At 67.4% G+C, this 40,394-nt stretch carries 37 protein-coding genes, 1 tRNA gene and 1 pseudogene; 16 read left to right on the plus strand and 23 right to left on the minus strand.

Annotated features, from left to right (window positions below):
* From L1088_RS10475 to L1088_RS10500, 6 genes and pseudogenes are all read right to left on the minus strand, one after another.
* Nucleotides 1–500: pseudogene (locus L1088_RS10475) on the minus strand (DUF4277 domain-containing protein); the annotation flags it as partial.
* A gap of 44 nt (nt 501–544) precedes the next feature.
* Entirely contained in the window at nt 545–1,816 is a 1,272-nt protein-coding gene (locus L1088_RS10480) for a lipopolysaccharide biosynthesis protein (RefSeq protein ID WP_234554982.1), read from the minus strand.
* Nucleotides 1,813–2,910, minus strand: coding sequence for a DegT/DnrJ/EryC1/StrS family aminotransferase (locus L1088_RS10485; protein WP_438948067.1), 1,098 nt, complete (start codon nt 2,908–2,910; stop codon nt 1,813–1,815). Before L1088_RS10485 ends, L1088_RS10480 begins: the two co-directional genes overlap by 4 nt.
* Complete coding sequence (locus tag L1088_RS10490; RefSeq protein WP_234554983.1) at nt 2,907–3,494, minus strand: acyltransferase; 588 nt, start codon at nt 3,492–3,494, stop codon at nt 2,907–2,909. Before L1088_RS10490 ends, L1088_RS10485 begins: the two co-directional genes overlap by 4 nt.
* Nucleotides 3,495–3,496: 2 nt before the next feature.
* Complete coding sequence (locus tag L1088_RS10495) at nt 3,497–4,414, minus strand: Gfo/Idh/MocA family protein (RefSeq protein WP_234554985.1); 918 nt, start codon at nt 4,412–4,414, stop codon at nt 3,497–3,499.
* On the minus strand, nt 4,411–5,739 hold the full coding sequence (locus L1088_RS10500) for a nucleotide sugar dehydrogenase (RefSeq protein WP_234554987.1): 1,329 nt from the start codon (nt 5,737–5,739) through the stop codon (nt 4,411–4,413). The genes L1088_RS10495 and L1088_RS10500 overlap by 4 nt, the downstream gene beginning before the upstream one ends.
* 49 nt (nt 5,740–5,788) lie before the next feature.
* Between L1088_RS10500 and L1088_RS10505 the strand changes: the two genes are divergently transcribed.
* Together L1088_RS10505 and L1088_RS10510 are read left to right on the plus strand one after the other, a co-directional pair.
* A complete protein-coding gene (locus tag L1088_RS10505) occupies nt 5,789–7,414 on the plus strand; it encodes a hypothetical protein (protein ID WP_234554990.1) in 1,626 nt (541 codons plus the stop codon).
* A gap of 14 nt (nt 7,415–7,428) precedes the next feature.
* Entirely contained in the window at nt 7,429–8,010 is a 582-nt protein-coding gene (locus tag L1088_RS10510; RefSeq protein WP_234554992.1) for a hypothetical protein, read from the plus strand.
* On the opposite strand, the gene L1088_RS10515 is transcribed toward L1088_RS10510, so the two are convergent.
* The gene (locus tag L1088_RS10515) at nt 8,007–8,420 is read right to left on the minus strand and encodes a hypothetical protein (RefSeq protein WP_234554994.1); all 414 of its coding nucleotides are present in this window, start codon (nt 8,418–8,420) and stop codon (nt 8,007–8,009) included. The genes L1088_RS10510 and L1088_RS10515 overlap by 4 nt on opposite strands.
* Nucleotides 8,417–9,862, minus strand: a complete 1,446-nt coding sequence (locus L1088_RS10520; protein WP_234554996.1) for an O-antigen ligase family protein — start codon at nt 9,860–9,862, stop codon at nt 8,417–8,419. Before L1088_RS10520 ends, L1088_RS10515 begins: the two co-directional genes overlap by 4 nt.
* A 65-nt stretch (nt 9,863–9,927) precedes the next feature.
* On the opposite strand from L1088_RS10520, the gene L1088_RS10525 reads away from it, so the two are divergent.
* Together L1088_RS10525 and L1088_RS10530 are read left to right on the plus strand one after the other, a co-directional pair.
* A complete protein-coding gene (locus tag L1088_RS10525; protein ID WP_234554998.1) occupies nt 9,928–10,563 on the plus strand; it encodes a hypothetical protein in 636 nt (211 codons plus the stop codon).
* Nucleotides 10,560–11,666 (plus strand): LptF/LptG family permease, encoded by a 1,107-nt coding sequence (locus tag L1088_RS10530; protein ID WP_234554999.1) that lies wholly within the window; start codon nt 10,560–10,562, stop codon nt 11,664–11,666. The genes L1088_RS10525 and L1088_RS10530 overlap by 4 nt, the downstream gene beginning before the upstream one ends.
* Before the next feature lie 36 nt (nt 11,667–11,702).
* On the opposite strand, the gene L1088_RS10535 is transcribed toward L1088_RS10530, so the two are convergent.
* Both L1088_RS10535 and secG read right to left on the minus strand, forming a co-directional pair.
* A tRNA-Ala gene (locus tag L1088_RS10535) sits at nt 11,703–11,778 on the minus strand.
* Between the two features lie 36 nt (nt 11,779–11,814).
* Nucleotides 11,815–12,042: a preprotein translocase subunit SecG gene (gene secG / locus L1088_RS10540; protein ID WP_135257483.1), complete on the minus strand. Its 228-nt coding sequence runs from the start codon at nt 12,040–12,042 to the stop codon at nt 11,815–11,817.
* Between the two features lie 65 nt (nt 12,043–12,107).
* On the opposite strand from secG, the gene L1088_RS10545 reads away from it, so the two are divergent.
* Together L1088_RS10545 and L1088_RS10550 are read left to right on the plus strand one after the other, a co-directional pair.
* Nucleotides 12,108–13,040 (plus strand): threonine/serine dehydratase family protein, encoded by a 933-nt coding sequence (locus L1088_RS10545; RefSeq protein ID WP_234555000.1) that lies wholly within the window; start codon nt 12,108–12,110, stop codon nt 13,038–13,040.
* A 22-nt stretch (nt 13,041–13,062) separates the two neighbouring features.
* Nucleotides 13,063–14,694, plus strand: coding sequence for a formate--tetrahydrofolate ligase (locus L1088_RS10550; RefSeq protein WP_234555001.1), 1,632 nt, complete (start codon nt 13,063–13,065; stop codon nt 14,692–14,694).
* 90 nt (nt 14,695–14,784) lie between these two features.
* Here L1088_RS10550 and carA read toward each other — a convergent pair whose 3' ends face one another.
* The 6 genes from carA to L1088_RS10580 are packed head-to-tail and all read right to left on the minus strand — an operon-like array spanning nt 14,785 to nt 19,536.
* Nucleotides 14,785–15,960 (minus strand): glutamine-hydrolyzing carbamoyl-phosphate synthase small subunit, encoded by a 1,176-nt coding sequence (gene carA, locus L1088_RS10555; RefSeq protein WP_234555002.1) that lies wholly within the window; start codon nt 15,958–15,960, stop codon nt 14,785–14,787.
* Entirely contained in the window at nt 15,948–16,166 is a 219-nt protein-coding gene (locus L1088_RS10560) for a type II toxin-antitoxin system HicA family toxin (protein ID WP_135257479.1), read from the minus strand. Before L1088_RS10560 ends, carA begins: the two co-directional genes overlap by 13 nt.
* Nucleotides 16,150–16,413, minus strand: coding sequence for a type II toxin-antitoxin system HicB family antitoxin (locus L1088_RS10565; RefSeq protein WP_326490769.1), 264 nt, complete (start codon nt 16,411–16,413; stop codon nt 16,150–16,152). The genes L1088_RS10560 and L1088_RS10565 overlap by 17 nt, the downstream gene beginning before the upstream one ends.
* Before the next feature lies 1 nt (nt 16,414).
* Nucleotides 16,415–16,948 (minus strand): N-acetyltransferase, encoded by a 534-nt coding sequence (locus L1088_RS10570; protein ID WP_234555025.1) that lies wholly within the window; start codon nt 16,946–16,948, stop codon nt 16,415–16,417.
* Between the two features lies 1 nt (nt 16,949).
* Nucleotides 16,950–18,338, minus strand: a complete 1,389-nt coding sequence (gene argH, locus L1088_RS10575; protein WP_234555004.1) for an argininosuccinate lyase — start codon at nt 18,336–18,338, stop codon at nt 16,950–16,952.
* Nucleotides 18,328–19,536, minus strand: coding sequence for an argininosuccinate synthase (locus tag L1088_RS10580; protein WP_234555005.1), 1,209 nt, complete (start codon nt 19,534–19,536; stop codon nt 18,328–18,330). Before L1088_RS10580 ends, argH begins: the two co-directional genes overlap by 11 nt.
* A 190-nt stretch (nt 19,537–19,726) precedes the next feature.
* Here L1088_RS10580 and L1088_RS10585 point away from each other — a divergent pair, with 190 nt between their 5' ends.
* Together L1088_RS10585 and L1088_RS10590 are read left to right on the plus strand one after the other, a co-directional pair.
* Complete coding sequence (locus tag L1088_RS10585; RefSeq protein WP_234555006.1) at nt 19,727–21,736, plus strand: Ig-like domain-containing protein; 2,010 nt, start codon at nt 19,727–19,729, stop codon at nt 21,734–21,736.
* Nucleotides 21,737–21,745: 9 nt separating this feature from the next.
* Nucleotides 21,746–23,818: a S8 family serine peptidase gene (locus L1088_RS10590; RefSeq protein WP_234555007.1), complete on the plus strand. Its 2,073-nt coding sequence runs from the start codon at nt 21,746–21,748 to the stop codon at nt 23,816–23,818.
* A gap of 50 nt (nt 23,819–23,868) precedes the next feature.
* On the opposite strand, the gene lpdA is transcribed toward L1088_RS10590, so the two are convergent.
* From lpdA to L1088_RS10605, 3 genes are read right to left on the minus strand one after another with little or no spacing between them, the layout of a single operon-like run.
* A complete protein-coding gene (lpdA, locus tag L1088_RS10595) occupies nt 23,869–25,242 on the minus strand; it encodes a dihydrolipoyl dehydrogenase (RefSeq protein WP_234555008.1) in 1,374 nt (457 codons plus the stop codon).
* Between the two features lies 1 nt (nt 25,243).
* Nucleotides 25,244–26,446, minus strand: a complete 1,203-nt coding sequence (odhB, locus tag L1088_RS10600) for a 2-oxoglutarate dehydrogenase complex dihydrolipoyllysine-residue succinyltransferase (protein ID WP_234555009.1) — start codon at nt 26,444–26,446, stop codon at nt 25,244–25,246.
* A gap of 11 nt (nt 26,447–26,457) precedes the next feature.
* On the minus strand, nt 26,458–29,145 hold the full coding sequence (locus tag L1088_RS10605; protein ID WP_234555010.1) for a 2-oxoglutarate dehydrogenase E1 component: 2,688 nt from the start codon (nt 29,143–29,145) through the stop codon (nt 26,458–26,460).
* An 87-nt stretch (nt 29,146–29,232) separates the two neighbouring features.
* Between L1088_RS10605 and L1088_RS10610 the strand changes: the two genes are divergently transcribed.
* Together L1088_RS10610 and ruvA are read left to right on the plus strand one after the other, a co-directional pair.
* Entirely contained in the window at nt 29,233–29,997 is a 765-nt protein-coding gene (locus tag L1088_RS10610; RefSeq protein ID WP_234555011.1) for an enoyl-CoA hydratase/isomerase family protein, read from the plus strand.
* Nucleotides 29,994–30,569 (plus strand): Holliday junction branch migration protein RuvA, encoded by a 576-nt coding sequence (ruvA, locus tag L1088_RS10615; RefSeq protein WP_234555012.1) that lies wholly within the window; start codon nt 29,994–29,996, stop codon nt 30,567–30,569. The genes L1088_RS10610 and ruvA overlap by 4 nt, the downstream gene beginning before the upstream one ends.
* On the opposite strand, the gene L1088_RS10620 is transcribed toward ruvA, so the two are convergent.
* Entirely contained in the window at nt 30,541–31,761 is a 1,221-nt protein-coding gene (locus L1088_RS10620; RefSeq protein ID WP_234555013.1) for a sensor histidine kinase, read from the minus strand. The genes ruvA and L1088_RS10620 overlap by 29 nt on opposite strands.
* A complete protein-coding gene (locus L1088_RS10625) occupies nt 31,751–32,410 on the minus strand; it encodes a response regulator transcription factor (protein WP_234555026.1) in 660 nt (219 codons plus the stop codon). Before L1088_RS10625 ends, L1088_RS10620 begins: the two co-directional genes overlap by 11 nt.
* A gap of 85 nt (nt 32,411–32,495) precedes the next feature.
* Between L1088_RS10625 and L1088_RS10630 the strand changes: the two genes are divergently transcribed.
* From L1088_RS10630 to L1088_RS10640, 3 genes are read left to right on the plus strand one after another with little or no spacing between them, the layout of a single operon-like run.
* Entirely contained in the window at nt 32,496–33,299 is an 804-nt protein-coding gene (locus L1088_RS10630) for an FAD:protein FMN transferase (protein WP_234555014.1), read from the plus strand.
* Nucleotides 33,262–33,801 carry a DUF2271 domain-containing protein gene (locus L1088_RS10635; RefSeq protein ID WP_234555016.1) on the plus strand — a complete coding sequence of 180 codons (540 nt, stop codon included), beginning with the start codon at nt 33,262–33,264 and terminating at the stop codon, nt 33,799–33,801. The genes L1088_RS10630 and L1088_RS10635 overlap by 38 nt, the downstream gene beginning before the upstream one ends.
* Complete coding sequence (locus L1088_RS10640; protein ID WP_234555019.1) at nt 33,779–34,393, plus strand: PepSY-associated TM helix domain-containing protein; 615 nt, start codon at nt 33,779–33,781, stop codon at nt 34,391–34,393. Before L1088_RS10635 ends, L1088_RS10640 begins: the two co-directional genes overlap by 23 nt.
* 21 nt (nt 34,394–34,414) lie before the next feature.
* Here the strand turns inward: L1088_RS10640 and L1088_RS10645 are convergent, their stop codons facing one another.
* Together L1088_RS10645 and hemQ are read right to left on the minus strand one after the other, a co-directional pair.
* Nucleotides 34,415–34,903: a chlorite dismutase family protein gene (locus L1088_RS10645; protein ID WP_234555020.1), complete on the minus strand. Its 489-nt coding sequence runs from the start codon at nt 34,901–34,903 to the stop codon at nt 34,415–34,417.
* Complete coding sequence (hemQ, locus tag L1088_RS10650) at nt 34,900–35,652, minus strand: hydrogen peroxide-dependent heme synthase (RefSeq protein ID WP_234555021.1); 753 nt, start codon at nt 35,650–35,652, stop codon at nt 34,900–34,902. Before hemQ ends, L1088_RS10645 begins: the two co-directional genes overlap by 4 nt.
* 31 nt (nt 35,653–35,683) lie before the next feature.
* Between hemQ and L1088_RS10655 the strand changes: the two genes are divergently transcribed.
* The 3 genes from L1088_RS10655 to L1088_RS10665 form a co-directional block, all read left to right on the plus strand.
* Entirely contained in the window at nt 35,684–36,739 is a 1,056-nt protein-coding gene (locus L1088_RS10655) for a mechanosensitive ion channel family protein (RefSeq protein WP_234555022.1), read from the plus strand.
* Between the two features lie 10 nt (nt 36,740–36,749).
* Entirely contained in the window at nt 36,750–39,032 is a 2,283-nt protein-coding gene (locus L1088_RS10660) for a coiled-coil domain-containing protein (RefSeq protein ID WP_234555023.1), read from the plus strand.
* A 179-nt stretch (nt 39,033–39,211) separates the two neighbouring features.
* Nucleotides 39,212–40,394: RelA/SpoT family protein (locus tag L1088_RS10665; RefSeq protein WP_234555027.1), on the plus strand; the 1,183-nt coding region annotated here is incomplete at its 3' end.

A 40,394-nucleotide genomic window follows, 5' to 3' on the forward strand; every position in this document is an offset into this window, starting at 1 on the left:
CCGGCTCGCCTCCTCCAAAGCCCGCCGGGCATCCCTCTCGCAGGCAAACCGCCGCGCCAAAAGCCCCTGCAGGACCTCCTCCCCAAGCAAGGCCTTGGCCTCCGGCAATGTGGCCGGCACCCGCAGGATCCAAGGCTTGCCGGTACCGGGACACCAGGTCCACCAGGGTCTTGCGGTCCGTGGCATTCCTGTCCTCAGGAGGGAAGAGCAGGGGGATGCCCCCCGTGTCCCTGCAAACCAGGCCCATCACCCCTCCCGTGCACGTGGAACCCTGTCCCCGTGCAAGGCCCGCACCGGGAAGGCAAAGGCCCGGTGGGCCTCCTTGGCCACCTCCAGGAAGAGCTCCGTCACCCCCACCGCATACAGGCTGTCCAGCATCCGCTCCATGCGGTCGTCGTTGAGGAGGTCCGGAGGGATACCGGTCCGATGCGGTCCAGGATGCCGACCACCAAGCCCAGGTGGCCGAGGTCGTACACCTGCAGGTCGGGAGTCTCTGCCACCCCAAAATCCTACTAGGGGGTGGGAGGAGTGCGGAATGTGGGGTCTAAGAACCATCTCCATCTTCTAATCTCAGCAATCCCATTCGAATAGCCATCGCAAGTAGTATGAAGAAATACACCATATAAGCGCTAACCATTAGAAGCGATACCTTTTTCAAGGCATCCTCGGGTCTACTGAGGTTCCACAGCCATATTGGGCTGGTCACCACCAATAAGGAGAAGGTATCGTATACCAACTTCAACCATGCCCGAGAGGTAAGAAACACCAGTCGGCTCACCGGGCTAACCGCCAGCTGGGCCGCCATCCAGGGCCCCATGACACCCATCATATCGCCGGCAAGCTTCCATCCTGGGCCAAACAACCAGGGGGTCACTTTCGGAGCTAGAAACCACACAGCTGCCCCCAGAAAGAAGCCTAACACACCTAGCCTCAAGGAAACCCCTAGGAACAACCCCACTATCCGCTTGGGGTCCTCACGCAGCAAGGAGGCAGCACGCCCGTAGAACACATCTCCCACCGCACCCCCGATTAGGGTCACCGGAAGCCCCACTACCCTTTGCGCAAGGGCCAAGGCACCGCCTACTGCCGAGCCATACAGCATCACAAATACCGGCACCAAGGCGAAGGAGGCAAGGGTATTCAAGATGCTTGAAGAAAGCTGAAATACGGGGTATCTCCAATAGCGAATCAGGGTGCGGATATCAACGCCAATTCTGCAGCACGAGCGGTCTCCCCAAAGAAGCCTAAGGCCCGCCAAGCGACTAAATGTTTCTCCCAGAAGCAGTCCCAACGTTCCCAAAGGAGCTAGAAGCAGTTGCAAGACCACTTTGGCCCATCCTTGCACAACCGTGAAGCGCCCAATCAAAGAGAATGCTTCCTTACGCATGGCGTAATAGCGAAACACCAAGGCAAAGCCGGTAAAAAGCAAGGTCAAAAAGACCAGAGCCGCGGTTGGGCTCGGGAATGCCGAGAAACCGAAAATATCCGCCCGCCTCATCCATTCGAAGACAAGCGCCCCCAGGAAGGAAGTTACGACAACCAAAAATAGGCTGCCGGAAGCAAGCTGACGAGCATCTTGATCCTCTTTGGCCGCAACGACCGCAACCTCGTAGCGCAGCGAGCCCAATGCTGAAACTACCGCAATATAGCTTACAAACAATCCCCAGACACCTAGATCGCTGGGCTCATAAAGACGGGTCAATATGGGCGAGGAAATAATCGCAACCCCTTGCGCCAGGGCTGTGCTCCCGGCTATCGCCAACACCCCTCGGATAAAAGAACCCTTGAGCAAAGGGCGTGCCAGAAAAAACTTCATTGCGCGACACCCAAGTGCTGAGCCACCCTCTCCTGCTCTTTGACTCCCACGAAAGGACCCATTGGCAGGGAAAGGACTTCGGTAGCAGCCCGCTCAGCCTCCGGGAAAACACCTTCAGAGTAGCCATAGACAGGAAGCCGGTGTAGAGGAACCGGGTAGTAGACCATGGTACCAATGCCTGCTTCCGCCAGGGCTTGCTTTACCCTATCCCTTTGACCCTCGAGGACGCGCACGGTGTACTGGTGGAACACGTGTCCCTCGGACACCTCGGGAAGGACAAGCCCAGGAGTTCCCGCAAGAAGCTGGTTGTAGCGCTCTGCCACCTTCCGCCTCTCGGCATTCCACCGGTCCACGTGGGGCAGTTTGACCCGCAGGATAGCCGCCTGAAGAGCATCTAAGCGGGAGTTGTAGCCTACCGTCTCGTTGTAGTACTTGCGCCTCGAGCCGTGGGCCCTAAGCATCCGGGCCAGCTCCGCCACCTCATCGTCGTTGGTGGCCAGAAGCCCCCCGTCACCATAGGCCCCCAGGTTCTTGCTGGGGAAGAAGGAAAACGCCCCGGCATGGCCCCAGGTACCCACCTTCTTGCCCCGATAGGTGGCCCCGAAGGCCTGGGCGCAGTCCTCTAACACTTTCAGCCCATGCTCCTCTGCTATGGCCAGTAGGGCATCCATTTCTGCCGGTCTGCCGTAGAGGTGGACGGGCAGAATGGCCTTGGTCCGGGGAGTGATGGCGGGGGGGATCAGCTCGGGATTGATGTTAAACGTCCTCGGGTCGATATCCACAAAAACAGGGGTAGCCCCCGCTAAACTGATGGCCTCTGCGGTGGCGAAAAAGGTGAAAGGAGTGGTGATGACCTCATCCCCCGGGCCTATCCCCAAGGCCCTCAGACCTATCACCAGGGCATCGGTGCCAGAGTTGAGCCCTATGGCGTGCTTCACGCCCAGGTACTCGGCCACCTCCCGCTCAAAGGCCTCCACCTCCGGGCCCAAGATGAACTGCCCTGAACGGAGCACCCGGGTGATGGCCGCCATAAGCTCGTCCCACAGGGCCTCCACCTCCGGGGTAAGGTCCAGGATGGGGATGCGCGCCCTCACGCCACCCTCCATACCCTTTCCCCCTCCTTGCGGTACCGCCGCCCGCACTCCCGGCAAACCGCCTCTACACCCTCCTCTTCTGAGGCAAACTTAAGAGGCACCCCGCACTCGCAGGCGTAGCCCACCACCCTGGCCGGTACCCCGGCCACCAAGGCATAGGGGGGAACGTCCTTGGTAACCACGGCCCCCGCCGCCACAAAGGCCCACTCCCCTATGGTGACGCCGCAAACGATGGTGGCGTTGGCCCCAATGGTGGCTCCCCGCTTCACCCACGTCTTCAAGTAATCCTCGCTGCGGTTGCGCGGGAAGGCGGCCCTCGGCGTGCGGACGTTGGTAAACACGGCGCTTGGGCCTACGAACACAAAGTCCTCCAAAACCACGCCTTCGTACAGGGAAACGTTGTTTTGGATTTTGCAACCCCGCCCTACCTTCACCCCTTTAGCCACAAACACGTTCTGGCCGAGGGTGCATTCCTCGCCGATTTCCGCGCCGGGCATGATATGGCTGAAGTGCCAGATGCGGGTTCCCCGGCCCACGCTGGCCCCCTCGTCCACATAGGCGCTCTCGTGCACGAAGTACTCCATGCTCACCCCAAGAAAGGATGACGCGCCCTTGGGCTGGGCACGCTTACCTCAGCCGTGCGCACCTTTGCCGCCAGCTCAATACCCGGCCGGGCCTCGTTTAGGCCAAAGCCCTCACCGGACAGCGTCTTGCGGTAAACCTCGGTGTGCAGGTCCGTGAAGCCCTCGGAAAACTCCACCTCCTCCCCCTCGATGCGGATGGAGCGGTACGTGCGCTTTCCCTGGGCCTTTGCCTCCTGGGGGAGCGCCGAGGGATCGATGGAGAGGAACCAGCGCACCCGCGCCCTCTCCAACTCCAGGTAGCCCGCCACCGTGGTGGGGGTGCGGAGGTGGACCTCGAGGGCTTCCATCCCTCCAAAGTACCAGCTAAGGAGATCAAAGAAGTGGATACCGATGTTGGTGGCCACGCCCCCGCTCTTCTTCTCGTCCGCCTTCCAGCTCTCCTGGTACCACGGCCCCCGGCTGGTGATGTAGGTAAGCTCTACCTCTTTCTTCCCGCCTTCGCCCAGGAGGCGCTCCCTAAGGGCCAACAAGGAGGGATGCACCCTCAGCTGGAGCACGGTGAAGACCCTCTTCCCCGTGCGCCTTTCCATCTCCACCAAGCGATCCAGGGAAGCAGGATCGATCACCAAAGGCTTCTCGCACAGGACATGAGCCCCGTGGCGCAACCCCATCCGGATGTGGGCCTCGTGGAGGTAGTTGGGGCTCACCACGGAAACCCAATCCACAGGGTCATCCTCTAGAAAGGCCTCAAACACTTCTGGATGGGTGAAGAACCGGGCTTCGGGGAAAAAGCTATCCAGCACGCCTACGGCATCAAAGGGGTCCAGGGCGGCCACCAGCTGTCCCCCCACCTCCTTCATGGCCTTCAGGTGGCGGGGCGCGATATAGCCAGCGGCACCGATGAGGGCGAATCGCATCATAACAGGGTCACCTTGGGATGCTTAAGCCCACGGGTAGCCCCCCGGGTGTCCAACACCCGCGGAGCGTGCTCCAGTATCCAAGGGTAGTCGAAAACCGAATGATCGGTGGTGATGAGCACGAGGTCTTGGCTTTGCAAAAGCTCCGGGGTCAGGGGAACACTTTCCATGCTCACCCCCCCTTCCGCAAACCGGGGCACCCAGGGATCGTGGTATTGGACCTTCATCCCCAAGCCCTTCAGCCCCTCGATCACCTTGATGGCCGGGCTTTCCCTATAGTCGCCGATGTCTTTCTTGTACGCCACCCCCAGAAGCAGGACCTTAGCCCCCTTCACGGGAATTCCCGCCTCGGCCAGAAGCCGGAGGGCTTTCTCCACCACAAACTCCGGCATTTTCCGGTTGATTTCCCCTGCCAAGGCGATGAAATGCGTGTTGAAGTTATACTCCTTGGCCTTCCACTCCAGGTAGTGGGGATCTATGGGGATGCAGTGCCCACCCACGCCAGGACCGGGGTAAAAGGGCATGATGCCGAAGGGTTTCGTGAAGGCAGCGTCCAAAACTTCCCAAACGTTGAGCCCCATCCGATCGCAAAGAAGGGCCAGCTCGTTCACCAAAGCGATGTTCACCGCCCGGAAGGTGTTCTCAAAGACCTTGACCAGCTCCGCTGCCTTGGCGCTGGAGACCGTGACCACCTTCTCGATGGTCTGGGCATAGAAAAAAGCGCCCACGTCCAAAGAACGTGGACCTACCCCCCCCACCACCTTGGTAGTATTCTTGGTGGTGTACCGCTTGTTCCCTGGGTCCACCCGCTCGGGGGAGTGCACCAGGAAAAAGTCCTCCTCCACCTCGAGGCCGGAGGACTGGAGGATGGGGAGCATCACCTCTTCCGTGGTGCCCGGATAAGTGGTGGACTCCAGGCTGATGAGCTGGCCTGGACGCAGCCGCTCGCCTATGGCCTCCGTCACGCGGACCACGTAGCGGAGATCCGGGGTGAGGTTTCGGGTAAGCGGGGTGGGCACCGCGATCACAATGACATCCATCTCCGGCACCCGGCGGAAGTCCGTATCCGCCTGGATCAAGCCTGCTCCCACCAGGTCCCGGAGCTCTTCATCCCGGACGTCCGGTATGTAGTTCTCGCCGCGGTTCACCTTTTCCGCCCGGGCAGGGTTCTGGTCCACCCCAATAACGCGAAACCCCACCTTTGCCTTCTCCACCGCAAAGGGAAGCCCCACGTACCCTAGGCCCACCACCCCCACCACCGCCTGCCGGGTGCGAATCTTCTCCTTAAGGTTGTCTAGATTTGTCTGTGCCTTTATCCCGCTCTCCATCCAGGGCATGATACACCTCCCTCTAAGGGCAGGGTATTAAACTCTACCCGTGAAGGTGAAGTGGCTTTGGGCAACCGCCTTAGGCGTGAGCCTCGCCCTCGCGGGCCCCTGCGGGCAACGGCCCTACACCCTGGAGACGGAAGAGGGGCTTTTGGGCGGGGAGGAGATGAGCTACGACGGGGAGGTCCTGGTGTTTGAGGGCCGAGCCTGCCTGGAACGGGAGGGGCTCTACCTGGAAGCCTCCGCCATCCGCTACCTGGAGGCAGAAGGGAGCTTCCAGGCGGAGGGCCTGAGGGGGGTGGCCGAGGGGTGGCAGGTGGAGGCCGAGGCCCTCTCGGGCAAGGCCCTGGAGGAGGTGCGCCTGAGCCGGGGCCGGCTTAGGGCCCAGGTGGCGAGGCTCCGCTTGGAAACCCCCCTCCAGGGGGAGGGCGTCCTCCTGGAAAGCCCCGCCTACCGGGTGCGGGCGGCAGAAGCCACCTTCACCCGGGAGGAGGCCAGGCTTAAGGGCTTCCTGGCCACCCCCTGCCCCTGCGGGGAGGACGTGCGCCTGCGCATGGAGGAGGCCACCTTCCTGGTGGCCACGGGGGAGCTTAGGGGGGAGGCCGCCTTGGGGCTTTGGGGCCTGGAAATCCCCTTGGGAGAGGCCACCGCCAACACCAACCGCAGGCCCGACCTGCAAAGCCCCCTGGTCCTGGCAAGCTCGGACACGGGAGGCTGGACCGTGGGCCTCCAGGACTTCCCCCTGCCCCAGCCGGGGGAGGAGATCGGCCGCTGGGAGAGGCGCTTCACCCTCCTGGCCACGGGGCTCGGCACCCCGCAAGAGGCCCTGCGCCTGGGCCTTCGCGAGGGCCGGGTGGGGGCCGCGCTCCAGCTGGGCTACGCCCCAGGGGTCTGGGCCTGGGCCGAGGACTTCTTCTTGGGCTACAGCCCGAGCCCCCCAGATGCCGACACCCCCCGCCTCGAGGCCCGCTACGCCCCCACCTTCCGCCTGGAGGGCCTCACCCTCAGGCCCTTCCTGCGCTACGCGGAAACGGGCAGGAGCCAGGGGCTCACCCTGGGCCTGGAAGGGGCCTACCGCCACACCTTCCAGGAGGGCCCCTTGGCCCTCACCCTGAGGCCCGAGGCCCTCCTGGCCCTCTACCCCTTCGCCGGGTACGACCCCTACCTGGCGGTGGGCGGCGGCGTGGAGCTGGCCTACCGGGAAGGGGACCTCGCCCTGCGGGCGGCCTACGCGGGCAGGCTGGAGCCCCTGACCCCCACGCCCCCCTTCACCTACGAGAACCGGGACGAGTTCCAGCGCCTGCGGCTGGAGGGGGCCTTGGGTCCCTGGAGCCTGGGCTACACCCTGGAAAACCCCTTGGGGAACCGCCTGGACCGCCTGGAGGGGGGCTACCGGGACGAGGCCTGGGGGAGTTTCCGCCTGGCCTACGTGCGGGGGAGCCTCGAGGAGGTGCGCCTCGCCTACGCCATGCCCCTCCCGGACCGGGCCTGCTGCCAGGCCCTGTGGCTTGCCCCCGAGGTGGGCCTAAACGGGGAGGGCCTCACCCGCCTGGGCCTTACCTTCCGCCTCTACGACGGCTGCTTCGCCTATGAGCTCCGCTGGCAGAACGTCCTCCGGGGACAGTACGGCGAGGCCACGGGGCAGAGCCTGACCTTTGGCCTGTCCTTACGCTAAACTGGGGGTTAAGGATGGAAGGCCGGCTCCTGGAGCGCCTGGAAAAGCTCGAGGGAATCGTGGAGACCACGGTCCAGGTCCTCCCGCCCCTGGTCCAGGACCTCTCCCGGCGCATCGACACCCTACGGGAAGAGGTAAAGGCCGAGCTAAGGGAAACCCGCGCCCACCTGGAAAACCGGATCGGCTTCCTGGAAGAGCGCCTGGCCCGCGCAGAAAACAAGCTAGACTTAATCCAGCAAGCGCACGCTTACTTGGAGAACCAGCTCCAACAGGCTAGGGACGAGCTGGGGGCTCGCCTTGAGAGGATCAAGGGAGAGCTGGAAACCCATATCGGGCAAACCCGCGCCGAGCTGGAAACCCGCATCGCCAAAACCGAAGAGAGGCTGGAGGCCCAAATCGCCCAGGTCCGCACCGACCTGGAAACCCGCATCGCCAAAACCGAGGAGAACTTACAAGCCCAGATCGCACAGGTGGCGGCAAAGGCGGAAGCCATCCGGATGGAAGTCCGAACGGAGATCAACACCGCCTTCAACAAGGCCATCCTGGTCTTCACCGCCATCGGGGTGGTTTTAGCCCTGCTGACCCTTTTCCGCTAAGGCTCCACCCGCAAGGCCCGCAGGAAGAGGTTCCGGTCCTCGGGGGGCTGGTAAAAGTCGTTGGTGAAGGCCAAAGCCAGGGTTCCCTTCCCCGTGGCCCTCACCCAGACCTCCTCTACCCCCCGCACCTCCCCCTGCCAGAGCACCCGGCCTCCTTCCACCACCAGGGCGTGGGGCCCCTTCCCTTGGGCCAGGGTGCCCTCGAGGAGAAACCCCACCTGCGCCTCGCGGCAAAGGGGAATCTCCAACACCCCGTTGGACCAAAGCTCCCCCCTTTCTGGCAGAGGACCGGGCACGCAAGCTTCGCCCTCTATAGGCCTTAGGGGAAAGGCTTGGGAAAGGCTCCACAGGGCAAGGCCCACCCCCAAGGCGAAGTGGAATCCGCCGCCCACCAGGGCTAAGGGCTTCACCGCACCACCTCCTTTTCCCAAAGGTAAAGAGGCCGCTGGGCCAGGCGGTGCTGGCTGAAGAAGAGGACCCGAAGCCGGTACTTTCCCGGAGGGAGATCCTTGGGGAAGGGAAAGGCCACCCGCCGATCCCCCGGCCACTCCCACCCCAGGCGCTGGCAGGACCGCTCCCTGCAGAGCCACACCTGCACCCGGTACCCCTCAGCCCCCGAAAAGCGCAGGAAGCCCATCCCCTCCCCGGGCGGGATGGCGGCGTAGAGGAGGGCAGGAGGGGGCAGGGAGGGCCGGGTGGCCAGGTAGAGGAAGGGCAGGGCCCAGAGGAGGGCCACCGCCCCAGCGAAGCCCAAGGCGGCGGGAAGGCGCCCCCCCCGGGCCAGGGCCATCCCCCCCACCAAGAAGAAGATCTCCCCCCGGAAAGGGCTGGGGACGCTGAAGGGGTTGTCGGTCATCCCCATGGCGGCAAAGGCCAGGAGGAGGGAGAAGAGGAGCCCCTCCCCCCAGGCCCCCGCCAAAAACCCCCCTGCCAGGAGGAGGAGACCCGCGGCCCCCAAAAGCCCGCTTTCCCCCAGGGCCTGGAGGAGGTGGTTGTGGGCGAAGGTCCAAAGGCCCCCAAGGGGCCTGAGCCCGTCCGGGCAGGCGAGGCCTTTGGCCTCGAGGAGGGGAAAGAGGAAGCAGTCCCCGAAAAGCGTCCCCTTCAGGTAATCCCCCAGCACATAAGGCCCCACCCCCGTCCAAGGGTGGGCCTGGAAGACCTCGTAGGCCCGAAGCCAAAGCCCCTCCCGCCCCGAGAGGTGGGCCTGGAAGAAGCGCTGGGAGATGGGGGTATCCAGGGAAAGGGCGGCGAAGAGGAGGAAGCCCGCCAGCCCCAAAGCCCAAAGCCCCCGCCCCCGGAAAAGAAGCCCCCCCGCACTTCCTAAAAGGAGGGCCAGCATCCCCCCGCGGCTGGCGGTGAGGAGGAGGACCGCCCCCCCCAAGAGGCCCAGGAGGAGGCGGAAGGGCCAGGGGTAGCGGACGTAAACCGCAAGGAGCACCCCCAAGGCCCCCAAGAACCCCAGGCCCACGGGGCTGTGGAAGGGGTGCATCAGCCTTATCTCGGCCACCTTGTCCCCAAAAACCAGGTAGGAGGCCAAAAGGGCGCTCCCGTAGAGGAGGAAAAGCCCGTAGCCCAAAGGCGCGAGGGCCCGGGCGGGCTCCGGGGCCTGGCGGGAAAGGGCCACCCCCGCCCCCACCAGCCCCAGGACATAAAGGACCCGGCCCAGGGCCAAGGGGAAGGCCAGGGGCTCGGGGGCCAACAGGGCAGGAAGGAGGAGGGAAAAGGCATAAAAGGCCAAAAGGCCCAGCGCCCAAGGGGCAAGCCGCCGCAGGTAGCCCAGGAACAAGGGGGCCAGGAGGGCCAGGGGAGGAAAGAGGGGGGCTAAGGCCAGGGCCAAGGGCAGGAAGCGCACGTGGGACAATATACGCCAAGGGAGCCCTAAGGCACTCCTCAGAACCCTAGTGTAAAGTGCTAAGCATGAACCGGCTTGGCCGCCTCTTGCCCGTGGCCCCCCTGATCCTGGCCCTGGCCCTGGGGGCCCGCTTTGCCGCCTTCAGCGTGGAGCCCTTTGGCCCCCAGCGGGTCAACCTGGACACCGGCATCACCACCCTGCCCCAAGGGGGCATCCTCACCGACAACGAAAACGGCCTGCGCCTTAAGGGGAGCTACATCGAGTACAAGGAGGGTAGCTTCGTGCGGGCCCGGGGGGTGGAGCTCCTCTCCCAGCGGGAAACCTTCCTGGCCCAGACCCTGGACCACGACATCCCCAAGCAGGAGGCCCGCTTCACCGGCCTCACCTTCAGCAACCCCGACTTCAAGGGCCTGAAGGCGGAAAGGGCCCTGGCCCTCTTCGCCGAGGAGATCGTGGTCCTGAAGGGCAGGGTGCAGGCGGATAGCCCCAGACTCCAGGCGGAGACCCTGGTGGTGGACCTAAAGGCCAGGGAAGCCCTGGCCCTGGGAAGCTTCACCTACCAGGAGGGCCGGGCCACCCTCAGGGGCCAGGGGCCAAGCGCCCGCCTTTACCTGCGCTTCCAAGGCGGTAAGGTCCAGGCCAGCACCCGCATCCCCGATAGCGCCGCCCGCCTGGGGCAGTACGCGGGCCGCCTCCCATGACCCTCTACCGCCACCTCCTCAGGGAGAGCCTCCCCGTCCTCCTCCTCGCCCTCCTCTTCCTCACCGCCGTCTTCCTCTTCGGCTTCTTCTACGCCGGGGCCCGGTGGCTGGAAGGGGTGCCCCTCCCCAAGGTGGCCCGCTGGCTCGCCTACCACGTGCCCGGGGTTTTGGTGCAGGTCTTCCCCATCGCCCTGGTCACCACCACCGTGCTGGTCTTCGGGAGGCTCTCTGCGGAAGGGGCCCAGTTCGCCCTCCTCTCCGGGGGAATCCCCCTGTGGCGGGCGGCGCTACCTCTCCTTTGGGTGGGGCTCCTCCTAAGCGGCCTAGCCCTTTACCTCCAGGAAAAGCTCGTCCCCCACTACAACGAAAGGGTGCGCACCGCCTGGTGGGACGAGATTCACACCCAGGGGGCGGGCCTTTTCCGCCTGAAGGGCCTGCAGATCCCCATCGGCCAGGGCCGAAGCCTCTACTTTGAGGACTTCGACATGGAGCGCAAGGAGATGGTAGGGGTGCGCATCGCCTCCTTCCGGGGGGAGGAGGGTACCTTTCTCTTCGCTGAAAGGGGGAGCTGGGAGGACAAGGTGATCACCCTGAAGGGCTACCGCCTCTACCGGGTGGACTTCCAGGAGGTGCCGGGGCTGGAAACCGCCCAGGACCTTTTGGCCCAGACCCGGAAGGTGTTCCGGGTGGTGAGCCAGGGGGAGGTCTTGGAGGTGGAGTCGGACCTCTCCCGGGCCCGGGCCATCGCTGACTACGCCGACACCTTCAGCTTCGGCCAGGACAGCCTTTCCCAGGCTTGGGCCAAGATCCGCGACCCCTTCCTGGCCCCCCTGGAGAAGTGGCGGGCCCGGCTGGAGTTCCACTCCAAGCTGGCCCTGCCCCTGGCCAACCTGGTCCTGGTCCTCCTGGCGGCGGCCATGGCCCTCAGGTACGGCCGGAGCACGGGGCTCGCCCTGGGCCTCAGCGTGGTCCTGGCCCTGGGTTACTACGGGGCTTTCTTCCTGGGCCGCTCCCTGGCGGGGATTGGGGCTTTGCCCCCGGAGGTGGGGGCCTGGGGGGCGAACCTCCTTTTCCTCCTCCTGGGCCTGCGGGCCCTCCGTTAAAAGCCTGACCCCCTGGGCTTCCCCAGGGGGTTTTTCTGGTGGAGCCGAGGGGATTCGAACCCCTGACCTCCTCAATGCCATTGAGGCGCGCTCCCAACTGCGCCACGGCCCCAGGCAACGCCTATGGTACCGAGGGGGAAGGCTTTTGTCAACGGGGCCAGAGGCCGATGAGGAGAGCCAAGGCCACGAAGATGACCCCCAGGAGGATGGTCAGGCGGTAGAGGCCGCCCGTAACCCCGCGGGCGGAGAAGAGGTCCGCGGAAGCCCCCATGAGGTCCCCCGCCCCCTGCTTGGGCTCCTGCACCAGGACCAGGTAGACCAAAAGCCCCGCCACGCCCAGGTAGAGAAGGATGACCAAGGTGTAAAGAAAGTCCATACCCCTACCACTTTAGCGCGGGGAGGGTGGGGTGTCCACCCCGTGCGGTGAGGCAAGATGGGGCCATGGAACTGGCCGACATCTACGCCGCCCTCCGGCGCATCCGCCCCTACATCCACCGCACACCCCTCCTCACCTCGAGGCTCCTGGATGAGCTCCTGGGCAAACGCCTTTTCCTCAAGGCCGAGCACCTGCAAAAGACCGGGAGCTTCAAGGCCCGGGGGGCGCTGGCCAAGGCCCTCACCCTGGAGAACCCCAAAGGCCTCCTGGCCGTCTCTAGCGGCAACCACGCCCAAGGGGTGGCCTACGCCGCCCAGGTCCTGGGGGTGAAGGCCCTCATCGTCATGCCCGAGGACGCGAGCCCCTTCAAGAAGCAGGCCACCCGGGCCTACGGGGCCGAGGTGGTGGACCAGGGGGTGCGGGTGGAAAACCGGGAGGAGGTGGCTAGGGCCCTCCAGGAGGAAACCGGCTACGCCTTCCTCCACCCCTTCGACGACCCTCTGGTCATGGCCGGGCAGGGGACGGCGGGGCTGGAGCTCATGGCCCAGGCCGCGGGGCTGGGGGTCTTCCCCGAGGCGGTCTTGGTCCCCGTGGGCGGGGGCGGGCTCATCGCTGGGGTGGCCACCGCGGTGAAGGCCCTTGCCCCCACCACCCTGGTCCTGGGGGTGGAGCCCGAAGGGGCGGACGACGCCAGAAGGAGCCTGGAGCGGGGCGAGATCGTGCGCCTTCAAGAAGCCCCCAGGACCCGGGCGGACGGGGTGCGGACCCTGGCCTTGGGACGGCACACCTTCCCCATCCTCCAGAGGCGGGTGGACGCCATCCTCCCGGTGAGCGAGGAGGCCATCCTCGAGGCCGAGCGCCTCCTCTTCACCCGCACCAAGCAGGTGGTGGAGCCCACCGGGGCCCTGCCCCTGGCGGCGGTGCTGGCGCACGGGGAAAAGCTCCCCCAAACCCTCGCCCTCCTCCTCTCCGGTGGCAACCGGGACTTCTCTCCCTAGGGAGACGGGGTAAGCTTACCGCGTGATCGTCAAGGAAGCGCTTCTACCCATCGAGGAAGTGGCGGCCAAGCTGGGATTGGGCAAGGACCGGCTCTACCCCTACGGCCCCCACATGGCCAAGGTGCTGGGGGAGCCCCCTAAGGCCAAGGGCCGGCTCATCCTGGTCACGGCCATCACCCCCACCCCGGCGGGGGAGGGCAAAACCACCACGGCCATCGGGCTAGTGGACGCCCTCTGGCGCCTGGGGAAGAAGGCGGCCTTGGCCCTAAGGGAACCCTCCTTGGGCCCCGTCTTCGGGGTGAAGGGCGGGGCCACGGGGGGCGGCAGGGCGCGGGTGGAGCCCCGGCACGAGATCAACCTCCACTTCACCGGGGACTTCCACGCGGTGACCAGCGCGGTGAACCTCCTGAACGCCCTTTTGGACAACCACCTCTACCAGGGGAACACCCTGGGAATCGACCCCCGGCGCATCGAGCTCAAGCGGGCCATCGACATGAACGACCGGGCCCTAAGGCACATCGTCCTGGGCCTGGGGGGGAAGGCCCACGGGGTGCCGCGGGAGGGAAGCTTTGAGCTCACCGTGGCCAGCGAGGTCATGGCCCTCATGGCCCTCTCCCGGGACTTCAAGGACTTGAAGCGCCGCCTGGGCAAGATCCGCGTGGGCTTCACCTACGAGGGCAAGCCCATCTACGCCGAGGACCTGGGGGCGGTGGGCGCCATGGCCGCCCTCCTCAGGCAGGCCTTCCTCCCCAACCTGGTGCAGACGGCGGAGGGCAACCCCGCCTTCGTCCACATGGGGCCTTTTGGCAACATCGCCCACGGCACCAACTCCCTGAGGGCCAGCCTCTTCGCCTTAGGCCTCGCGGACTACGTGGTGCAGGAGGCGGGGTTCGCCACGGATCTCGGCCTGGAGAAGTTCATGAACGTGGTGGCCCGCACAGGGGGCCTGGTGCCGGAGGCGGTGGTGCTGGTGGCCACGGTGCGGGCCCTCCGCTACCACGGGGGCCAGGACGCCTACGAGATGCCGGACCTCGAGGCCCTGAAGCGGGGCCTGGCCAACCTGGAAAAGCATGTGGAGAACGTGGAGCTTTTCGGCTTTAAACCCGTGATCGCCCTCAACCGCTTCCCCACGGACGCCCCCGAGGAGATCGCCCTCCTGCGGGCCTTCGCCGAGGAACGGGGCCTCCCCTTCGCCCTGAGCGAGGTCTACGCCAGGGGCGGGGAAGGGGGCCTGGAGCTGGCGGAACAGGTGCTCCACGCCCTGGAGCTTCCCCACGCCTACCGCCCCCTTTACCCCCTCGAGGCCCCCCTGGAGGAGAAAGTGGCCACCATCGCCCAGAAGGTCTACGGGGCGGAGGGGGTGGAGTGGAGCGAGGAGGCTAAGAAGGCCCTGAAAGCCGCCCAAAAGGAAGGGTGCGGGGCCCTGCCGGTGGTCATGGCCAAGGCGGCCACCTCCCTCTCCGACAACCCCAAGCTCCGGGGAAGGCCCCAGGGCTTTAGGGTCCGGGTCACGGACCTCAAGTGCCGCCTCGGGGCGGGGTTCGTGGTGGTCTACATGGGCGGGATCGAAACCCTGCCCGGCCTCCCCAAGGTGCCCCAGGCCCTCTCCATCGACGTGGACGAGGAGGGAAACATCCGGGGAATGGACTACTGAGGCCACCCCACCTTGGCTTGCGCCAAGGTGGGGGCCCCGGCCAACCCAGGGCTTCAGGGCCGCCGCCGTGGCTTGCGCCGCGGAGGGCGTCTAGATCCCGTGCCCGTCTGCCCTTTGCTTCTCCACGGGCAGCCCCGTGACCCCGTGGAAGGCCTCCACCTCCTCCAGGAAGCGGCGGAAGAGGTAGAGGGCGTCGTGGGGGCCGGGGGCGGCCTCGGGGTGGTACTGCACGGAGAAGACGGGGTAGCGGGCATGGGCCATGCCCTCGAGGGTGCCGTCGTTGAGGTTGATGTGGGTGGGCCGGAACTCCTTCAGGGAGTCGATGTCCACCGCGTAGCCGTGGTTCTGGCTGGTGATCTCGATCTTCCCCGTGAGGAGGTTCTTCACCGGGTGGTTGGCCCCCCGGTGGCCGAACTTCATCTTGTAGGTGCGCCCGCCCGCCGCCAGGGCCAAAAGCTGGTGGCCCAGGCAGATGCCGAAGGTGGGCAAAAGCCCCATGAGCTTCCAGATGGTCTCGTGGGCGTAGCGGGGCATGGAGGGATCGCCGGGGCCGTTGCTGATGAAAAGGCCGTGGGGCTCCAGGGCCATGATCTGGCTGGCGGGGGTCTTGCCCGGGACCACGAGGATCTCAAACCCCTGCTGGGCCAGGTTCTCCACGATGGCGTGCTTGATGCCGAAGTCCATGACCACGATGCGCCGCCCCGACTTTAGGGTGGGCCAGGCGTAGGGCAGAGGGGTGGAGACCTCGGGGGTCATGTCCCGGCCGTCGATGTCCGTCCAGGCCTTGGCCTCCTGGCGCAGGGCCTCTAGCTCCTCGGGGGTGAAGGCGTGGTCCGGCTCCCCGTAGAGGGAGGCGTGGGCGATGGCGCCCTTCAGCACCCCCCCCTCGCGGATCTTGCGCACCAGGGCCCGGGTGTCGATGCCCTCGAGGCCCACCACCCCGTAGAACTCCATGAACTCCCCTAGGGTCTGCTGGGCCCTGGGGTTGGAGGCGATGCGGCTGAACTCCTTGGCCACGAACCCCTTCACCCAGGGGCGGTTGGACTGCATGTCGTAGACGTTCACCCCGTAGTTGCCCTGGTGGGGGTAGGTCATGACCACGATCTGCCCGTGGTAACTGGGGTCGGTCATGATCTCTTGGTAGCCGGTCTGGGCGGTGTTGAAGACCACCTCCCCCACCGTCTTCCCCCGGGCCCCGAAGGCGTAGCCGTGGTAGACGGTGCCGTCCTCCAGGACCAAAACCGCGCGCTCCCTCACTCCGGCCATTCCTCCTCCTTGATGCCCGCCTGCCTTAGGAGGCGCTTCAGGAGATCCACCCCGATCTCGCCCCGGTGGGGGTTGGGAAGGACCAACCGCACCTCCCCGCGCACCATGAACTCGTGCCTGCCTCCGGCAAAGGGCCCCGCGAACCCTAAGGCCCGAAGCCGGGCGATGAGCTCCCTACGGGAAAGGGGCCTAAGCCGCTTCGCCATGGGGAAGCTCAATGCGCACCTCCCCCAAGGGGGGCGGGGCCTCGCCCCGGGAGAGGAGGAAGAGGAGCCAGTCCTCGAGGGCCGCCTGGAGGTTGGCCTCGCACTCCCGCAGGGTCTTCCCCGTGGCCCAGACCCCTGAGAGACCCGGGACCTCCCCATAGTAGGGCTCCTCGTCCTCAATGAGCTCATAGCGGGCCCGGGCCATGGCCTCCGCCAGGTAGCGGGTCAGCGTGCCCATCCCACTCATCTTAGCTTCCAAAGGCCCCTGGGGAAAGCCCCTTGATGACGGCGATCTCCCGGCAGTTCTCGTAGAAGGGGCAGGCGTTGCACTCGCTCCACACCTTGGGGGGCAAGGCCTCCCGGGTGGTCACCTGGTAGCCCAGGGAGCGGAAGAAGTTCACCTGAAGCGTCCAGGCGAAGACCCGGGGGAGCCCCAGGTCCCGGGCCTCCCGCTCCGCTCCCAAGACCAGCCAGCGCCCCAGGCCCTGGCCCTGCCTCTGGGGGTGCACCGCCAGGCCCCTAATCTCCGCCAGGTCGCGCCAGAGGACGTGCAGGGCCACGGTGCCCACGATCTGCCCGTCCTCGTCCTCCAGGACCTGGAAGTCGCGGATGTTCTCGTAGAGGTGGCTGTGGCTCCGCACCAGCATCAGCCCCTTCTCCGCCCAGTAGCGGATGAGCCAGTAGATGGCCTCCACATCGGAAAGCCTGGCCTTCCTGAGCTCCACCCCCGCGTTGGGGCGCACCTCGGGCAGGGCCACCGTGGAGAGCTCGAGTCCTTTCACCTCAGTCAAGGCCCACCTCCTTCTTGGCCTCCAGAAGCCTTTCCCGCACCGCCTCAGGGGCCGTGCCCCCGTAGGACCTGCGGCGGTGGATGGCGGTCTCCAGGCGGAGGAGGGGCAGGGCGTCTTCGGCGAAGAGGGGGTGGTGGGCCTTGAGCTCCTCCAGGGTCAGGTCCTTGAGGGGCCTTCCCTCCTCCGCGAGCCTGCGCACCAGGCGGCCCACCACGTGGTGAGCCTCCCGGAAGGGCAGGCCCTTTTCCGCCAGGTAGTCGGCGAGCTCCGTGGCCAACGCATACCCCCCCTCCGCCGCCTGCCACATCCGCTCCCGCCGCCACCTGAGGCCGGGGAGGAGGGCGGCGAGGAGCTTGAGGCTATCCCGGTAGGTGGCCAGGGCGTCCAAAAGGGGCTCCTTGTCCTCCTGCAGGTCCTTGTTGTAAGCCAGGGGCAGGCCCTTCACCACCGCCGAGAGCGCCACCAAGGCCCCCAGGACCCGCCCCGCCTTGGCCCGGATGAGCTCCAGGATGTCCGGGTTCTTCTTCTGGGGCATGATGGAGCTTCCCGTGGCAAAGGCGTCCGGCACCTCCACGAAGGCGAACTCCTCGGTGCTGTAAAGGACAAGCTCCTCCGCCAGGCGGGAAAGGTGGAGCATGCCGATGTTGAGGGCGGAGAGGACCTCGAGGGCGAAGTCCCGGCTTCCTACCGCGTCCAGGGAGTTGCGCATGGGCCTAGCGAAGCCAAGCTCCTTGGCGGTGTAGTGGCGGTCGATGGGAAAGCCCGTCCCCGCCAGGGCCGCCGCCCCCAAGGGGCTTTCGTTCAGGCGCTCCCGGGCGTCCTTTAGCCTTCCCGCATCCCGGGAAAGCATCTCGTGGTAGGCCAGGAACCAGTGGGCAAGGAGGATGGGCTGGGCCCGTTGCAGGTGGGTGTAGCCGGGGAGGACGTAAAGGGGCTCCAGGTGCTTTTCCGCCTCCTGTACCAGCACCCGGCGCAGGTCCAAAAGCAGGGCCAAGAGCTCATCCAGGGCGCCCCGGAGGAAAAGCCTCAGGTCGGTGGCCACCTGGTCGTTGCGGCTACGGGCGGTGTGGAGCTTGCCCCCAGGGGGGCCGACGAGCTCCATGAGGCGGGCCTCCAGGTTCATGTGCACGTCCTCCAGCTCCTCCCGCCAGGGGAAGGTGCCCGCCTGGATCTCCTGCTCGATCTGGTCCAGGCCTTGAAGGATAGCCCTTAGCTCCTCCTCGCTGAGGAGGCCCACCTCCTTGAGCATGCGGGCGTGGACCCGGTTCTGCCAGAGGTCCTCCCGCCAGAGGGCCCGGTCGAAGGGCAAGGAGGCGTTGAAGCGGGCCGCCAGCGCATCCGGCCCCTCGGCAAAGCGGCCCCCCCAGGTCCTATGCGCCATGCTCCCCCTTCCCCTTCTCCGCCATGGCCCGCACCCTGAGGCGCAGAGCGTTGATCCGGATGAAGCCCTCGGCGTCCTTCTGGTCGTAGCCACCCAGCTCGTCAAAGGAGACCAGGTCCTTCTGGTAGAGGCTCTTGGGCGCTTTGCGCCCCACCACGTAGACGTTCCCCTTGTAGAGCTTGAGCCTTGCCACCCCGGTGACCGCCTGGGCCACGTGGTCAAAGTAGGCCTGGAGGGCCTCCCGCTCGGGGGCATACCAGAAGCCGTAGTAGACGAGCTCTGCGTACTTGGGGGCGAGCTGGTCCCGCTGGTGGAGCACCTCCCGGTCCAGGGTGAGGCTTTCCACCGCCCGCCGGGCGTGGTAGAGGAGGGTCCCCCCCGGGGTTTCGTAGACCCCCCGGGACTTCATGCCCACGAAGCGGTTCTCCACCAGGTCCACCCGGCCCACCCCGTGCCGCCCCCCGATCTCGTTGAGCCGCTGCAGAAGGGCCGCCGGGGAAAGCTCTTCCCCGTTCACCGCCACCGGGTCCCCCCGGAAAAACTCCACCTCCACGTACTCGGGGGCCTCGGGGGCCTCCTCGGGGTCTACCGTCATGCGGAACATCCCCTTGGGGGGCTCGGCCCAGGGGTCTTCCAGCACACCCCCTTCGTAGGAAATATGCAGGAGGTTGGCGTCCATGGAATAGGGCTTCTCCTGGGTCACGGGCACGGGGATGCCGTGGGCCTCCGCATAGGCGATCATCTCCTGCCGCCCCTGGAACTGCCACTCCCGCCAGGGGGCGATGACCCGGATGTCCGGCTTCAGGGCATAGGCAGTGAGCTCAAAGCGCACCTGGTCGTTGCCCTTGCCCGTGGCCCCGTGGGAGATGGCCTCGGCTCCCTCCTCCTCCGCGATCTTCACCAGGTACTTGGCGATGAGGGGCCGGGCGATGGCGGTGCCCAGGAGGTAGTAGCCCTCGTACACCGCTCCCGCGCGGAACATGGGGAAGACGAAGTCCCGCACGAACTCCTCCCTCAGGTCCAGGGCGATGGCTTTGGAGGCCCCGGTCCTGAGGGCCTTTTCCCGGGCCTCCTCCACCTCCTCCCCCTGGCCGATGTCCGCGGTGAAGGCAATGACCTCGGCCCCGTAGGTTTCCTTGAGCCACTTGAGGATGATGCTGGTGTCCAGCCCGCCGGAGTATGCCAGGACGATCTTCATGCCGACCTCTAGTCTACCCCCGAAGGGGCATGCATAAGTATACACCCCTATCGGTGTTGACGCCTCTGGGAGTGTTCCCTATATAGTTTTCGTGTACGCAGTCTGGTTGTCCCCAAGGGGAGGTGAGGAGCTGTATGGAAAGGCATCGGCCATCCGACCTACGGATAACGTTCCTGACAAAGGAGGTCTTATGAGGCTCACGCGTCTCTTGGGTACCCTACTCGCCGCCACCCTCCTAGCCTTGACCGGTTGTTCGCCCGACACCACCCCCCCAACTGTCACCATCTCCTCTCCCCAGGACGGGGCCATCGTGAACACCTCCCAGGTCACCGTCCAGGGCACCGCCCAGGACAACACCCGGGTGGTGCGCCTGACCTACCAGCTCAACGGCGGTCCGGAACAGGAAGTTTCCATTACCCCAGCCGCATCCGTACCCTTCACCTTCTCCGTGACGCTGCAAGAAGGGGCCAACAACCTTGTTCTCAGCGCTTACGACAATGGATGGAACAAGGGTACGGTGAACCTGTCCATCACCTACGACCCAGCGGCCACACACACGCTTTCGATCAAGGTCGTCAGTGAGAACGCCGGTAGCGCGGTTGACGGAAGCACATTGAGGCTTTATAAGGACGGCACCCTCATCGCCTCCGCCCTTTCCGGAAGCGATGGGAGCTTCACCTTCCAGGGGCTTCCCCGTGGCGTCTACCGCCTCGAGGCCCAGAAGCCCGGCATGGCAGGTAGCGTCATGGAGGGCATCCGGGTGCCGGAAATGGCCTCGGTGACCCTGGTCCAGAAGCCCGCCTTTGACGCCACTGCTACCACCACACCCCCCACGCTGATCATCACCCAAGACGGCACCCAGCCCCTCGAGGGCCAAACCTTCACCAACACCATCCCCTTCCGGGTTCAGGTGGACACCTCCAAGGACTACGTCCGCCCCATGCGCTACATCTACGTGGCCCTGGGCCGCACCCCCGGCTCGGCCTTCGTCACCAACAGCGCCACCTGGAGCCGCCGCATCTTCACGGACACGGAGGACACAGGCGCTCAAGCCCTTTCGGGAAGCAACGTGGCCGGGTTCGGCAGCGCCAGCGGGGAGACGGTCTACCTGGAGGTGGTGGCCTACGACTTCAACCAGAACCGGAGCCACTACCTCGTCCCCCTCACCTTCGTGAACACCAACCCCAACCAAGGCAACACCGTAAGCGCTCCCACGGGCGTGGCCGCCACGGCCATCACCCTGACCCGCGCCGTGGGCTTTTACGACGTGAAGGCCCCGGCCAAGCTCACCGTGCCCGTGGCCAAGGGAGAGGTGGGCGAGCTTACCCTGGATCCGGAAGCCGCACCAGCGGGGAGCAACCTCTACGTGGAGGTGCGCTGGTGCTACTCCAGCGCCAACCCCACCCCCTTCGCCTTTGACATCGAGCGCTCCACCGACGGCGTGAACTGGGAGAGGGTGGGCACCATAGGCGGAAGCCGAAGCGCCAGCTGCCCCTCTAACCCCTTCAACCGCCCCTTCTACTTTCGCGACGCCTCCCCCGACCTTACGCCTGGACAGACCTACTACTACCGGGTGGTGGCCCGGGGGGCCAACCGGGCGGAAAGCGCTCCCAGCGCCACCACCCCCCTGCCTCCCTTCTTCGCCCCCCTCGTGAGCCCGGCGGACGAAAGCACGGGGGTCTCCCTGACGCCCGACTTCACCCTCGGCCATCCGCAGCTCAGCATCGGCGCGGACGGGGCGGCCTACAACCTGGTCCTCTGGGACACCCTCACCGGGGACAGCGTGGCCTGGCAGACCCTGGCCGGGTACAACCTCCTGGTGGAGTTCGGTACCCCGGACAACGACATCCCGGACGGGGAAGCGGTGGTCTACGGGTACCACCCCGGCTTGGGGGACTTGGCGATCTTCACCGACACCGCGGGCGTGTACGATCCCAGCAAGCCCAACCTCATACCTGTGGACGTGACCCAGGGCACCGTCACCCTGCCCTACAACTTCGACGGCCTGGCGCAGCTCCCCGCCCTGCAGGCCCTCCGCACCTACGCCTGGCAGCTCTACGTGAGCTACGCCTACAAGTACAACCCCGAGGAGGGCTACCGCATATCGGCCTACAGCGTCCAGACCTGGCCCAACACCGCCGCCCCCTTCCGCATCAGCCGCACGGAAACCCAGGTCTTTGACTTCACCACGGGGCAGTAAGGAGGGAAAATGAAGGCTCTACGCTTGACCCTTGCTCTCGGCCTCGCCGCCCTGCTGGGCGCCTGCTCCCAGCCGCCTGCCCAAACCCGCTCCCCGACCACGCCCGGCGTGACGGTCACTTCCGAAGGCGTCCGCCACTTCCAGGGGCAGGTGGTGGTGGGCTACCAGGACGAGGCCGCCCTTCAGGAAGCCATCAAGAAGCTCGGCGCCAAGGAGCTGGCCCGCATCCCCGAGCTGAAAGCGGCCCTGCTCCAGGTCCCGGGGGACGCCCTCAAGGCCAGCCGTGCCCTTCGGGGCGCGAAGGGGGTGCGCTACGCCGAGCCCCATCTCGCCCAAGCCACCCCTCCCAAGGACGATCCGGTGGAGGCCCATCGAGGGCGCTCGGATAGCCTTTCGCCCCTCGCCAACCCAGCGGACCAGATCCTGGACGCCCTCCCCCAGTACGCCCTGGACCCCCGCCACCTGGACGCCAAGCGGGCCTGGGACCTGGGCTTTGAAGGGGAAGGGGTCACGGTGGCCATCATCGACGACCCCGCCGACGTGACCCACCCCGACCTGGCCGCCAACTGGGCGGGCAAGGCCTACGACCCCGTGAGCAACACCGTCTTCACGGACCCTGCCGCCTGGGTGGACTTCGCCACCGCCAACGACCCCGCCAACACCTACCACGGCACCTTCGTGGCCTCCACCGTGAGCGCTCCCCGCGACGGCCAGGGCATCGCCGGCCTCGCCCCCAAGACCAAGTTCCTCCCGGTGGCCATCTTCCAGCCTGGCTACGTGGGCGACTTCTACGTGGCCCGGGGCATCGTCTGGGCGGTGAACAACGGCGCCCAGGTGCTCAACAACTCCTGGGGCGGCCTGGGCTACGGCAACCTGGTGAAGGAAGCCTTTGACTACGCCCTGGCCAACGGCGTGGTGGTGGTGGCCAGCGCGGGCAACTCCTCCAAGGACGAGGTGCGCACCCCCGCGGGCTACCCGGGCCTCATCGCCTCGGTGGCCGCAGACGGCAACCGCAACAAGACCGACTTCTCCACCTACGGGCGCCACGTGTCCAGCGCTGCCCCTGGCTTGGACGTGCTCCTCGCCAACCCCACCTGGCTGGGAGGGGGCTACGGCCTTATCTCCGGCACCTCCTTCTCGGGCCCCTACACCGCCGCTGCCGCCGCCTTGGTCAAGGCGGCCTGCCCGCAGGCTACCCCCTACCAGGTGCGCCGGGCCCTGGAGGCCACCACCTGGGAAAAGAGCTTCTCCCGGGAAAAGGGCTGGGGCCACCTGAACGCCGGCAACCTGGCCGACCTGCTCCGCCAGGGCTGCGCCGCTTTACCTCCCAAGGGCTCGGTGGTGCGGGTGAAGGTGGAGTACTTCAACGAAAACGGCCTCTTCCCTGGCCTCCTGGCGGACGTGATCCTGCGGGGCAAGGGCCTGCGGCCCGGGGACGCCACCGACCCCACCCCGGTCTACTGGGCCCGCACCGACCTGAACGGCGAGGCCTGGTTCTACGAGATCGCTCCTGGGGAGTACGACATCTACGTGGCCGGGGCCGACCTCGCCCTCACCGGCGGGCTCCCCGAGGAGCGGGGCACCTTCGTGGGCACCTTGGTGGCCACCTCCGGCTCCCACGCGGCCAACCCCGACTTCAAGCTGGTACGCCTGAACGCCGCCGAGGTCAACCTCAACCCCACCGACCCCTACGAGCCCAACGACGACCCATCCCAGGCCACGCCCATCGCCTACGGCACCCTTACCCAGCTCGCCTACATCTTCGGCCAACCCCGGGACGTTGACTTCTTCACCTTCACCGGAACCGCAGGCGACCAGATCCGGGCCCGGGTCTACGCCAAGTCCAGCCTCGGCGGCACCCTGGACTCCTACCTCTTCCTCCTGGACGCCGCGGGGAACCTTTTGGCGGAAAACGACGACCTGGTACCGGGCCAGATCACCGACTCGGAAATCGCCTTTACCCTGCCTGCAAGCAGCACCTACTACCTGGTGGTGACCAGCTACACCATCGCCAGCAACCCCACCGCCTCCGACGATAGCCCCTTCAACAAGTACCGCCTGGAGCTGGTCAAAACCAACTGAGCAAAAACCGAGCCCCGGCCCGGCACGCCTGGCCGGGGCCGCGCTTTTGCCTAAAGGTGGATGGGTTTCTCCCAGGCCGCCAAAGCGGCCTCCTTGAGGATCTCCGAGAGGGAGGGGTGGGCGTGGGGGGCCCGGCCTACGTCCTCGGCGCTGGCCTTAAAGAAGAGGGCCAGGGCGGCCTCGGCCAGGACGTCCCCCACCCGGGCCCCGATCCCGTGGACCCCCAGGATGCGGTCCGTCTGGGCGTGGGCCAAGACCTTAACAAAGCCCTCGGTCTCCCCCATGGCCCGGGCGCGGCCCGAAGCGGAATAGGGGAACTTGCCCACCTTATAGGGGATGCCCTGCGCTTTTAGCTCCTCCTCGGTGTACCCCACCCCGGCCACCTCGGGGTGGGTGTAGACCACGCTGGGGATGGCCAAATAGTCCACGTGGCCATAGCCCCGCACCATGTGCTCCACCGCGGCGATGCCCTCCTCGCTGGCCTTGTGGGCCAGCATGGGGCCCCGCACCACGTCCCCGATGGCGTAGATGTGGGGCACGCGGGTGCGGAGGTGCTCGTCCACGGGGATGCGGCCCCGCTCGTCGGTGGCCAGGCCAGCGTTTTCCAGGGAAAGCCCCTCGGTGTAGGGCCTGCGGCCCACGGCCAGGAGGACCCGGTCCGCCTCGAGGACCTCGCCCCCCTCCAGCTCCACCCGGGCCCCCTTCCCCTCCGGGCGCACCGCCTGTACCCTCACCCGGGTGCGGATCTCCAGCCCCTCCTTGCGGAAGACCCGCTCCGCCGCCCGGGAAAGCTCGGCGTCCATGGTGGGGAGGATGCGGTCCAGGTACTCCAGCACGGTGACCTTAGCCCCCAGGCGGTGCCAGACCACCCCGAGCTCGAGGCCAATCACCCCGCCCCCCACCACGATGAGCCTTTCCGGCACCTCAGGGAAGCTTAGGGCCTCGGTGGAGGTCACCACCCGCTCGAAATCCACCTCTGCCCAGGGGGGAAGGAGGGGGGCGCTCCCCGTGGCGATGAGGATAAAGCGGGCGGAAAGCTCCTCCCCCGTCTCCTCCACCCGCACCTTCCGCTCGGAGAGGAAGCGGGCCGTCCCCTGGTGGCGGGCAATGCCGTTTTTCCGGAAGAGGAAGTCGATGCCCTGGGTGTTGGCCCCGACCACCTTGTCCTTGTGGGCCATGAGGGCGGGGAGGTCCAGGGTTAGGCCCTCCACCTTGGCCCCGATGAGGCCCTTTTTCACCTCGTAGAGGCGCTCGGTGGTCTCTAAAAGGGCCTTGGAGGGGATGCACCCCACCCGCAGGCAGGTGCCCCCTAAGGCCTTTTCCTTCTCCACCACCCCCACCCGCATCCCCAGCTGGGCCGCGCGGATGGCGGCCACGTACCCCCCGGGGCCCGCCCCGATCACCAAAAGGTCGTAAGCCTCCACGTTAGACCTCCAAGAGGAGACGCACCGGGTTTTCCACCAGCTCCTTCACCCGGCGCAGGAAGGTGACCGCCTCCCGCCCGTCCACGATGCGGTGGTCGTAGGAGAGGGCCAGGTACATCATGGGCCTTATCACCACCTGGCCATCCTGGGCCACGGGGCGCTCCTGGATGGCGTGCATGCCCAGGATGCCCACCTGGGGCGGGTTGAGGAGGGGGGTGGAGTTCAGGGAGCCGTAGACCCCGCCGTTGGTGATGGTGAAGGTGCCCCCCATGAGCTCCTCGGGCTTGAGCTTTTTGCTGCGGGCCCTTTCAGCGAAGTCCGCGATCTGGCGCTCGATTTCGGCGAAGGAAAGCCGGTCGGCATCCCGCAGGACTGGGACCACGAGGCCCTCCCCACCCCCCACAGCCACGCCGATGTCGTAGTAGCGGTGGTAGAGGATGGCGTTATCGCGGATCTCGGCGTTCAGCTCGGGGATCTCCTTCAGGGCCTGGACCACGGCCTTCACGAAGAAGCTCATGAAGCCGAGCTTCACCCCGTGCTTCTTCTGGAAGGCTTCGCCCAGCTCCTTCCTGAGGGCGATGGCCGCGGACATGTCCGCCTCGTTGAAGGTGGTGAGCATGGCCGTGGTCTGCCGGGCCAAAAGGAGCCTTTCCGCAATGCGACGGCGCAAAGGGGTCATGGGCACCGCCTCGCTCACCCGCCAGGGGCGGTCGGCGGGGGGCTGGGCCGCCGGAGCGGGTGCGGGGGCAGGGGCAGGAGGCGGTGTGGGCGCGGGGGCGGGAGCCGCCTGGGCCTCCAGGTGGCGGAGCACGTCCTCCTTGAGGATGCGCCCCCCCAGGCCCGTACCCGGGACCGCCTCGGGGGCCACTCCGGCTTCCCGCAGGAGGCGCTCCGCGGCGGGCATGGCCAAGGGCTCGGGAGCCTTGGCCGCCTCCGCCGGGGCCTGGGGGGCCGGAGCGGCCGCCTGTGCCCCCGCTTCCAGGAGGGCGATGGCCTCCCCCACCCGGGCCGTCTCCCCAGTGCCCTTGAGGATCTTGGTGAGGGTTCCCGCAAAGGGGGCGGGGAGCTCGAGGGTGGCCTTGTCGGTGATGAGCTCCACCAGAGGCTCGTCCTGGGCAAAGCTCTCCCCTTCCCGCTTCAGCCAAGCGCCGATTTCCACTTCCACAATGGACTCGCCCACGGAGGGCACTTTCAGCTCTTGCACCGCTTACCTCCTCACTTGAAGGCCTCTTCCAAAAGCCTTTCCTGTTCCAGCTTATGCACCTTGGAGGAGCCCACCGCGGGGCTCGGGGACTCGGGGCGGGCCACCACGCCGAAGGGGTGGCCGTAGATCTCCCCGCAGAAACGGGCGGAGAGGTACCACCAGGCCCCCTGGTTCACGGGCTCCTCCTGGACGTAGACCACCGGGGTCTTCTTGGGGTAAAAGCCCAGGGCCTCCTTAAGCTCGGCCTCGGGGAAGGGGTAGAGGAGCTCCAGCCTTAGGATGGCCACGTCCTCCGCCCCCAGCTCCCGGCGCTTCTGCAGGAGGTCGTAGTAGACCTTGCCCGAGGTGAGGAGGACCTTCCTGGCCCCCTTCACCCGCTCGGGGATCACCTTCTGGAAGCGCCCTTGGGCGAGCTCCTCCAGGGGGGAGACCACCTCGGGGTGGCGGAGGAGGCTTTTGGGGGTCATGACCACCAGGGGCTTGCGCAGGGGGCGCTTCACCTGGCGGCGCAGGAGGTGGAAGAGCTGGGCGGGGGTGGTGGGGTAGGCCACCTGGAGGTTGTCCTGGGCCCCCAGTTGCAGGAAGCGCTCCAGCCTGGCGGAGGAGTGCTCGGGGCCCTGGCCCTCGAGGCCGTGAGGCAGGAGGAGGACCAGGCCGGAAAGCCGGTTCCACTTGGCCTCGGCGCTGGCCAGGAACTGGTCGATGTAGACCTGGGCCACGTTGACGAAGTCCCCGAACTGGGCCTCCCAAAGGATGAGGCCCTCGGGGTAGTCCAGGCTGTAGCCGTACTCAAAGCCCAAGACCCCAGCCTCGGAGAGGGGGGAGTTATGGATCTCCACCTCCGCCTGCCCCTCGACGAGGTGCTGCAGGGGGATGTAGGGCCTGCCCGTCTGGTAGTCGTAGAGGGCGGCGTGGCGCTGGGTGAAGGTGCCCCTGAGGGCGTCCTGGCCCGTGAGGCGCACCCGGTGCCCCTCGGCGGCCAGGGAGGCGAAGGCCAGGGCCTCGGCCGCGGCCCAGTCCAGGGGGCGCCGCTCCTCGGCCATCTCCAGGCGGGCCTCGAGGAAGCGCTTGAGCTTGGGGTGCACCTGGAAGCCCTCGGGGACGCTAGCCAAGCGCACCAGAAGCCCTTTCAGGACCTCCTTGGGCACCGCGGTCTCCGCCTCGGGCACCCCGTGGTCCGGTCCTCCCAGGTACCCTTGCCAGATGCCGGAAAGGCCGTGGGGCACCACCGGCCCGGGCTCGGCCTTCACCTGGGCGAAGGCGCTTTCCAGGCGCTCCAGGTAGGCCTCCTGCCAGGCCCTAAGCTCCTCCTCCCCCACCACCCCTTCCTTGAGAAGCCTTTCCCCATAGACCCGCCAGGGCTCGGGCTTCTTGGCGATAAGGGCGTACATGGGGGCCTGGGTGAAGGTGGGCTCATCCGTCTCGTTGTGGCCCCGGCGGCGGTAGCCCACCAGGTCAATCACCACGTCCTTGCCGTAGCGGCTCCTGTACTCCAGGGCCAGGCGCAGGACGAACCAGAGCTCGTCCAAGGCCTCGGCGTTCACGTGGAAAACGGGAGCCCCCAGCATCTTGGCGATATCCGTGGGGTAGCGGCAGGAGGTGTACTCCTCGGGGTTGGTGGTGAAGCCCAGCTGGTTGTTGGCCACCACGTGGAGGGTGCCTCCCACCCGGTAGCCGGGGAGCCGGGAGAGGTTCAGGGTCTCCTGGACGATGCCCTCGCCGATGAAGGCCGAGTCCCCGTGGACCAGGACGGCCAGGCCCTTCTTCCGCTCCCAGTCGCCGAAGCGGTCCTGCTTGGCCCGAAGGCGCCCCAGGGTCACGGGGTTCACGAACTCCAGGTGGCTGGGGTTGAAGTTGAGGGAGACGTGCACCGGCCCGTGGGGGGTGGCGAGGTCGTTGGAGAAGCCCAAGTGGTACTTCACATCCCCGGAGTAGCCCTCGGGGAAGATTTCCTCAAACTCGCGGAAGATGCGCTCAAAGGGCTTGCCCACCACGTTGGCCAGGACGTTGAGCCGCCCCCGGTGGGCCATGCCGATCACCACCTCCCGTACCCCCAGCCGGGCGGCCTCCTCCACCGCGGAAAGGAGAAGGGGGATGAGGCTTTCCAGGCCCTCCACGCTGAAAGTCTTGGCCCCCAGGTACTTCCGCTGCAGGAAGGCTTCAAAGAGGCTCGCCTGCATGAGCCCCTCCAGCATGCGGCGGCGCACCTCCTTAGGGGGCCGTTCCCAAGGGGCCTCGAGGCGGGAAAGAAGCCAGGCGCGCTCCTCCGGCTCCACGTGGGCCACCTCGAAGCCCACGGGGCCCAGGTAGACCTCCTCCAGGCCCCGCACAAGCGCCCCCAGGGTGGGGGCCCCGAAGAGGGGGGGCAGGGGCCTCTCCAGGTCCATGGGGGTGAGGCCGTGGGCCTCGAGGGAGAGCTCCCGGGGCCTCGGGCGCTCCCGCCCCAAGGGGTCGATGCGGGCGGCCAGGTGCCCGAGCTCCCGGTAGGCCTGGACCAGGCGCTCCACCTTGAGGAGAAAGGCCAGGTCCAAAGCCTCCGCCGGGGCCGCGGGCGCGGGTTCTCGTCGCCGGTCCTCCTCCCCCCCAAGCGCCAGGGCAGAGAAGTAGCGCCGCCACTCCTCCGGCAAGGAGAAGGGATCCTCCAGGTAGGCCCGGTAGAGGGCCTCCAGGTAGCCTTGGCTTTCCAACGTAAGCTCCATCCCAACCTCCCACGGGGGCGGTATACCCCCTGCAACTACGCTACACCAAAAGGCGGTGTAGGTGCTCAAGCCCCTTACAATGGGGCCATGGTGCTGAAGGCGAACCATGAGGGGGTCCTCCTCCTCACCCTCAACCGGCCGGAAAAGCTAAACGCCCTAACCGGTGCCCTGCTGGACGAGCTCTACCAGGCCCTCAAGGAGGCCCAGGAGGACCCCGGGGTCCGGGCCCTCCTCCTCACGGGAGCGGGCCGGGCCTTTTCCGCGGGGCAGGACCTAGGGGAGTTTGGGGAGGAAAAGCCCGACTACGAGGCCCACCTCCGCCGCTACAACCGGGTGGTGGAGGCCATGGCCGCCTTGGAAAAGCCCCTGGTGGTGGCGGTGAACGGGGCGGCGGCAGGGGCGGGGATGAGCCTGGCGCTTTGGGGGGACCTGCGCCTGGCCGCCCAGGAGGCCAGCTTCGCCACCGCCTTTGTGCGCATCGGCCTGGTGCCGGACTCGGGGATGAGCTTCCTCCTTCCCCGCCTGGTGGGCCTGGCCAAGGCCCAGGAGCTCCTCCTCCTCTCCCCCAGGCTCTCGGCGGAGGAAGCCCTGGCCCTGGGCCTGGTGCACCGGGTGGTGCCGGGGGAAAGGCTTTTGGAAGAGGCCCTGGCGGTGGCCAAAGAGCTTGCCCAAGGCCCCACCCAGGCCTACGCCCTCACCCGGAAGCTCCTTTTGGAGACCTACCGGCTCTCCCTCACCGAGGCCCTTTCCTTGGAGGCCATCCTCCAGGGGGAGGCGGGCCGCACGGAGGACCACGAGGAGGGGGTCAGGGCCTTCCGGGAGAAGCGCCCCCCCCGGTTCCAGGGCCGATGATCCGCTACCTAAGGGGGACCGTCTTGCGCAAGGAGGAGGACCGCTTCCTCCTCCTGGTGGGCGGGGTGGGCTTCCTCCTCCAGGCCCCCTTGCCCTTCCTGCAAACCCTCCGCGAGGGGCAGGAAGCCGAGGCGTATACCCACTTGCAGGTCAGGGAGGACGGGCTTTTCCTCTACGGCTTCCCCGACGAGCAAAGCCTCGCCCTCTTTGAGCTCCTCCTCTCGGTGAGCGGGGTGGGGCCCAAGGCAGCCCTTGCCCTCCTCTCCGCCCTAGGGCCCAAGCTCCTGGCCCGGGCCCTGGCGGAGGGGGACCTGAGGCTCCTCACCTCGGCGAGCGGCGTGGGCAAGAGGCTCGCCGAGCGCATCGCCCTGGAGCTCAAGGGAAAGGTGCCCGCCCACCTCGTGAGCGGGGAGAAGGTGGCGAGCCAGGCGGCGGAGGAGGCGGTCCTGGCCCTGGCCGCCCTAGGCTTCAAGGAAGGGCAGGCCCGGGCGGTGGTCCTGGACCTCCTGGCCCAAAACCCTGAGGCCAAGGCCCAGGAGCTCCTCAAGGAGGCCCTGAAGCGGCTGAGGTAGGGAGGGGTAGCCGCAGGCGGGCCACCAGGCCGGAAGGGCGGTTGGAGACGAGCTCCATCCGCCCCCCATGGGCCTCGGCCACCTTCTGGGCCACGGAGAGGCCAAGCCCCTCCCCGGGCTTGCCTGAGGCCCGGAAGAAGGGCCTCCCCGCCTCCTTGAGGGCTTCCTCCGGCATCCCCGGGCCCTGGTCCCGCACCTCCAGGACCGCCTCCTGTCCCTCTTCCCGGAGGGCTACCTCCACCCCCCGCCCCTCCCCGTGGAGGCGGGCGTTCTGGAGGAGGTTCCGGAGGGCCTGGGCCAGGAGGAGGGGGTCCCCAAGGAAGGGTAGGGCCTCCGGCCCCCGGTAGGGCACGCGGAAGGCTTCCGCTTCCTGCCGGGCTAGGGCCGCCAGGTCCAGCCCCACCCGCTCCACCCGCCCCTCCCGGGCCAGGACCAAAAGGGCCTCCACCAGGCGCTTCATGCGCAAAAGCTCCTCCTTGGCCGCCTGGAGGGCTTCCTCCTTGGGCAGGTACCCGGCCTCCGCCCCCTCCACCTGGGCCAAGGCGGCAGCCACCGGGGTTCTCAGCTCGTGGGCCGCGTCCCGGGTGAAGCGGCGCTCCCGGTCCAGAAAAGCCTGGAGCCGCTCCAGCATGTGGTTGAAGCTCTCCGCTAGGGCCTTAAGCTCTCCGCTTCCCTTAGCTTCCACCCGGTGGGAGAGGTCCCCGGAGTCCGCCACCCGCCTCGCCACCTCGGTGAGGCGGGAAAGGGGGCGGAGGGCCACTTGGGCCAGCCTCGAGGCCAACAGGGCGAAAAGCAGGGTAAGCGCTCCCCCGGTCCCCAAAAGGGCCAGGCGGAAGCTTTGCAAAGCGGCCACCGCCCCTGGGTCGTAGCGGGCCACGGTGAGGGTGCCCCCCGGCACCGCCAGGACCCTCAGCCGCCAGCCCTCCTGCCAGTAGGCCCCTGGGGGAAGGGCAGGCACCTTGGGGAAGTTCTCGCTTTGATGCACCGCCTCGCCCTGCACCAGCCGGAAGGCAAACTCCCCCCTTGGGGGCCTCCTGCCCTCAGAAAGGGCCTCCACATAAAAGAGCAGGGAGCGGTCCAGATCGGCCTCGATGAGGCGCCGGAAGGCCAGGTAGCTCAAGGCCCCCTGGAAGAGGAGGGCGGCCCCGATGGAAAGGGCCAGGAAAAGGGCCAGCCGCGCCCTAAGGCTCATGGCCAAGCCGATACCCCCCGGGCACGGTGCGCACTACCTCCGGGTGAAGCTTCTGCCTCAGGTAGTGCACGTAGACCTTCACCGCCCCCACCTTCTCCCCATCGCCGAAGACCTTCTCCGCCAGCTCCTCCGGGGCGAAGACCCGGCCTGGGTGGAGGATAAAAGCCTCCAGGAGGGCGAACTCCTTCAAGGAGAGGTCCACCCGCCGCCCCCCCTGGAAGACCGCCCGCCCCGCCAGGTCCACCTCCAAAGGCCCCAGGCGCACCCAGCTGGCCTTGGCCTCCGCCTCCCGACGCAACAGGGCCCGCACCCGGGCCAAAAGCTCCTCCAGGTGGAAGGGCTTCACCAGGTAGTCGTCCCCGCCCAGGTCCAGGCCCTCCACCCGGTCCTCCAGGCTGTCCCTGGCGGTGAGGAAGAGGATGGCCCCCCGGTAGCCCGCCTCCCGCACCTCCTTGGCGAAGCGGAAGCCCCCGTCCGGATCCTCGGGCAGGCGCACGTCCAGAACCATGAGGTCGGGCTCCAGCTCCAAGAAGGCCTCTTGGGCCTCCTCCAGCCCCTTGGCCCAGCGCACCCCGTAGCCCTGGGCCAGAAGCGCCCCCTCCACCGCCCGGCCCAGGCGGGGCTCGTCCTCGAGGAGGAGAACCTGCACGCCTCCAGTATGCCCCCCCGCGGTTAGGCGGAGGTTATGGGCCAGGCTAACCCTCACCTAACCGCCCTCCCCTACCCTTTAGGCCATGGGCCGGTACGGGGCCAGGTGGGAAGGGGTTTTGGGGAGCTTCCTCGAGGTCCGGCTCCTGGCCTTCCCCTGGAAGGCGGGGAGGGCCTTCCGGGCGGCCTTGGCGGAGGTGGGGCGCCTGGAAGCGGTCTTCAGCCGCCACCGGGAAAGCGAGCTCACCCGCTTGGTGCGCCAGGGAGGTGGCCGACCAAGCCCCGAGATGCGGGAGGTGCTCCTCCTGGCCCTGAGGCTCCAGGAGGCCACGGGCGGGGCCTTCCACCCTGCCCCCCGGCACGGGGGGGAGGCGTTCCGCCTCCTTGGGGAAGAGGTGGAGGTCCTGGCCCCCCTGGACCTGGACGGCCTGGCCAAGGGCTACATCGCCGACCGGGCGGCGGAGGCCGCCCTGAGGGCGGGGGCCCGGGCCGCCTTGGTGAACCTGGGCGGCGACCTGGCCCGAAGGGGCCCGGGGCGGGCGGAGGTGGCGGTGGAGGACCCCTTGGGCCCCGACAATGCCCCCCCTGCCCTGGCCCTCCCCCTGGGAGAAGGCGGGGTGGCCACCAGCGGCGTGCGGCACCGGGGCCCCCACCTCCTGGACCCCCGCACCGGGCGGCCCGCCCAGGGCCTACAGGCCACGGTCTTGGGCCCCTCCGCCGCCCTGGCGGACGGCCTGGCCAAGGCGCTTTTTGTCCTGGGGAGGGAGGGTTTTCCCCTGCTTACGGCCTTCGGGGCCTCTGGGGTGCTCTTCACCCGGGATGGCCCCGTGCTGCGCCCAGAAGGAGGGAGAGATGCTCAAGCGCTACTACAGCCGGCGAAACTTCTTTAGACGGGTGCTGGGGGGAGCCTTAGCCCTGGGCCTCGCCCGGGCGCAGGGTCGGCCCTGGCCCCAGGGGATGGAGCTTCGGGTGAGCTTCGCCTACGAGGGCGGGGGGTTCCGCTACCGGGCGCCCTACGTGGCGGCCTACGTGGAAGACGAGCGGGGCAACCTGGTCCGGACCCTGGCCCTCTTCCTCATGCCGGGGAAGGGGGAGCGCTGGTGGAACGAGCTGAGGCGCTACTTCGGCCTCGGGGACCTGGAGAGGATGCGCACCCTTTCCGGCCCCACCCGCCCTCCCGGCCGCTACGCCGTGGCCTGGGACGGGCGGGACGACCGGGGAAGGGGGGTGGCCCAGGGCACCTACTACGTGTGCGTGGAGTACGCCCGGGAGCACGGCCCCTACGAGCTCTTCCGGGAAAAGGTGGAGATCGGGGAAAAGCCCTTTCAGAAGACCTACCCCCTCCAGGGGGAGCTCAAGGAGGTGGTCCTTGATTACGGCCGGAAGGGCTAGGGGCGGGGTGGGCCCCCTGCGGGCCCGGCTCTATGCCTGGGCCCGGACCCTGCACCTCTACCTCTCCATGCTGGCCCTCCTCTCCCTCCTCTTCTTCGCCCTCACCGGCCTCACCCTGAACCACCCGGAGTGGTTCGGGGAGGGGCGGGTGCGGAAGGCGTCGGGCACCCTTCCCGGAGCCCCTTATCTACAGGGGGAAGCCGTGGACTGGCTCCGACTGGCAGAGGACCTGCGGGCTTTGGGCCTGCGGGGCCGGGTAACGGAGCACGGGGAGGGCGGGGGGGCGGTGTGGCTTTCCTTCCGCGCCCCCGGCTACGGGGCCGACGCCCAGGTGGACCCGAGGAGGGGGGCCTACACCCTGACCCTGACGGAGGCGGGCCTGGTGGCCGCTTTAAACGACCTGCACAAGGGCCGGGACACCCCTGGGGCCTGGCGGTGGGCCCTGGACGCCTCCGCCCTCTTCCTGGCCCTGGTGAGCCTCACCGGGCTCCTCCTGGGCCTTTTCCTGCGCAAGACGAGGCGGGCGGCCCTTCTCACCCTGGCCTTAGGCTTCCTCCTCTTCGGGGGCCTCGCCCTTTGGGCCAGCCTTTAGCCCAGGGCCGATGCCCAAGCGTTAGAGCTCGTCCAGGGCCTCCCGGGGGAGGCGGCGCACCGCCAGGTGGCCGCCCTCCCGCAGGGCGAGGGGAAAGAGGACGTCCCATGGGCCTTCCAAGGCCAGGAGGTTCTCCCCCCGGAAGGCCCTGAGGCCCTCGGGCAGAAGGCCCTCCAGTCCGTAGGGGAAGAGGGCCAAAACCCCCTCCCCCGGCTCCCGCTCCCCCCGGTCCAGATGGAGGGCCACGGGCTCCAGGTAGCCCGCAAGCCGGGTGCGGTGGAGCTCCCGGCGGAAGGCCTGGAGGGCCTTGGGCTCCTCCGCCCCCTGCCACAGGAGGAGGTCGGCCTCCGCGGAAAGGCCCACCAGGCTGTAGACCGCCAGGAAGCCCTCCCGGGCCTGCCAGCGCTCCAGAAGGAAAGCGAACTCCTCCTTGAGGTGCTCCTGGAGCTCGGCCTCGAGGCGGCGGAACTCCGGCGAGACCCGGAAGAGGCTAAAGGCCCAAAGCCTCATACCACCTCCAGGAAGCGGGCCAGGGCCTCCACGGTGAGGTATTTGCCCACGTAGAAAGGCCCGAACTCGCCAAAGCGGGCGGAGACCTCGTCAAAGCGCATCTCGTACACGATCTTCTTGAACTGGATGGGGTCCTCGCTGAAGAGGTCCACCCCCCACTCCCAGTCGTCCAGGCCCTGGGCCCCGCTGATCACCTGCAGCACCTTCCCCTGGTACTTCCTCCCCGTCTCCCCGTGGGCCTTCATGAGCTCGCCCCTCTCCTTGGCGGGAAGCAGGTACCAGTTGTCCTGCCCCTGGCGGCGCTTGTTCATGGGGTAGAAGCAGACATACCCCCCCTTGGGCACCTGGGGGGTGAGGCGGGGCTTGATGTAGGGGGCTTCGGGGTCCAAAGGCCCCGTCTGGCTCCCCAGCTCCACCACGGAGTAGAAGCCGTAGGCCGGGCTCAGGTACGGGGCGATGAGGCTCTTGTTGAGCCGCTCCTCCGCCTGGAGGAGGGCGTCCAGGCTTTCCCGCAGGTTCAGGAAAAGGAGGTCCGCCTTGTGGGTGATCACCTGGTAAACCCCGAAGGAGCCCCGCCCCTCGGCCTGGACCTGGGCCCACTCCGCAAGGAGGGCCTGGAGGTCCCGCCAAGCGGCTTCCCGCTCCTCCTTGGGAGCGGAGAGCCAGGCGGGGAAGTCCAGGTGACGGAAGTCGTGGAGCAGATGCCAGCCCTCGAGGGTGAAGGTGGGTTCGGGAACGCGCCCTTCCATGGCACAACTATACCCCCGGTATACTGCCCCCATGGTGGTCCTAAAAGGGCTTTTGGCCTTGCTTCTCGCCTGGCTTATGGGTAGGTACGGGGCCAGGGCGTTGGGCCTCCTCGGGCGCCTCACCCCCACGGACAAGGACGACCGCTTCTTCCAGCTGTTGGGCTACGCCTGGTGGGGGGCTGTGCTCTTAGGGACCCTCAGCTACCTGGCCCACCTCTTCGCCCTCCCCTTTGAGCCCTTGGCCTCCTGGGGGAAGGCCCTGGCGGGCTGGCTGGGAGCCCGGGGCTTCGCCCTTTTGGCAGTCCTGGGCCTCACCTTGTTGGGTTACCGCCTCATCCCCCTCTTCCTCGCCCGCCTGCCCGAACCCGAGGGGGAGCTCACCCGGGAGGCAGTACGCCGCCGCACCCTCAGGTCGGTTTCCGAGTCGGCCCTCAAGGCCACCCTCCTGGTCTTTGGGGGGCTCCTTTTCCTCTCCAACCTGGGGCTCAACATCTCTGCCCTCCTGGCCGGGGCGGGGGTGGCGGGCCTGGCCCTGAGCTTCGCCGCCCAAAACCTCATCCGCGACTTCCTAAACGGCTTCTTCATCCTCCTGGAGGACCAGTACGGGGTGGGGGACATCGTGCAGATCGGAAGCGTAGGCGGCCAGGTGGAGCGCTTCACCTTGCGGCTGACCGTGCTCCGCGACCTGGAAGGCCGGGTGCACTTCCTCCCCAACTCCGAGGTGCGCCAGGTGACGGTCCTCACCCAGGAGTGGAGCCGGGCGGTGGTGGACGTGAGCGTGGCCTACAAGGAGGACCTGGACCGGGTCCTCGAGGTCTTCCGGGACGAGGTGGCCCGCTTCCACCAGGACCCAGCGTGGCGGGAAACCTTCACCGCAGCCCCGGAGGTCTTAGGGGTGCAGGCCCTGGGAGACAGCGGGGTGGTGATCCGCGTCCTCTTCAGCACCAAGCCGGCCCAGCAGTGGCCGGTGGCCCGGGAGTTTAGGAAGCGCATCAAAACCCGCCTGGACCAGGAGGGGATTGAGATCCCCTACCCCCACCAGAAGCTCTACTTCGGCGAGCCCCTAAGGCTGGAAAAAGGGGTGTAGGCTAATGGGGATGCCGGACGTGTACGGGGTCATTCTGGAGGCGCTCCGCCCCCACCTGGGCCCGAGGGCGGAGGTGGTCATGGAGGAAGGCCTGAAGCGCCTGGGCAAGCACCCGCACGAGCTCACCCCCGAGGACGGGGCCTTCCTCCTCAAGGGGCTGGTGTACCGCGAGCTCCAGGCCCGCCTCTCCCCCCAGGAGGCCAAGCGGCTGGTGGAGGGGCTTTTGGAGCGGATCTCCCCCGCTGGGGGCAGCCTGGAGGAGCTGGAAAAGGGCCTGAAGCGCTTCGGGCTCTATGTGGACTGGCCGGAGGTGGCCCGCCTGCGGGCCCTGGTGAACCGCCTGCGCCAGGAACCCGACCCCCGCCTGCTACGGGAGGGGAAAGAGCTCCTCGCCGCCTTGGAGGAGAAGCTGGAAGAAGCCCTCCTGCGACAGGCCAAGGACCTGGCCCACCTGGAGGAAACCCTGGAGCGGGTGCGCCACCTGGGCGGGCCCAAGGTGCGGCGCCTGGAAAACCTTTTGGAGACCATCCGGCAGGCCCACGCAGAGGGTCTTTTCGCCCCGGCGGAGGTGGAGCGGGCCAGGAACCTGGCCCTAGAGCTCCGCAAGTTTCTGGAGTCCAGCGCCGTCAAGGCCCCCACGCTGCCAGAAATCGTTTTTGAAACCCAGGAAGAAGCCCCTGCCCACAAGCACCCCACGGACGTCTTCCTCACCGTAGAGGACGCCTCCGAGCTGGAGGGGGAGCTCATCGTGGACCTCGAGGCCCTCTCCGAGGAGGCCGCGCGGCGCATCCAGGCCCTGGAAGTGGAGGAGGAAAGGCGGAAGTTGGAGGAGCTCCTGGCCCGCCACGCCCCCCTTTTGGAGCGGGCCACGGTGAGCCCCCTTCTGGCCGAGGTAGAGGCCCTCCTGGAGGCGGGCACCCCGGTGGGGGAAAAGCTCAAGCTCCTGGAAGAAGCCCTGCAGGAAGCGGAAAAAAACCTGCGGGCCGAACGGCGGGCCCGGCTCATCCAGATGGGCGAGGCCTTGCGGACCCTCCCCCTGCCCGAGGAGGCCAAGGCCTCCCTGGAAAGCGCCCTCCGCCTAGCGGAGGAAACCCTGGAGGAGGGAGGCCACCCCGACCTCCTGCCCCTGGAAGAGGAGCTAAGGCGCCTGGAGGAAGAGGCCCGGCGCCGGGCCCTGGAGGAAAAGCGCCTTCTGGAGGAAAAGGAGGCCCTCATCCAGGAGCTTTCCGCCAGGGGAGAAGCCTTCTTGCCCCTCCTCCAGGAGCTAACGGCCCTGCCTCCTGAGGCCCTGCCCCAGGGCCTGGCCCAGGTGCGGGCCCGCTACGCCGAGCTCCTCAAGGCCCAAGGGGAGGAGGCAGCCCTCAAGGCCAAGCTGGCGGAGGCGGAAAAGGCCCTGGAAGCCCTCCGGCCCGAGGCCGAGGTCCTGGGCTTGGAAGGGATGGTGGCGGAGGCGGAGGCCCTTTTGCGGGAGGGAAGGCTTCCGGACCTCGAGGGCCTCCGCACCCGGCTGGAGGAGGCCAAGGCCCAAGCCCGCCAGGAAGCCCTCCTGGAGCTTGCCCGCCTGCAGGCCTTGGCCGAGCGCTTCCGGGGCTTCGGCGGAGAAGGGGTCTTGCGGGCCATCGAGGAGGAAAAGCGCAAACCCCTCCCCGACCCCGCCCCCATCGCCCGGGCCCTGCAGGCCCTTAGGAGGCGGCTGGAGGCCAAGCAGGAAGAGCTCTTGACGCGCCTCACCGCCTTCCTCCAGGCGGAGGCCCGGCTTCATGGGTTCCAGAGCGAAACCAGCCGCCGCCTGAAGCCCCTCCTGCCCGTTTTGGAAAGCGCCCGGGAAAGGCTTTCCCGCTTGGGTCCCAAGGGGCTAGCCCAGGTGGAAAAGACCCTGGGGGAGGCAGAGGCCCTCCTGCGGGAGCTGGAGCGGGAAGCGGAGGCGGCCAAGGCGGTGCTCCAGGAGATCCGGGGGGCGGACCTGGAGGCCCTCCTGGGCGTCTTTGACCCGAACCCGAAGGAAGGAAGCCAGGAAGACCTGGGCCGCCTGCGCCTGCCCGGGGTGGAGGCGCTGGGCTACCTGGAGCAACCGGAGCGTATGGAGGCCCCCCTGGCCTCGCTCCAGGAACCCCTCGAGGCGCTGAAGCTGTCCCTGGACCGCCTGGACGAGGGCTTGGGCCAAAGGCGGGGCCCCGCGGTGGTCCTCCTGGGGGAAAAAGCCCTGGTCCTCTCCGAGCGGCGGGGCCACACCCTGGTGGCCCTTTTGGAAAGGGCCAGCCTTTCCGCCTTCCTCCTGGAGCTTGCCCCCTGAGCACGAAGGTGGCTCATCGGCCAAAGCCGAGGGGACGTGCCCCAGGTCTTGCCAAGGCCTCAGTCGTGGCTTGGACCACGACGGGTCGCTCAAGTGCCCCGTCAGGCACGGATCCCAACAGGGTATCCAAAGCAGCCTTCCCCAAAAGCCCCCGAAGCCCCAGGGTGCTAGACTGAGAAATAGTGGTAGCTCCTCTTGCCCTTTGGGAACAACTTGAAAAGGTTCTATTCTATCTTTCCCCCGAGGAGCGGGAGAAGGTCAAGCAGGCCTACCTCTTCGCCGAGGAGGCCCACCGGGGCCAGCTCAGGAAAAGCGGGGAGCCCTACATCACCCACCCGGTGGCGGTGGCGGAGATCCTGGCCTCCTTGCGCATGGATGCGGACACGGTGATGGCCGGTCTCCTCCACGACACCCTGGAGGATTGCGGCGTCCAGGGAGAGGAGCTGGAGCGGCGCTTCGGCCCCGCGGTGCGAAAGATCGTGGAGGGGGAGACCAAGGTCAGCAAGCTCTACAAGTTCGCCAACCTCGAGGGGGAGGAAAAAAGGGCCGAGGACCTCCGCCAGATGTTCATCGCCATGGCGGAGGACGTGCGCATCATCATCGTCAAGCTGGCGGACCGCCTGCACAACCTCCGCACCCTGGAGCACATGCCCCCCCACAAGCAGCGGCGCATCGCCCAGGAAACCCTGGAGATCTACGCCCCCTTGGCCCACCGCCTGGGCATGGGGCAGCTCAAATGGGAGCTGGAGGACCTCTCTTTCCGCTACCTCCACCCCGAGGCCTACCAGGCCCTCCTCGCCCGCATCCAGGAAACCCAGGAGGCCCGGGAACAGGTGGTGCAAAAGGCCATGGCCGCCTTGGAGGGGGCTCTCAAAAAGGACGAGCTCCTCCAGGCCCAGCTTGCCGGATTTGAGGTCACCGGCCGCCCCAAGCACCTCTACTCCATCTGGAAGAAGATGGAGCGGGAGGGAAAGGCCCTGGAGCAGATCTACGACCTCCTGGCGGTGCGGGTCATCCTGGACCCCAAGCCGGCCCCCACGGAAGAGGCCAAAGCCTTAAGGGAGAAGCAGGTCTGCTACCACGTCCTGGGCCTGGTCCATGCCCTCTGGCAGCCCATCCCGGGGAGGGTCAAGGACTACATCGCCGTGCCCAAGCCCAACGGCTACCAAAGCCTCCACACCACGGTCATCGCCTTGGAGGGGCTTCCTTTGGAGGTGCAGATCCGCACCCGGGAGATGCACCGCATTGCCGAGTACGGCATCGCCGCCCATTGGCTCTACAAGGAGGGCCTCACCGACCCCGAGGAGGTGAGGCGCCGGGTTTCCTGGCTTAAGAACATCCAACCCACATTCCGCACCCCTC

This window comes from Thermus caliditerrae, assembly GCF_021462525.1.
GTDB classification, from domain to species: Bacteria; Deinococcota; Deinococci; order Deinococcales; family Thermaceae; genus Thermus; species Thermus caliditerrae.

What these genes read in the sequence shown, in the direction of transcription:
- L1088_RS10480 (WP_234554982.1), bottom strand. Translation starts at nt 1,816, where the DNA reads ATGAAGTTTTTTCTGGCACGCCCTTTGCTCAAGGGTTCTTTTATCCGA.
- L1088_RS10490 (WP_234554983.1), bottom strand. Translation starts at nt 3,494, where the DNA reads ATGGAGTACTTCGTGCACGAGAGCGCCTATGTGGACGAGGGGGCCAGC.
- L1088_RS10495 (WP_234554985.1), bottom strand. Translation starts at nt 4,414, where the DNA reads ATGATGCGATTCGCCCTCATCGGTGCCGCTGGCTATATCGCGCCCCGC.
- L1088_RS10500 (WP_234554987.1), bottom strand. Translation starts at nt 5,739, where the DNA reads ATGGAGAGCGGGATAAAGGCACAGACAAATCTAGACAACCTTAAGGAG.
- L1088_RS10510 (WP_234554992.1), top strand. Translation starts at nt 7,429, where the DNA reads ATGGAAGGCCGGCTCCTGGAGCGCCTGGAAAAGCTCGAGGGAATCGTG.
- L1088_RS10525 (WP_234554998.1), top strand. Translation starts at nt 9,928, where the DNA reads ATGAACCGGCTTGGCCGCCTCTTGCCCGTGGCCCCCCTGATCCTGGCC.
- L1088_RS10530 (WP_234554999.1), top strand. Translation starts at nt 10,560, where the DNA reads ATGACCCTCTACCGCCACCTCCTCAGGGAGAGCCTCCCCGTCCTCCTC.
- secG (WP_135257483.1), bottom strand. Translation starts at nt 12,042, where the DNA reads ATGGACTTTCTTTACACCTTGGTCATCCTTCTCTACCTGGGCGTGGCG.
- L1088_RS10545 (WP_234555000.1), top strand. Translation starts at nt 12,108, where the DNA reads ATGGAACTGGCCGACATCTACGCCGCCCTCCGGCGCATCCGCCCCTAC.
- carA (WP_234555002.1), bottom strand. Translation starts at nt 15,960, where the DNA reads ATGGCCGGAGTGAGGGAGCGCGCGGTTTTGGTCCTGGAGGACGGCACC.
- L1088_RS10560 (WP_135257479.1), bottom strand. Translation starts at nt 16,166, where the DNA reads ATGGCGAAGCGGCTTAGGCCCCTTTCCCGTAGGGAGCTCATCGCCCGG.
- L1088_RS10565 (WP_326490769.1), bottom strand. Translation starts at nt 16,413, where the DNA reads ATGAGTGGGATGGGCACGCTGACCCGCTACCTGGCGGAGGCCATGGCC.
- argH (WP_234555004.1), bottom strand. Translation starts at nt 18,338, where the DNA reads ATGGCGCATAGGACCTGGGGGGGCCGCTTTGCCGAGGGGCCGGATGCG.
- L1088_RS10580 (WP_234555005.1), bottom strand. Translation starts at nt 19,536, where the DNA reads ATGAAGATCGTCCTGGCATACTCCGGCGGGCTGGACACCAGCATCATC.
- L1088_RS10585 (WP_234555006.1), top strand. Translation starts at nt 19,727, where the DNA reads ATGAGGCTCACGCGTCTCTTGGGTACCCTACTCGCCGCCACCCTCCTA.
- L1088_RS10590 (WP_234555007.1), top strand. Translation starts at nt 21,746, where the DNA reads ATGAAGGCTCTACGCTTGACCCTTGCTCTCGGCCTCGCCGCCCTGCTG.
- L1088_RS10605 (WP_234555010.1), bottom strand. Translation starts at nt 29,145, where the DNA reads ATGGAGCTTACGTTGGAAAGCCAAGGCTACCTGGAGGCCCTCTACCGG.
- L1088_RS10610 (WP_234555011.1), top strand. Translation starts at nt 29,233, where the DNA reads ATGGTGCTGAAGGCGAACCATGAGGGGGTCCTCCTCCTCACCCTCAAC.
- ruvA (WP_234555012.1), top strand. Translation starts at nt 29,994, where the DNA reads ATGATCCGCTACCTAAGGGGGACCGTCTTGCGCAAGGAGGAGGACCGC.
- L1088_RS10620 (WP_234555013.1), bottom strand. Translation starts at nt 31,761, where the DNA reads ATGAGCCTTAGGGCGCGGCTGGCCCTTTTCCTGGCCCTTTCCATCGGG.
- L1088_RS10630 (WP_234555014.1), top strand. Translation starts at nt 32,496, where the DNA reads ATGGGCCGGTACGGGGCCAGGTGGGAAGGGGTTTTGGGGAGCTTCCTC.
- L1088_RS10635 (WP_234555016.1), top strand. Translation starts at nt 33,262, where the DNA reads ATGCTCAAGCGCTACTACAGCCGGCGAAACTTCTTTAGACGGGTGCTG.
- L1088_RS10645 (WP_234555020.1), bottom strand. Translation starts at nt 34,903, where the DNA reads ATGAGGCTTTGGGCCTTTAGCCTCTTCCGGGTCTCGCCGGAGTTCCGC.
- hemQ (WP_234555021.1), bottom strand. Translation starts at nt 35,652, where the DNA reads ATGGAAGGGCGCGTTCCCGAACCCACCTTCACCCTCGAGGGCTGGCAT.
- L1088_RS10655 (WP_234555022.1), top strand. Translation starts at nt 35,684, where the DNA reads ATGGTGGTCCTAAAAGGGCTTTTGGCCTTGCTTCTCGCCTGGCTTATG.
- L1088_RS10660 (WP_234555023.1), top strand. Translation starts at nt 36,750, where the DNA reads ATGCCGGACGTGTACGGGGTCATTCTGGAGGCGCTCCGCCCCCACCTG.